The following is a 57,671-nucleotide window of genomic DNA, read 5'->3' on the forward strand; positions in this document are numbered from 1 at the left end:
GCAGCAGGGGATGCGCTCACCGGAGAGCACACGTACACCCTGCGCCTGCATCCGACGCCGCCGGTGCGCGCGTTCTGGTCCATCACCATGTACGACCTCCCGAACTTCTACCTCGTCGAGAACGAGGCGGCGCGGTATTCGATCGGGGACAGGACGCGAGGGATCGTGTACGACGACGACGGAGGCTTGACCATCACCATGAGCACGACCAGACCCACCGACCCGACGGCAGCCGCCAACTGGCTGCCGACGCCGCAGGGCGCGTTCCGGCCCATCATGCGCCTCTACGCGCCGGAGCAGATCCTGCTCGACGGCGGATACGAGGTCCCGGCGATCGAGCGGGTCGACTGAGTCGTGGCGCGTTCCCTCTACATCACCTCCGCCGAAGGTCACACCGGCAAGTCCACCGTCGCCCTCGGCGTGCTCGAAGCGCTCCGCCGTGCCGTCGGCAGGGTGGGCGTCTTCCGTCCGATCGCGCGCTCGACCTCCGAGCGCGACTACGTGCTCGAACTGCTGCTGCAGCGGGAGACGGCCGACATCGACTACGAGGAGGCCATCGGCGTCACGTACGACGATGTGCACCTGGATGCGGATGCCGCTCTCTCCGAGATCGTCCGCCGGTTCCGGGCGGTCGAGTCCCGCTGCGACACGGTCGTCATCCTGGGCTCCGACTACACCGACGTCGGCAGCCCGACCGAGCTGCGCTACAACGCGCGCATCGCCGCCAACCTGGGCGCTCCCGTGCTGCTGGTCCTCGGCGGGCGCATCGGACAGGGGCTGGGCGAGCGGCTCGGCCAGGCGGAGCCGCGCACCGCGGAAGACCTCAAGCAGCTCACCGAACTGGCGGTCGCCGAGCTGAGGGACGAGCACGTCGCGCTCCTCGGCGTCATCGCCAACCGCGCAGACCCGGACGACCTCGACGCGGTCGTCCACGCCGTGCAGTCGGCCGTCGGTGAGACGCCGAACGGCGATACGGCCCCGGTCTGGGCGATCCCGGAGGACCCGTTCCTCGTCGCCCCGAGCATGCGCTCGATCATGGAGGCGACCGGATCCACCCTCATCGCGGGCGACGAGTCGCTGCTCGCGCGCGAGGCGCTCGGCGTCGTCGTGGCCGGGATGTCGATGAACAACGTGCTCCCTCGCCTGATCGAGGGTGCGGTGGTAGTCGTGCCCGCCGACCGGACTGAGGTGCTGCTCGCGGTGCTGATGGCGAACGCATCCGGCACGTTCCCGTCCATCGCCGGCATCGTCCTCAACGGTGGGTTCGAGCTGCCGGAGCCGATCGAGCGGCTGCTGGCCGGCCTGCGCTCTCCGCTGCCGATCGTGGAGACCGACCTCGGCACCTACGACACGGTCGTGCGCATCACGCACGCCCGCGGCAGGCTCGCCGCGGACTCGCAGCGCAAGTACGACACCGCGCAGGCGCTGTTCGAGCGTCACGTCGACGCGGACGCCCTGCTCAAGCGGCTCGACGTCAGCCCACGGGATGTGGTCACCCCGCTCATGTTCGAGTACGACCTGCTGGAGCGCGCGAGGGCGGCGGACAAGCACATCGTGCTTCCGGAGGGCGAGGACGACCGCATCCTGCGCGCTGCGGCGACGCTGCTCGCCCGCGGGGTCGCACGTCTCACCATCCTCGGGGAGCCGTTCGAGGTGCGCGCGAGGTCGATCGAGCTCGGTGTCGACATCTCCGGTGCGGAAGTGCTCAGCCCGTTCGACGACGTGCTTCGCCTGCGGTTCGCCACGGAGTACGCGCGGCTCAGGGCGCACAAGGGCATCACCGTCGAACAGGCCTCTGACACGGTCACCGATCCGTCGTACTTCGGCACGATGATGGTGCACCTCGGCCTCGCGGACGGGATGGTGTCCGGGGCGGCGCACACGACGGCGCACACGATCCGCCCGGCGTTCGAGATCATCAAGACCCGCCCGGAGGTGTCCGTGGTGTCGAGCGTCTTCCTGATGGCGCTCGCCGACCGGGTGCTCGTCTACGGCGACTGCGCGGTGATCCCGGATCCGACGGCCGAGCAGCTGGCGGACATCGCGATCTCGTCCGCGGAGACGGCGGAGCAGTTCGGCATCGAGCCGCGCGTGGCGATGCTGTCGTACTCGACCGGGGAGTCCGGGTCCGGCGCCGACGTCGACAAGGTGCGCGCCGCAACGGCGCTCGTGCACGAGCGGGCTCCCGAGCTCGCCGTGGACGGCCCCATCCAGTACGACGCGGCCGCCGATGCGGCGGTCGGCGCGGCGAAACTGCCGGGCTCGGCCGTGGCGGGACGGGCGACCGTGTTCATCTTCCCGGACCTCAACACGGGCAACAACACCTACAAGGCGGTGCAGCGGAGCGCGGGCGCCGTGGCGATCGGGCCGGTGCTGCAGGGACTCAGGAAGCCGATCAACGACCTCTCCCGCGGCGCGCTCGTCGACGACATCGTCAACACCGTCGCCATCACCGCGATCCAGGCAGGTCTCTCATGAGCGCCGTCCTCGTCGTCAACAGCGGCTCGTCGTCGTTCAAGTACCAGCTGATCGACCTCGACACCGAGCGTCCTCTCGCGAGCGGGCTGGTGGAGCGGATCGGCGAACGGTCCGGCCACACCATCCATCGCGGCCCGAACGGGACGAGCGAGCGGAGCCTGGAGATCCCGGATCACACCGCCGGGTTCCAGGCGATGATCGACGCGTTCGAGGCCGACGGCCCGAGCCTCGCCGAACATCCACCTGTCGCGGTCGGCCACCGCGTGGTGCACGGCGGGAAGCGGTTCTTCGAGCCGACCATCGTCACGCCGCTGGTCGAGATCAACATCGAAGACCTCGCCGACCTCGCCCCGCTGCACAACCCGGCCAACCTGCAGGGCATCCGCGCTGCGGAGAAGGCGTTCCCGGATGTGCCGCACGTTGCCGTCTTCGACACCGCCTTCCACCAGACGCTGCCGCCGGAGGCGTACACGTACGCCATCGACGCCGCGCTCGCCGAGCGGCACCGTGTTCGCCGGTACGGCTTCCACGGCACCTCCCACAAATACGTGTCGGAGGCCGCCGCGGAGTTCCTCGGGCGTCCGCTGGCCGACCTGAAGCAGATCGTCCTGCACCTCGGCAACGGGGCGTCCGCCTGCGCGATCGACGGCGGACGCTCGGTCGACACGTCGATGGGACTCACGCCGCTGGAAGGGCTGGTGATGGGCACCCGCTCCGGCGACCTCGACCCGGCCGTCCTCATCCATCTGGCCAGGAGGGCGAACCTCGACATCGACGGCCTCGACGAGCTGCTGAACCGCAAGAGCGGTCTGCTCGGGCTGTCCGGCACCGGCGACATGCGGGATGTGCGGCGCGCGGCGAACGACGGAGACGAGGCGGCGCAGCTCGCCCTCGCGACGACCGTGCACCGGCTGAAGCACTACATCGGCGCGTACACCGCACTGCTCGGCGGGCTCGACGTCCTGACCTTCACCGCGGGCATCGGCGAGAACGACGCAGCGCTCCGGGCGGATGCGCTGGCCGGGCTCGAGGGGCTGGGCATCGTGCTCGATCCAGAGCGCAACGCCAGCCCGTCGTCGGAAGCGCGGGTCATCTCGGCGGACGGCTCTCCGGTGACCGTGCTGGTCGTGCCGACGGACGAAGAGCTGGAGATCGCCCGCCAGACCGTGCAAGCGATCGGGCAGAGCGCGACGGGGGCCTCCGCCGCCGGGTGACCGGCGACCGGCTGCGGTGGTGACATGCGCGCGCGGAACGGCACGGGGCGGCGATGGCTCGCCGCCCGCCGCTCCGCTGTGTTCGCCGCCGTGTGCTCGCTGCTGCTCGCGGCGACAGCGCTCACCGGATGCACGTCGACGGTCGTCCAGGGAGGGCCGCGCTTCGTCACGCCTCCGCTCATCCGGTACACATCGGTCCTCTGGCCGGTTCCGCTCGAACTCGTCGGGGCCGAGCCGGGGAGCCGCCTGCGGCTGGAGGCGAGGATGAGCACACCGCGTGGGCTCTGGAACTCGTCGGCGACATACACGGTCCCCGCCTCCGGCACGCTCGACCTCGCCGCGGCGCGGCCCCAGCTCTCCCGGTTCGCCGAGCCGGACTCCGCCGGACTGTTCTGGTCGCTGCGCGGCCCGCAGCTGGGCGAGGAGGCGCTCGCCGAACAGTGGATGCGCGAGACGTCCCCCGTCACGGTCACCGCGTTCGACGGCAGCAGGCCGATCGCCGCCCGCACCTTCCGCCTGCAGGGGATCGGGGCGGGCATCCGCACCAGTGGCGTCTTCACCAGGGACCTGCTCGCGGCGACGGCGGCCAGGGAGGGTGGAACGGCACCGCGCATCCCGCAGCAGACGCACGAGGATGTGCAGGTGGGCACGTTCTACAGCGCGCGCTCGATCGAGCGGCCGCGCACCCCGGCCGTCGTGGTGTTCGACGACCAGGCTCCCGGCGCATCCGGGGACTTCGTCGGCCCGCTGCTGACGCTGTTCGGCGCATCGGTGTTCGTGGTCCCTGTCACACAGTCGGCCGACGGCGTGCGCCTGACCTCGATCCTCGATGCCGACACGGTCGGCGCCGTGCTCGACTGGCTCGACCAACGGCAGGACGTGGACGGGCGGCAGGTGTTCGTCTACGGCACCGGCCCGTCGGAGCAGCTGGCGCTGTGGACGGCCGCGCGGTTCTCCTGGCGGCTCGCCGGAGTGTTCGCCTCCGGGGGAGCGACGGCGCTGCTCTGCCTGCCGTCGAGCGCGGTCGGCCCGGTGTTCGAGAACGGCAGGCCGGCGGGCTGCCGCGTGGACCCGTCCGTCATCGACGCGCAGGCGGTGCCCGCTCTCTCGCTCGTCCGCGGGCCGCTGGTGCTCGGCTGCTCGGAGCGCGACGAGACGCTCCGGTCGTCCTGTGCCTGGCTCGACGCCGCGATGGCCACCAGGGGCACGCGGGCGGGCGACGTCGTCCTCCGCGAGAGCGCAGCGTCGCACGCGACGATGGTGCCTCCCGGGCTGCCGATCGCCATCCCGGACGGCCCGAGCGGGCAACAGACCGAGCGCGCCAGGATCGCGTTCTGGAACGCCGTGCTGAACGCGCTGCTGAGGGCGGGTCGCTCGTGAGAGGCCGTCGATGGTCGCGCGCCGCCGCGCTGGTCACCGCCCTGCTGGTCGCCGCCGTGCTGACCGGATGCGGTGGGGCGCCGCGCTCGCTCGGCCCACGATTCGTGGTCGACCTCCTGCATCCGGGAGTCACCGACCCCGTGCTCGTCTCGCTGGTCGGACTGCGGCCGGGAGGGGATGCGGTGCTCACGGCGACGGCGCACACCGGATCCGGCACCTGGACGTCGCGGGCGGTCTACGTCGTTCCACCGAACGGCGTGATCGCGCTCTGGCGGGCGAAGCCGATCCTCGCGCCGTACCCTGCACCGGATCCCGCCGCCCTGTTCTGGAGCATGACCGGCCCTCCCGTGAGCCAGAGCGAGCTGGAGCAGACCTGGGCGGGGAACGACATCGACATCACGCTCGCGGCCGACCAGGACGGCAGGGAGGTCGCCTCCACGATCCTGCACCGCACCGGCTTCAACACCGCGACGGCGCCGCGCGACGTGTTCGCACGAGACCTCCTGAGCCCGAGCGAACGGGACGAAGCCGGCGCGGACTTCGACAGGAGGATCGGGACCTTCGTGACGCCGCTCCCCGACCCGACGCAGCCCCGCCCCGCCGTGATCGTCGTGGACGGCGACGACGGAGGCGGCTCAGGGAGGTTCGTCGCCGGGCAGCTCGCGGCGAACGGGTTCCCCGCCTTCATCCTCCCGTCGTTCGGCCCGACGGGGCAGATCCCCGGGTCGTCGGCGCTCAGCGTCGAGTCGTTCGACGCCGCGCGGGCCTGGCTGGCTGAGCAGCCGGAGGTCGATCCGTCCCGCATCTTCGTGTGGGGCAGCTGGCGGGCGGCCCCGCTCGCCCTCTGGTTCGCGGCGAACGAGCCGTACGCGGTCTACGGCGCCATCGCGGCGAGCGGTCCGACCTCTCTGCTCTGCACGGCCTCCGGGGGAGCGTCGCCGCTGACCAGCGGGGGAGATCCTGTGCCGTGCGAAAGCCAGGTGCGGACGATCGCGGACACTCCGGCGCTGCGGCTGGACCGCATCCCTGGCCCGGTGGTGCTCGCCTGCGGGACGGCGGACGAGGTTCTGTCGAACGCGTGCGAGTGGCTCACGGCGGCGGAGCACGCGCGGGGCGAGCGGACGGGCGACGTCCTGCTGCGTGCCGTCGGGGCAGGGCACGCGATCAGCACGCCGCCGCTCGTGCCCGTCGGGCTGTCGGAGTCGTCTCCCGCGCTTGCGCAGGCGACCGAGCAGGCGCGGGCCGCGCTCTGGCGGGATGCGCTGGCGACGCTGGAGAGGGCGGTGCGGTGATGGGCGGGGGAGTGTTTCGGAGGGACGAGTCGGGCGGCTTCGGCCGGAGGGTCGCCGCTGTCGTGGCCGTGCTCGCCGCCGTCGCCGTCGTGCTCACCGGATGCGCCCAACCCGACACGGGTGCGGGACGCGAAGGTCCGCGGTTCGTCTTGAACAGGAATCCAAGCCCAGTCTGGCAACCCATCGGCATCCGGCTGACCGCCCTCCCTCCCGGCCAGCGCGTGACCATCACGGCGACGGTCCGCGACGGCGCGCTCTGGTCGTCGCACGCCGACTATCTCGTGCCGGCGAGCGGCACCGTCGACCTCGACAGGCAGGCGCCGGTCGACGCGCCCTTCGCCGGGGCGGACGGGATGGGGCTGTTCTGGTCGCTGCGCAGCGCATCCGGGGCGCCGGCATCGTCGAGCGAGACCTGGGGCGCAACGACGCAAAGGGTGGTGCTGGCGGCGGCGGTCGGCGGGCGCAGGATCGCCCAGACCTCGGTGGAGCGGATCGGCCTCGCGTCCGGGGCGGTGTCGCACGCGGTCTTCGACGACGGCATCTCGGGAGACTACTTCGAGCCGACGGCGGGCGATTCCGCGCTGCGCCCGGCCATCATCGTCTTCGACGGGACGGACAACGGCACCCCGACGGGCGTCCTCGCGGCGTCACAGCTCGCGGCGAACGGCTACCCGGCGCTCGCACTGTCCACCTTCGGCTCCGCCGGGCAGCTCGATCCGTCGCACACGTTCCCGGCGGAGCGCTTCCTGTCCGCGCTCGCCTGGCTGCGCTCCCAGCCGGGCGTCGACCGGCAGCGGATCTTCACGTTCGGAACCTCCCGGGGCGCGCAGCTCGCGCTCTGGACGGCGGTGGCGTATCCGGGCCTGGTCTACGGCGCCATCGCCCCGGGAGGCACGACCGGCCTGATCTGCAACTCTCCCGTGCCCAACCCGGCGGTGACGGTCGGCGGGAGCTGGGTGCCGTGCGCCTCCGGCACGCGGGACACCAGCAGCGCGAACGTGCTGAAGCTGTCCCGCATCCCGGGCCCGATCGTGCTCGGCTGCGCGGGCCGCGACGAACAGCTCGACAACGGATGCGCGTGGATGAACGCGGGGATCACCGCCAGGGGCGACAGGATCGGCGACGTCTACGTGCGCGCTCCGGATGCGACGCACCTCTTCTATGCGCCGCCGTACACCCCGCTGTACCTGCCGGCCGCTCCGTACGCGCAGCCGACGGAGAACGCCAGGGTGCGGCTCTGGAACGGCATCCTGGAGGCGCTCTCCGAGCCGTCGAGCGTGCCGGGGAGGTGATCGCACCACCGGCCTGATCCCGCTGCGATCCTCCGGTCCGAATGTCAGCGGCGGCAAGTACCATGATGGGGTGGTTACCGCACTGTATCGCCGCTATCGGCCAGACACCTTCGCCGAGATGATCGGGCAGTCGCAGGTGACCGAACCGCTGATGACGGCGCTGCGCACCAACCGGGTCAATCACGCATACCTGTTCAGCGGTCCGCGCGGCTGCGGCAAGACAACGTCGGCGCGCATCCTGGCCAGGTGCCTCAACTGCGCGGAGGGTCCGACGGACACCCCGTGCGGCAAGTGCTCGAGCTGCATCGAGCTGAGCCGCGACGGCGGAGGTTCGCTCGACGTGGTCGAGATCGACGCCGCGAGCCACAACGGCGTCGACGACGCGCGCGACATCCGGGAGCGCGCCATCTTCGCTCCCGCCCGCGACCGCTACAAGATCTTCATCCTCGACGAGGCGCACATGGTCACCCCGCAGGGCTTCAACGCTCTGCTGAAGATCGTCGAGGAGCCGCCGGAGCACGTGAAGTTCATCTTCGCGACCACCGAGCCGGAGAAAGTGATCGGCACCATCCGGTCGCGCACCCACCACTACCCGTTCCGGCTCGTGCCGCCCGCGCAGATGCTCGACTACGTGCAGAGCCTGTGCGACAGCGAAGGCGTGCAGGTCGCACCCGGCGTGCTCCCGCTCGTCGTGCGCGCCGGCGGCGGTTCGCCGCGCGACACCCTCTCCCTGCTCGACCAGCTGATGGCGGGCTCCGACGAGAAGTCGGTCGAGTACGAGCGCGCCGTCGCCCTGCTCGGCTACACGCACGCCGCCCTGCTCGACGAGGTGGTCGACGCCATCGCAGCACGGGATGCCGCCGGTGCGTTCGGCGCCATCGACCGCGTCGTGCAGACCGGGCAAGACCCGCGCCGCTTCGTCGAAGACCTCCTCGAACGCCTCCGCGACCTCATCGTCGTCTCCGCGACCAGCGCGGAAGGCGCCGCCGCCGTGCTGCGCGGCATCCCGCAGGACGAACTCGACCGGATGGCGGTCCAGGCGATGAAGTTCGGCGCGGCAGAGCTCTCGCGCTCGGCCGACATCGTCAACGCCGCCCTCACCGAGATGACCGGCGCGACCTCGCCGCGCCTGCACCTGGAACTGATGATCGCCCGCGTGCTCGTCCCGTCGAGCGACGAGAGCGAGCGCGGTGCGCTCGCCCGCGTCGAGCGGCTGGAGCGCAGGGTCGGCGTGAGCGACGCGACGGGTGGTGCGGCTGGGGGCGCTGAGGCTCCGGCGGCGTACGAGCCTGTGGCGGTGCCGCGGGTTGCGCCTGCTGCCGCTCCGGTTGCGGCGGCGCCTGCTGCTGCCGCACCGGCACCTGCGCCTGCTGCTGCACCCGTGCCTGCTGCGGCGGCCTCTGCGTCCACGGGCGAGACGGCTGCGGCGGCTGCGAAGCCTGCATCGGTGGATGCGCCTGTCGCTGCGGGCGGTGCCGGCGCTGACTCGGCGCCCGCCGCTTCGGTCACCGCGCCTGCCGCCGAAAAGGTCGCTCCATCCACTGCATCCACTGCACCCGCCGCAACCCGCGCTGCTGCCCCGGTCGGTCCCGTCACGACCCAGCAGGTCAAAGACGCGTGGCCGCAGATCCTCGACGCCGTGCAGCGCGCGAAGCGCAGCGCGTGGATGGTCGTGTTCACGGCCCAGGTCCGTTCCCTCAACGATGACGTCCTCACCCTGTCGTTCCCGAGCGACAACGACGTGGCGAGCTTCAAGCAGCAGCAGGGCACGGACACGAAGGGCGTGAGCGAGTACCTCCGCCAGGCCATCGTCGACATACTCGGAATCCGGGTGAAGTTCATCGCCAGGGCCGACGGCGCCCAGAGCGGCGGCCCCGGGCCCTCCGGCGGAACCCGCCCGACCCCCGGCACCCCAGCGCCCGGCGGCGGAGCGCCCTCGGCCGCTGCGCCCTCCGCTCCCGCTTCCGCGCCGGCAGCCTCCGCGTCGTCCGCCGGCGCTGGCTCCGCGCCCGCGTCTGGCCAGGGCGGTGCGGCGTCCGCCCCCGCTGCTAACTCCACCTCGACCGCCCCGGCTGCCTCCACCTCCGCGGCCACCTCCACCTCCGCAGCCGCCACCACGTCCACCGCCACCTCCACTGCCACCACGCCCGCCGCAGTGACGACGGAGTGGGCGGTCGTAAGCATCCCCGGCGGAAGCTCGGCCCCGGCAGACACCACCTCGGCCACCACCTCGGCCCCCACCCCCGCCGCCCGCGCAGCCTCCGCGCCCGCCGCATCCGCCGTCGCGACGCTCGAACGCGACGACTACCCGCACGACGACGTGCCCCCGCCGGAGACCGAGCCGCCGTTCGAGCCGCCCGTCCCCGACGAGCCCGAGGGCGAGTGGGCGGTCAGCGCACCCGACGACGAGCCCATCGAGCGAGCAGCGCCAGCGGCAGCGTCCGCACCGACAGCAGCGTCCGCACCAGCAGCGCCCGGCGCATCCACCCCCACCCAGCAGCCCGCATCCGCCGGCCGCGTGGAGGAGCGCCCCGCGCGCACCGCACCGGCGTCCGGCGCGCGCACCCCCACATTCCAGCAGCCGCAGCGGTACGGCGAGGCGGTGGTGCGCGAGATCCTCGGCGCCACCTTCATCGAAGAGCAGGCAGCACCGCCTGCCGGGTCGAGGTAAGGCGTGTACGAAGGAATCGTCCAGGAGCTGATCGACGAACTCGGGCGGCTTCCCGGCATCGGGCCGAAGTCGGCGCAGCGCATCGCGTTCCACATCCTGCAGACCGAGACGTTCGACGTGACCAGGCTCGCGGAAGTGCTGCTCGAAGTGCGTGACAAGGTGCGCTTCTGCGAGATCTGCGGCAACGTCTCCGAGCAGGAGACCTGTTCCATCTGCCGCGATCCCCGCCGCAGCCCGGAGCTGATCTGCGTCGTCGAGGAGGCGAAAGACGTCGTCGCCATCGAGCGCACCAGGGAGTTCCGCGGCCTCTACCACGTGCTCGGCGGGGCGATCAGCCCGATCGACGGCGTCGGCCCGGACGACCTGCGCATCCGGCAGCTGATGCAGCGCCTCGCCGACGGCACCGTGCAGGAGGTCATCATCGCCACCGACCCCAACCTGGAGGGCGAGGCGACGGCCACCTACCTCAGCCGCCTGCTCACCACGATGGAGATCCGCGTGACCAGGCTCGCCTCCGGCCTGCCCGTCGGAGGCGACCTCGAGTACGCGGACGAGGTCACCCTCGGCCGTGCGTTCGAGGGCAGACGCCTCATCTCCTGAGCCCTGCCGACCACCCCTGCCGGGGCCGTCGGACCGGCGGCGTCATATGGGATTCGGCGTATGTGATCGCCGGTAGGATGGGGGTTCCGGCTTATCCCCAGGAGTATCAGTGGCCCTCATCGTGCAGAAATTCGGCGGATCGTCCGTCGCAGACGCAGAGAGCATCAAGCGCGTCGCGAAACGCATCGTCGAGACCCGCAAGGGCGGCAACGAGGTCGTCGTCGCCGTCTCCGCGATGGGCGACACGACGGACGAGCTGCTCGACCTCGCCCACGACGTCACCCCCATCCCGGCCCCGCGCGAGCTCGACATGCTGCTCACCGCGGGAGAGCGCATCTCGATGGCGCTCCTCGCGATGGCGATCCGCAGCATGGGATACGACGCGCGCTCGTTCACGGGCAGCCAGGCCGGCATGATCACCGACGCGCAGCACGGCGCAGCGCGCATCGTCGACGTGACGCCCGGCCGCATCCGGGACGCGCTCGACGACGGCGCCATCGCGATCGTCGCCGGCTTCCAGGGCTTCAACCGCGACACCAAAGACATCACCACCCTCGGCCGCGGCGGCTCGGACACCACCGCCGTCGCCCTCGCCGCCGCACTCGGCGCCGAGGTCTGCGAGATCTACACCGACGTGGACGGCGTGTTCACCTCCGACCCGCGCGTCGTGCCCAACGCGCGCAAGATCGACCGCATCACCAGCGAAGAGATGCTCGAACTGGCCGCGGCCGGCGCGAAGGTGCTCTATATTCGCGCGGTGGAATATGCGCGTCGCCACAACGTGACCCTGCACGTCCGCTCCTCGTTCAACAACAACGACGGAACCCTCGTGCTCAACGAAGCAGCGGCCGAGGCCGCGAAGAAGAAGGACGGAACCGTGGAAGAGCCGATCATCGCCGGAATCGCCACCGATCTGAGCGAAGCAAAGATCACCGTCGTCGGCGTGCCCGATGTGCCGGGCAAGGCCGCTCAGATCTTCAAGATCGTCGCGAAGACCGAGGCCAACGTCGACATGATCGTGCAGAACGTGTCCGCCGCAGCCACCGGCCTCACCGACATCTCCTTCACCCTGCCCAAGTCCGAGGGCCAGCGGGTGCTGACCGCCCTCAACGCCGAGCAGCCGGATGTGGGCTTCCAGTCCCTGCAGTACGACGACCAGATCGGCAAGCTCGCCCTCGTCGGCGCCGGGATGCGCACCAACACCGGAGTCTCCGCCCAGCTCTTCGCCGCCCTGTTCGACGCCGGCATCAACATCGAGATGATCTCCACCAGCGAGATCCGCATCTCGGTCGTCACCCGCGCAGACACGGTCAACGAGGCTGCGCGCGTCGTGCACAAGGCGTTCGGCCTCGACGGAGACGACAAGGCGATCGTCTACGCGGGCACGGGGCGCTGACCGGGCGCGACCACTGCCCCCATTCACATCGCGGCGGGAATGCGCGCAGCACGACCGTCGTTCGACCTCACAACACGAGACCCGAAGGGGCCACACCATGAGCGAGACAAGAGAACTCACCGTCGCCGTCGTCGGAGCGACCGGCCAGGTCGGCAGCGTCATGCGCCGCCTGCTGGAAGAGCGCGACTTCCCGGTCGGGCGCATCCGCTTCTTCGCCTCCGCCCGTTCGGCCGGCACGACCCTGCCGTTCAAGGGTGAGGACATCGTGGTGGAGGACGCGGCCACGGCCGACGTCGCCGGCATCGACATCGCCCTCTTCTCCGCCGGTGCGACCGGCTCGAAGGCGCAGGCGCCCCGGTTCGCCGAGGCCGGTGCCATCGTCATCGACAACTCGAGCGGCTGGCGGATGGACCCGGATGTGCCCCTCGTCGTCAGCGAGGTCAACCCCGAAGCCATCGCGGATGCGCGCAAGGGCATCATCGCGAACCCGAACTGCACCACGATGGCCGCCATGCCGGTCCTCAAGGTCCTGCACGAGGAGGCCGGTCTGGAACGCCTCATCGTGAGCACGTACCAGGCCGTCTCCGGCTCCGGCCTCGCCGGCGCCGAGGAACTGGCCGGGCAGGTCCGCGCGGCCGTCGCCGACGAGAACCTGCTGCAGCTCGTGCACGACGGCTCGTCCGTCGCCCTGCCGGAGCCCGTCAAGTACGTGCGTCCCATCGCGTTCGATGTGATCCCGCTCGCCGGCTCGATCGTCGACGACGGTGAGAACGAGACGGACGAGGAGAAGAAGCTCCGTAACGAGAGCAGGAAGATCCTCGGCCTGCCGGAGCTGCTGGTCAGCGGCACGTGCGTGCGCGTCCCTGTCTTCACCGGTCACTCGCTGTCGATCAACGCGGAGTTCGCCAAGCCGATCACCCCCGAGCGCGCGGAGGAGCTCCTGGCGAGCGCCCGCGGCGTCGTGCTGACCGACGTGCCGACCCCGCTCGAAGCAGCAGGCAAGGACCCGAGCTTCGTCGGACGCATCCGGCGCGACGAGGGCGCCCCCGCCGGTCGTGGGCTCGCGCTGTTCATCAGCAACGACAACCTCCGCAAGGGTGCCGCGCTCAACGCGGTGCAGATCGCGGAGATCGTCGCCGAGCGCCTCTCGACCCCCGTCACCGCCTGAAACGACCTCGTCGGCGGTGCGCTGAGCGGCTCCCGGACAAAGCCGGGCGCCGGGCACCGTAGGATTGTCTGGTGAGCAAATCTCCCATCGACGTCGTCCTCATCGGCGGTGGCATCATGAGTGCCACGCTCGGAGCCCTCATCCAGAGGGTGCAGCCGGACTGGACCATCCGGCTCTACGAGAACCTGGGCGAGGTGGCGCAGGAGAGTTCCAACCCGTGGAACAACGCGGGCACCGGCCACGCGGCCCTCTGCGAGCTCAACTACATGCCGGAGGCCGCAGACGGCAGCGTCGACCCGGCAAAGGCCATCGCGATCAACGAGCAGTTCCAGCTCAGCCGCCAGTTCTGGGCGAGCCTGGTGAAGTCCGGCGATCTTCCCGAGCCGTCGACGTTCATCAACTCCACCCCGCACATGACGTTCGTGCACGGCCGCGACAACGTCACCTATCTGCGCAAGCGCTACGAGGCGCTGAAAGACCAGCCGCTCTTCGCCGGGATGGAGTACACGGAAGACCCGGCTGTGCTCGCCGGGTGGACCCCTCTGCTCACCAAGAAGCGCAACCCCAAGCAGCGCGTCGCCGCCACCCGGGTTCCCGCCGGCACCGACGTCGACTTCGGCGCGCTCACCAAGGCGCTCGTGAACGACCTCGCCGACCGCGGGGCAGACATCGCCCTCAATCACAAGGTGCGCAGCATCAAGCGCACCAAGGACGGGCTGTGGAAGCTCAAGGTGCGCCACCAGGTCGGCCACACCCCGCACGAGGTCACGGCACGGTTCGTGTTCGTCGGCGCGGGCGGCGGCGCCCTGCACCTGCTGCAGAAGTCCGGCATCCCCGAGATCAACGGCTTCGGCGGTTTCCCGATCTCCGGCCAGTTCCTGCGCACCAGCGACCCGAAGATCGTCGCCCAGCACCAGGCGAAGGTCTACGGCAAGGCTGCCGTCGGCGCACCGCCCATGTCGGTGCCGCACCTCGACACGCGCGTGGTCGACGGACAGGCTTCGCTCCTGTTCGGGCCGTACGCCGGATTCAGCCCCAAGTTCCTCAAGACCGGCACGTGGTGGGATCTCCCCGGTTCGATCCGCGCTGGCAACCTCATCCCGATGCTCGCCGTGGCGAAGGACAACTTCGACCTCATCAAGTACCTCGTCGGCGAACTGCTCGCCAACCGGGCCAAGAAGATGAAGGCGCTGCAGGAGTTCATGCCCACCGCCAAGAGCGAGGATTGGGAGCTGATCACCGCCGGCCAGCGCGTGCAGGTGATGAAGAAGGACGCGAAGAAGGGCGGCGTGCTGCAGTTCGGCACAGAGGTCATCGCGTCGGAGGACGGCTCGATCGCCGGTCTTCTCGGGGCGTCGCCCGGCGCATCCACTGCGGTGCCGATCATGCTCGACGTGCTCAAGCGGTGCTTCCCCGACCGATACGACGCCTGGCTGCCCACGCTCACGGAGCTCGTGCCCACCATCGGGACGACGCTGAACGACAAGCCTGCCGAGGCGGAGCGCGTGGTCGCCGAAACGGCAGAGGTGCTGCACATCTCGCGCTGAGCCTTTCGGAAAGCGCTGGACATTTCGGCGACGACGTTGGTAGAGTCGTCGGCGCTATGAAGTAGGAATCTCCTTATCGTCCCGCGCCTGAGGCTTTCGCCCACGCGATGCAGTGCATCGTGGCGCCGTCGACATAGCCAGATGACCAGGTCATCGCTTTTCAGCGCTCCGGCGCGGCTGTCGACGGGAACACCCGGCGGGAAACGGCTCCTCGGAGCGCTCGACAAGGCGGTTTCCCATGCCAGTGCATTTTCCAACAACCATTCCCGTCGCGGCGGTCGCCGACCACCTCAAGGCCGACGGCATCTCGCAGAGCTACGGCGATCGGCGCGTGCTCACCGACGTCTCGCTGACCGTCGCACCGGGCTCCCGGCTCGGCCTGATCGGGGAGAACGGGGTCGGCAAGTCGACGCTGCTGCGCATCCTGGGCGGCGCCGAGGCCCCGGACGGCGGCGCGCTCGTGCGTCCGGCGCGCACCGGCATCCTCTGGCAGGAGGTGCGCTTCACGCCCGAGGACACCCTCACCGCGCTCATGGAGAGCGCTCTGGTGGAGGTGCGGGCGATCGAGCGCGAGCTGGAGGCTTCGGCGTCCGCGCTCGCCGGCGACGACCCGGATGCGGACGCGGCTTCCCGCTATGCCGCGGCGCTCGACGCGGCGGAGCGTGCCGACATCTGGAGTGTGGATGCGCGGCGCGACGAACTCCTCGACGGTCTCGGTGTCGGGTCCATCCCGTTGCACAGACGGCTGTCCGAGGTGTCCGGTGGCCAGCGCAGCAGGTTCGCCCTGGCGGCGCTCCTGCTCTCGCGGCCGGACGCGCTCCTCCTCGACGAGCCCACCAACCACCTCGACGACGACGCTGCGCTCTTCCTGGAGCGCCAGCTGATCGCCTGGCGTGGTCCGGTGGTGTTCGCGAGCCACGACCGCGCCTTCCTGGATGCGGTCGCGACCAGCCTGCTCGACCTCGACCCTTCGCGCTCCGACACGACGGTGTTCGGCGGCAACTACAGCGCATACCTGGCCGCGAAAGCGGACGAGCGTGAGCGCTGGGAGCGGCAGTTCGCCGACGAGCAGGACGAGCTGAAGGCGCTGAAGTTCGCTGTCGACGTGACGGCGCGCGGCATCGCCTGGTCCGGCAAAGTGCGCGACAACGACAAGTTCGCCAAGTCGTTCAAGGGCGGTGCGCTGGACAAGCAGATCAGCCGCCGCATCAAGAACGCGTCCGGTCGGCTCGACGACCTCTCGGAGAACCAGGTGCGCAAGCCGCCGGCGATCCTCAGCTTCGCGGGCATCCCGACCGGGTCGCAGGCGCTGAACGAGGAGGCTGGCACGCTGGTGCAGGTGTCGGATGCGCGCATCCCGGACCGCCTCGATGTCGTGTCGTTCCGAGTGGAGCCGCAGTCGCGCATCCTGATCACCGGTCACAACGGGGCGGGCAAGTCGACGCTCCTGTCGGCGCTGGCCGGACGGCAGCCGGTGGACTCCGGTGCGGTGACGAGGAGGAAGGGCCTGCGGGTCGGCCTCCTCGAACAGGACGTGCGTTTCGCCGACCCTGCCGCGAGCCCGCGGAGGATCTACGAGGAGCGGCTGGGCGAACGGCGCGCGGAGGCTGTGCCGCTGACGGGGCTGGGCCTGGTCGCGCCGCGCGACGTCGACCGTCCGGTCGGCACTCTGTCGATCGGCCAGCAGCGCAGGCTCGCGCTCGCGCTGATCCTCGCCAAACCGCCGCACGTCTTCCTGCTCGACGAACCGACCAACCACCTCTCCCTGTCGCTCGCGACGGAACTGGAGGAGGCGCTCGGCGCGTATCCGGGGGCGGTGGTGGTGGCGAGCCACGACCGCTGGCTGCGCGGAGCGTGGACGGGCGAGCGAGTCGAGATGGCCGGAGGCCGCATCGTGGCCTGACCGCGCTTGCTTAACCTTCGAACATATGTTCGAATGAATCCATGAGATGGAGCGGGCAAGAACTCACGGCCGAAGAGCCGTCGACGCTGCCGGGGCTGGCGCGGCTCAACAACCTGGTGCGGTCGGTGCGCACCCCCGACTTCGCGGGCATCACGTTTCACGAGGTGCTCGCGAAGTCGGCGCTCAACAAGATCCCCGGTGGCGGAGGGCCGATGCCGTTCGGCTGGACCATCAACCCATACCGTGGATGCTCGCACGCGTGCGTCTACTGCTTCGCCCGGCCGACGCACTCCTATCTCGAGCTCGACGGCGGCAAAGACTTCGACCAGGAGATCATCGTCAAGGTCAACGTGGCCGATGTGCTCCGCAAAGAGTTGAGCCGACCGAGCTGGGGGCACCACCCGGTGGCACTCGGCACCAACACCGACCCGTACCAGCGGGCGGAGGGCAGGTACGCGCTGATGCCGGGGATCATCGACGCACTGGCAGACACGGGCACGCCGTTCAGCATCCTCACCAAGGGGTCCCTGCTGCGGCGCGACCTCGACCAGCTGGCAGACGCCGCCCGGCGGGTGCCCGTCGACCTCGCGATGTCGATCGCGGTCTACGACGACGAGCTGCAGCAGTCGGTCGAGCCCGGAACGCCCACCACCAAGGCGCGGCTGGCGACGGTCACGGCGGTGCGGGAGCACGGACTCGACTGCGCGGTGTTCCTCATGCCGATCCTGCCCTACCTCACCGACACCGGGGCGCACCTCGACGAAGCGCTCCGGCAGGCGAAGGAGGCGGGAGCGACGTCGGTGCTCTACACGGCCCTCCATCTCAAGCCGGGCGTGAAGGAGTGGTACTACCTGTGGCTCGGGAGGGAGTATCCCGAGCTGCTGCCGCAGTACCGCCGCATGTATGGCGGAGGGGCGCACGCTCCGAAGGAGTATCGCAAATGGCTGGCGGCCAAGATCAAGCCGCTGATCAGTGCGCACGGGCTGCAGCGCGGAGAAGAGGACCCCCTGACAGGCGGGGTGAGGTCGACTGCGCTCGGGATGCTGCGCGACGGCGAGGGGGAGCGGCAGGTGGTGTCCGCCGCAGCGGGAGCGCGCCGCATCAGGGTGATCCCGGAGGAGGTGGATGCGGAGAGCAACGGACTCACGGTGCTCGGGGTGCAGCCGACGCTGTTCTGAGGGTTGCGTGCGGGGTACATCGTTTGGACATTGGGGTACACACGGGATGCCGGAGGTGACATAATCCCCCTGAGGCTCAGGCGGAGGCTCAGGACACGAGGGGGTGGAGATGTCGCTCGGGCTACCGAGTCATCTCGCGCGGGTCGCCAACTCGCGGGCGCTCGCCACTGCTGCGCGCTGGGCGGGGCTGGTGTGCCTGGCGTCCGCGTTCGTGAACGTGACCGTCGCCGGGTTCGGGGCCGCCGGAGCGTTCTCGTGGGTCGGCCTGCTGGTGCTGCTGCCGATGGTGGGACTACTGGTACTGCTGGCGCGGGGGAGGACGCTCTCGCTGACTGTCGCCTACCTGGTGGTCGGGGCGCTCTCCACGTACGTCTACGTGCTGATCCTCCTGACGACTACGCCCAGTTACACGGACACCAACTTGTTCGTGGTGGCACTGCCGGTGGTCGCGATGACGCTGGTCGGCGGAGCGGGCACGGGGTCACTGACGGGGATCCTGTGGTCGACCGTGGGGTTCGCGCTCGCCGAAGTGGCCGTGATGCTGGCCGCGTCCAACGCGGGGCGGGTGTTCCGGCCGGACGCGATCTCGCTCGGCGCGTACCTGCTGTTCGTCGGGGTACTGGCCTTCGACGGGATCACCCGCGGCACGCGCAGCCGCACCCAGTCCGCCATCCACCGCTCCGTCCGGGATGCGCGGCTCATCGACCTGCGCCGCGACGTGATCGCCGAGTACGCGGCCGACCTCCACGACACGGTTCTCAGCGAGCTGCTCGCCGTGGCCGCCGCGACGCCGGGACCGCTGGCGCCGCGGCTCCGGGCGCGCATCGAAGCCGATCTCGCGTCGCTCGGCGGCGCGGTGCCGGGGGTGCCGAGGGCGCCGGGAGCGGCGGGGGCGGCTGCTCGCGACGTGGAGGGCGGTCCCGAGGCAGGGGAGCGTGGCGACGGCGCGAGCGACACGAGCGGCGCAGGTAGCGCGAGCCAGGGAGGCGACTCGCTCGCGGGCGGGGGTGGCCTCGAGGCGCATCACGCGCATCCACGGGGTGACGGCACGACCGGGGACGTGTGGCTCGGCAGCGAGTTGCACCGGGCGGTCGAGTCCGCCCGCGACGAAGGGCTGGCGGTGAGCATCTCCGGCGACCGGGATGTGATCGGCCGGCTGTCGGAGGAGCGCAGGCGGGCCGTCGGGCTGGCCGTGCGGCAGTGCCTCGTCAACGTGGTGCGGCACTCCGGGAGCGCGACCGCCGAGGTGACGCTGTCGTCGTCGGGCGACTCGGTTTCCGTCATGGTGGTGGACGAGGGGCATGGATTCGTGCCGTCGGCTGCTGCGGCGGACAGACTCGGGTTGCGGCAGTCCGTGCACGACAGGATCGGACGCGTCGGCGGCGCCGTGACCATCTACTCGAGCGAGGACGTCGGCACCACCGTGCTCATCGTCGTCCCGGCCGGCGACGAGGAGGCGGCGGGATGACCGCGCTCGACGACGCCACCATCGTGCGGCTGCGATCCGGGTCGTTCGAACGCACCCCGCAGCGGCTCGACCCGCTCGGCGTGCAATCGGCGTGGATGCTCGTCCCGCTGCTCTGCGTGGTGGCCGTCGGGTACGCCGTCTACTCCACCGTCCAGCACGCCCACCAGCTGCGCGACCCCGCGCTCGCGTACTCCGCCATCGTGCTGCTCGTCCTCGCCGGCATCGCGTTCTCCGTGCGCGCGCATCCGGCCCTCGCTCCGTTCGGACGCGGCGCGCACCTCTCCGTGATGGCGGTGACGCTGATCGCAGCCCTCGCGTTCACGGCGGCGTCGTGGGGACGCAACCTGCGCATCCAGGACGACTGGGGGCAGATCGCCGTCGCCCTGTTCCTGATCGCGATGCCGTTGTACCGGCCGATCTCCGAGGTGATGGGGGTCGCCATCGTCTCCGCGTTCGCACTCGGGCTCTCCTCGGCGCTGCAAGGGCCCTCGCTCGCGCTGGTCACGAGTCCCGTCGTGTACTTCACCGTGTCCGCGACGCCGATCGTCGCGCTCGCGTTGGGAGGGTGCGGGTACGCCTGGACGATGACGGGCGAGACGCTGGCCTGGCGGCAGGTCGCCAAGCGCGGGCAGGCCGAGCTCGACACCGAGCTGCGCGAAACCGCCAGGCGCATGGTGGGGCAGGAGCAGATGTCCACGCTGAACGAGTCGACCGTGCCGTTCCTCGCCGACCTGCTGCGGCGTGGCGAGATCACGCAGGCGGACACCGCGGAGGCACGCGAGCTCGCCGTCCGGTTGCGCGACGGGACCGTCACCGCCGTCGACCGCACCTGGCTCGCCGAACGCCTCTCCCACGCGCTCGCCCAGCGCGGACTCGACCAGCGCACGACGCGCACCCTCCGGATGGTCGACGACCCTGAACGGCTCGACAGGGTGCTCAGTGACGAGCAGCGGGCGATCGTCGGCGCCATCATCGCGACCGTCGCGGCGCTGCCAGGGCTCGACCCGGCGTCCGTGCGCATCGTCGCGAGCAACCCGGAGCATCCGGCGTTCGAGCTGACCGCGGCGGCCGGGCAGATTCCGCGCGACCAGCGGAGGGCCATCGCCGCACTGCTCAGCTCCCTGCGCTCGGTGTCGATGGATGCGTCCATGCGCAGCCGGGGCCAGAACATCACGATCCGTTTCGCCGACCCGGAAGGGGAGAACAGGTGACCAGCGCATCCACTCCGCCACCGCCGATCCGCCTGGCGCTGCTCGACGACCACGAACTGCTGCTCGACAGCCTCTCGTCGTGGATCGAGAAGAACGCCCCCGACCTCGACCTGGTGCTGCGGGCCAGCAGCTGGCTCGAACTCGTGCACAGCGACCAATTCCCCACCGATCTGGTCATCATGGACCTGCAGCTGCGGGAGACCATCTCCATCGGCGCACGCGTGCGCACCTGCCGGGCGGCGGGGGCGAAGGTGATCGTGCTCAGCGCCGTCGACACCGCCGAAGATCGGGATGCGGCGCTCGCCGCCGGCGCCGTCGCCTACCTGAGCAAGACCCAGCCGATGTCCGAGGTGCTCGAGGCCGCCCTCAGTGCGATGGGCCGTGGCACGGACGATACGCAGAAGACCGCACAGCAGGAACCGGCGTGGCGGCCGAAGCCGAGCATCCCGGAGTCCGCGCGACCGCGGCTCAGCGACGGAGAGCGGCAGGCGCTCACGCTCTATGCCGACGGCAGGACCACCTCCGAGGTCGCCAAGGCGATGAACGTGCAATACGAGACCGCGAAGACCTACCTGCGCAGGGTGAGGGAGAAGTACGGCAAGGCGGGGAGGCCCACCAGTTCCCGCGCCGATCTGATCCGGCGCGCCGCCGAGGACGGCTACCTGACCTGACGTTCGGGCGGCACCCCCTAGGATCGGTGCGTGGCAAAACTGTATTTCCGCTACGGCGCGATGAACAGCGGTAAGAGCACGGCGATGCTCCAAGCGGCCTACAACTACGAGGAGCGCGGTCATCGCGTGCTGCTCACGAAGCCGTCGATCGACACCAAGGGCGACATGGGCATCCTGTCGCGACTCGGGGTGACCCGCGACGTCGACTACCTGCTGGCGCCGGAGTCCGACGCGTACGGCAAGTTCCAGCAGCACAGGGAGCGCACGATCAAGCGGTTCGACCGCGATGTGAGCGCCCTCCTCGTCGACGAGGCGCAGTTCCTGACGGAGGCGCAGATCGACGACCTGCTCCGGATCGCGCTGCTCGAGAACATCCCGGTGCTGGCGTACGGCATCCGCACCGACTTCCAGACCGTCGCCTTCCCCGGCAGCAGGCGCCTCCTCGAGATCGCGCACACCCTCGAAGAGCTCAAGACGATCTGCCGCTGCGGCAGGAAAGCCATCTTCAACGCGCGCAAGATCGACGGGATCTTCGTCTTCGACGGCGACCAGGTCGCGATCGACGGCGCATCCGTCAGCTACGAGTCGCTCTGCGGAGCCTGCTACCTGCAGGAGAGCCAGGGCGTGCTCAACAACGGCCGCAGGCACTGGCCACTCGACGCCGCCGCGTACACTGACGAGCCCGACCCCGACTTCACCTGATCGTCCGAGCACCCGCTCCCCGGAAGAAACGACTTCAGCATGAGAATCTCCGTGATCGGCTGCGGCTATCTCGGTGCGGTGCACGCCGCCTCCATGGCACACCTCGGCCACGAGGTCGTCGGCATCGACGTCGACGAACGCAAGATCGCCCTGCTGTCCTCCGGCCAGGCGCCGTTCTTCGAGCCCGGCCTGCCCGACGTGCTCGCCTCCTCGATCGCATCCGGTCGTCTGCGGTTCACCACCGACTTCGCCGCTGCGGCGGACGCCGACGTGCACTTCGTCGCGGTCGGCACCCCGCAGGTGGCCGACGGAGACGCCGCGGACATGCGCTACGTGGATGCGGCGTTCAGCACCCTGCTGAAGCACGCGAAGCCCGGGGATGTCCTCGTCGGCAAGAGCACCGTGCCCGTCGGGACGGCGGCGCGGCTGGCCGAGCAGGTCGAGTCGACCATGCCGGGCGCGACGCTCGCGTGGAACCCGGAGTTCCTGCGAGAAGGCTTCGCCGTGAAGGACACGATCGCCCCCGACCGGCTCGTCTACGGCGTCCCGGCCGGCGAGGCGGGGGAGCGCGCAGCGCGCATCCTGGACGAGGTCTACGCCTCGGCGGTGGCCACCGGCACGCCGGTGATCGTCACCGACTACGCCACGGCCGAGCTCGTGAAGGTTTCGGCGAACGCGTTCCTGGCCACCAAGATCAGCTTCATCAACGCGATGGCGGAGATCGCGGAGGCCACAGGAGCGGACGTGACCCAGCTGGCCGACGCGATCGGCCACGACGCGCGGATCGGCCGTCGCTTCCTGAACGCCGGCGTCGGCTTCGGCGGCGGCTGCCTGCCCAAGGACATCCGGGCGTTCAGCGCCCGGGCGCGGGAGCTCGGCAAGGGGGAGGCGCTGGCCTTCCTCACCGAGGTGGACAAGATCAACCTGCGACGCCGCGAGCGCGTGGTCGAGCTGGTGCGCGAGGAGGTGGGTGACCTCGAGGGAGCCCGCGTCGCGATGCTCGGGCTCGCCTTCAAGCCGCACTCGGACGACATCCGGGACTCCCCGGCGCTCGACGTGGCGATGCGGCTCGCGGAGGCGGGGGCCGTCGTGACGGCCACCGATCCTGAGGCGCTGGAGAGCGCGGCGGGCAAGGCCCCGCAGCTGATGTACGCCGCGTCCGCCGAGGAGGCGGCGCGCGACGCCGACGTGGTGGTGCTGCTCACCGAGTGGCCGCAGTTCACCGGCCTCGACCCCGCTGCGATCGGCGAGCTGGTCGCGCGTCGCAGCATCATCGACGGCAGGAACTGCCTCGACCCCGCAGCCTGGCGGGACGCCGGATGGACGTACCGCGGACTCGGTCGCTGACCGCATCCGGAAATACCCCCGGTTCTGGGTGGGAAGAAACCCTCCGCAAAAAGTGAGGAATTGTTAGATTAGTCGTATGGCGACGTCTGGCAGCACCCCGTACACCCCGGCCGGGGCTCCGCCGCGCCCGCAGAAGAACCCCGCGAGGCGCAGGACGATCCTCTGGATCGTGGCCGCCGTCGTGTTCGTGCTGCTGCTCGTCGGCGCATGGGTGAGCATCCGGGGGCTGCTGGCGAAGAACGAGTTGGAGTCGGCGCTTCCCGCGGCCAAGCAGGTGCAGACCGCTGTGGTCGCCGGCGACATCGCCACGGCCAAGACCGCGGCGAAGACCCTGCGCACGCACGCGGCGGAGGCGGCCTCCCTGACCGGCGACCCCGTCTGGCGCGTCGCGGAGCTGGTGCCACTGCTCGGCTCGAACCTCACGGCTGTGCGCGTCTCCGCCGCCTCCACAGACCAGCTCGCCTCCGAGGTGATCGACCCGCTGGTCGGGATCGCGAACCAGGTCGACCCCCGCGCGATCAAGCCGGTGGACAAGAAGATCGACCTCGCGCCGATCGCCGCAGCCAGGCCGGTGGTGGTGAAGGCGCAGCTCGCCTTCCATCACGCCAAGACCGAGGTGGACGGCATCGACACCGAGGGGACCATCCCGCAGGTGACCAGCGCAGTCGACCGGCTGCGCACCCAGCTCGGCAAGGCGGCGACCGTCGTGGATGCGGTGGGCAACAGTGCCCGTCTGCTGCCCCCGATGCTCGGGGCGGACGGGCCGCGCACCTACCTCGTGCTCGTGCAGAACCCGGCGGAGCTGCGCGCGACCGGCGGTCTCGTTGGCGCGCTCGCCCTCATCAAGGCCGACAACGGCGCGATCTCGCTCGAAGCGCAGTCCTCCGGAACGAGCATCGGCCCGTGGCCGGCTCCGGTGTCCGCGATCCCGGCGTCCACCCAGGGGCTGTACGGCCCGCTGCTCGCCCGGTTCATTCAGGATGTGAACCTCACGCCGCACTTCCCGCTCGCGGCCACCACGGCGGCCACGATGTGGAAGGAGACCCACGGAGGGGCGGTGGACGGCGTGCTCACGATCGACCCCGTCGTGCTCACCGGGCTGCTCAAGGCGACGGGACCGGTCGCGCTGCCGACGGGCGACATGCTCACCGCGGCGGACGCCATCCCGCTGCTGCTGAGCGAGAGCTACAAGAAGTTCGCGCTGCCCGAGCAGCAGGATGCGTACTTCGCCTCGGCCGCGACCGCCGTCTTCGACAGCGTCGCCTCCGGCAAGGCGGACGGCGGCGAGCTGGTGAAGGCGCTCGCGAACGCCGGAGCGCAGCGGCGTCTGCTGGTGTGGAGCGCGCATCCGGAGGAGCAGAAGGTGCTGGCACCGACGACGCTGTCCGGCGCGCTTCCCGCATCCGACGCGTCGACCGCCGGTCTCGGCGTGTATTTCAACGACGCCACCGGCGCCAAGATGGACTACTACCTCACCGCCAAGGTCGAGGCGGGCACGGCGATCTGCCGGGTGGACGGCAAGCCGACGAGCAGGATCACCGTCACGCTCACCAACAAGGCCCCCGCGGACGCGGGCACGACGCTGCCCGACTATGTCACCGGCGCAGGGACATACGGGGTGCCGCCCGGCAACATCCGCACACGCGTCGCCGTGTACGGAGCGACGGACGGCCTGCTCGTCTCGACCACCAGCGACGGGGCTCCGTACGCGACCATCTCCGGCACGGACGAGAAGCGGCCGGTGAGCGTCTTCACGGTCGAGCTGGCTCCCGGGGAGTCGAAGACGGTCAGTGTCGACCTGCTGAACGTGAAGCAGACGGAGCCCGGAATGGATGTGGAAGTCACACCGACGCTGCCGCGGACGTCCCCCGATGTGGGGGCATCCGGAAAGGTGTCGGTCGTTGCCCTGGACTGCGGCACGACGGTAAAGTGAGGAAACGTCAAGTTTGACGTACCCGTGCACTGATAGGCCTCCCCGAAAGGCTCCCCGAATGTCCAAGAAAGTTCTGGCAGCGCTGATCATCGGCGCTGCGATCGCCCTCGCGGCACCAGCCGCCGCCAACGCCGTCCCGTACACCCACGGCGGCGACTGCAGCATCAGCCCCACCACCGTCGCAGCCGGTGGCACGAGCACGATGACCTGCGCGCCCGGCACGTTCAAGCCGTCCGAGGGCGTCCAGTACGTCGTCTCCGGCAAGGACGCGTCCCAGGCCACCCTCAGCTCGGACCCCACGGCCACCCCCCAGGGCGGCTCGCAGGTCGAGGTCACCGTCCCGCAGGATGCGAGCGGCGCGTACACCGTCACGGCGACCGGCGCAACGAGCCAGGCCGCCTCCGCAGTGACCGTCACGGTGCTCCCCGCCGACGCTCCCGAATCCACCACGAGCTCCAGCTCGACCGGTCTCGCCTCCACGGGCTCGACCATCGGCTGGTACTTCGCCTGGATCGGCGGAGCACTGGTGGTCGTCGGCCTGATCGTGCTCTCGCTCATCGCGGCGGCACGCCGCAGGGCGAGCCAGTCCTGATCGCAGCGGAACGGGTGCGGCTCACAACGAGGTGAGCCGCACCCTTTCTCTCGAACGGGAAACTTCCCGCCTGGGGGAATCGCAGCACCGCGGCGGCGGTTGACTTCCACGTGACCACGCCAAGCCCTGCACCAGCACCCGTCCCGCTCAACGTCCTCGATCTGGCCAACCGGCCGTACGGGGGCACGAACGCGGACGCCGTGGCGGGCAGCGTCCGGCTCGCGCAGGCCGCGGAGGAGCTGGGCTACCAGCGCTTCTGGGTGGCCGAGCACCACGGGATGCCGGCCATCGCCTCCAGCGCGCCGGCCGTGCTCATCGCGGGGATCGCGGCCGCGACCTCGCGCATCCGGGTCGGCAGCGGCGGCGTGATGCTGCCGAACCACGCGCCGCTCGTCGTCGCCGAACAGTTCGGGACGCTCCGCGCGCTCTACGGCGACCGGATCGACCTCGGCATCGGCCGCGCGCCGGGAACGGACGGGGCGACGGCGATGGCCCTCCGCCGCAGCACAGAAGGTCTCGGCGTCGACGACTTCCCGCAGCAGCTGCTCGACCTGATCGGCTTCTTCACCGGCGGCATGAGCGACGCGAACCCGCTGCACAGCATCATCGCGGTGCCCGGCCTCGGCGACGCCCCGCAGATCTGGCTGCTCGGATCGAGCGGCTTCAGCGCGCAGGTCGCCGCCGCCCTCGGGCTGCCGTTCGCGTTCGCGCACCACTTCGCCGGCGACCACACCGAGGAGGCGCTCGACCTCTACCGCTCGCGGTTCGAGCCGAGCGAATCGCTCCGGGAGCCGCACACGATGATCGCCGTCAACGTGGTCTCCGACGACGACCCCGAGGTGGTGCGCGCCCTGTCGCTCCCCGGCCAGCTGTCCTTCCTCCGGATGCGCATGGGAGCCAAGCCGCAGCCGGTCAGCATCGAGGAGGCGCTGGCCTACGAGTTCAGCCCGCTCGAAGAGGAGTTCATCGCCGCCAGGAACGCCAGGCAGGCGGTCGGCACCCCGCAGGAGGTCAAGACTCGGCTCGAAGCGCTGCTCGCCTCCACCGGGGCCGACGAGCTGACGATCGCGTCCGGCGCTGCGACCGTGGATGGGCGCATCCGGTCGCTGGAGATCGTGCGGGACGTGCTCGGAGGCTCGGCAGGGTAGCGCTCCTCGGCGGCGCTGCGCCAGCACATGTCGACGAATGACACAGTGTTGCGCTATCCGTCGCACCGGTTGCTGCGCATCCTGAACGGCTTCTCTAGCGTGGTCGGACATCACCCGTCCGTGCACCCCCGAGGAGTCCCCCCCATGCGTTCGCGCACCCTCCGCACCGCCATCGCAGCCACCGCTCTCGCGCTCTCCAGCGCCCTGGCGCTGACCGCGTGCGCCGGTTCGTCCACAGCCTCCACCGGTGAGAAGGTCACCGGCGGCACCATCGTCTACGCCCACCAGCAGGAGCCGGCGTGCGTGTTCGGCGGCTGGATCGAGCAGGCATACCTCTCGTACCAGGTGCTCGACAACCTCACCTCGCTGGATGCGGACCACAAGGTCGTCCCCTGGCTCGCCACCGCCTGGAAGCAGTCGGACGACGGCCTCACCTGGACCTTCACGCTCAAGAAGGGCGTGACGTTCACCGACGGCACCCCGGTGACCGCCGCCGCCGTCGCGTACAACTTCGACTACTGGGTCAAGGGCGGCAACAGCACGGCCAAGGTCTGGCTGAACGGCTACTACTCGTCCGCGAAGGCGGTCGACGACCAGACCCTGCAGGTGAACCTCTCGAAGCCGTACCCGCGGCTGGCGGACAACCTCAGCCAGGGCTACTTCGGCATCCAGTCGCAGCACGCGCTGGAGACCCGCACCAAGGAGCAGAACTGCGAGGCGCCGATCGGCTCCGGCGCGTTCGTGGTGAAGAAGTGGAACCGCGGGCAGGACATCGTCCTCACCCGCAACGCGAACTACACGTCCTGGCCGGCCAACGCGAAGCACACCGGCCCGGCCTACGTCGACGAGGTCGACTGGAAGTTCGTGGCGGACCCGACGACGCGCGTCGCCGCGCTGCAGAGCGGGCAGGTCGACGCGATCTACGACGTGCCGGCCATCCAGTGGAAGACGCTCAAGGAGGGCGGATACCAGCTGGAGAAGTACGTCACCCCCGGCCGCCCGCAGCAGATCTCGTTCAACACTCAGAAGGGTCCGTTCACCGACGAGAAGGTGCGCCAGGCGTTCGCGTACAGCCTCGACCGCAAGCAGATCGTCGACACCATCGGCCAGGGCGTCATCCCGGTCGAGGGCAACGGCGGCGTGAGCCAGGCGACCCCGGGATACAGCGAGAAGGCCGCGAACTGGTACCACCAGGACACCGCGAAGGCGAACGCGCTGCTGGATGCGGCCGGCTGGTCGCAGAAGAACAGCAAGGGCGTCCGCGTCAAGGACGGCAAAGCGCTCAGCGTGATCCTGCCGTACGGCGCAGGCTCGATCATCAACTCCGACGGCGCCGCCATTCTGCAGGGCGTGAAGGAGCAGGCGTCGAAGGTCGGCTTCGACGTGCAGCTCATCCCCGTGCCGCAGAGCGAGTTCTTCGCCGGGAAGTACTCGACGCCCGACGACCACGACCTGAGCGTCGGCTACTGGACCGCCGTGACCGCGGGCATCCTCTACATCAACTGGCGCCCGTCCACCGCCGACGACCCCAACTACGCCAACTCCGCCTTCTACAACGACCAGACGCTCGCGCAGTACATCCTCGACGGCAACTCCGCAGCGACCGTGGATGCGCAGAACGCCTCATACGAGAAGGCGCAGGACTACATCGCAGAGCACGCGCTCTCCATCGGCGTCTACGACAGGCTCAGCACCCTCGCGGTCTCGACGAAGCTCAAGGGCGTCTGGCAGGAGCACGCACAGGGAGGACCGACGTTCTATGACGCATACCTCACCAAGTAGCGAGACCGTCCAGGTCTCGCCGGCCGTCGCGGCCTCCTCCCCGATCGGGGAGGAGCCGCGGCGACCGCGCCGCACCCGGCGCGTGTTGTTCACGGTCGGCCGCAAGGTCGTGTCCGCCGTCGTGGTGCTCTGGGGCGCCGCCACGGTCGCGTTCTTCGCCCAGCTCGCCCTCCCCGGCGACAGGGCCACGGCCATCCTGAACATCCGGGCCGGTCAGGCGCAGCAGCGCACCCCGGCGGAGCTGGCGCAGATCAACGAGCAGTACGGCCTGCACCGCCCGGTGATCGTGCAGTACCTCGACTACCTGCGCGGCCTGCTGGCCGGTGACTTCGGCTCGTCGTACCAGCAGTACCGCCCTGTCACCGCGATCATCGGCGAACAGCTGGGCGCCACCGTGACCCTGTCGCTGACAGCGATCGTCTTCGCCTGGGTGCTGATGATCGTGTGGGTGACCGTCACCGCCGGTCGCGGCCCCCGCGTCGGCGCGCTCGGCGCCACCGTCGACGTGGTCGCGGCCGGGCTCCCCGCATACTGGCTCGGCATCATCCTGCTGCTGGTGTTCGGTCTCGGCCTGCGCTGGTTCCCGATCATCGGCGGCACCGGCGTGAACGGGCTGATCCTGCCCGCGCTCACCCTCGCCATCCCGCTCGCCGGGTTCATGGCGCAGAGCACGAGGGCCGAGTTCGAACGGGCGCTCGAACAGCCGTTCGTGCTGTCGGCCAGGATGCGCGGGATGGGCGAGTGGGGCATCCGGTTGCGGCACGTTCTGCGGCACGCGGTCATCCCCGCGATCACGCTCTCCGGCTGGGCGCTCGGTGCGACGCTGTCCGGCGCCGTCATCGTCGAGTCGATCTTCTCCCGGCCGGGCATCGGCTCGGTGCTCGTCGGGGCCGTGAACAACCAGGACCTGCCCGTCGTGGTCGGCATCGTCACGCTCGTGGCCGTCGTCTACGTGGTGGCGAATCTGCTCGTGGACATCGTCTACACCATCATCGACCCCCGGATGGACCTGTCATGACAGCACTCGGCACACCTTCCGTCGGCAGCGGAGACCGCGCATCCCGTGTCGGAGCGGCGGCCTCGGCCATCGCACGGCGCCCGTGGGGGCTCTACGTCGCGGTCGCCTTCGCGCTGCTGCTCGCCGTTGCCGCCTTCGCCCCGCAGGCGCTCACGGTGCACGCGCCGACCGCCATCGACTACGCCTCAGCGCTCAAGCCGCCGTCGTTCGCGCACTGGTTCGGCACGGACGAGTCCGGCCGCGACCTCTACACACGCGTGGTCTGGGGCGCCAGGGAGTCGCTGCTGATCGGCCTGGGGGCCGCGGCGGTCGGCGTCGTCACCGCACTGATCCTCGGCTCGATCGCCGCGCTCGGCCCGAAGCCGGCCGCGGTCGTGGTCGACCGGTTCGTGGAGGTCATGTTCGCCTTCCCCGCCCTGCTGCTCGCGCTCCTGCTCATCGCCATCGCCGGACCGTCCGCCGCCACCGAGATCTTCGCGGTCGGCCTCGGCACGGCGCCCGGATACGCGCGCATGATCCGCGGGCAGATCCTCGGCGCCAGGAACTCCGGCTATGTCGAGGCGGCGACCGCCCTCGGGCACTCGCGCTGGCGCATCATCCGCGCGCACATCCTGCCGAACGCGCTGCGCCCGCTGGTCGCGGTGTTCGCCCTCTCCGTCGGCCAGTCGATCGTCTGGGCGTCCAGCCTGTCGTTCCTCGGCCTCGGCGTCGCCCCTCCGTCGTCGGAGTGGGGCGCCCTGCTCGACGCGGGCCGCGCGTACATCACCCAGGCCTGGTGGCTCGTGGTGGTCCCCGGACTGGTCATCGTCGCCGTGGCGCTCGCCGCGACCACGATCGGCCGCCACCTGCAACTCCGTCTCGAGAAGGGAGAGCGCTGATGAGCGTCACCCAGGAGAGCCCAGCGGCCGCGGACAGCGTGGTCGACGACCTGGACTGGCCGGCCACCCGGCTCCGCGTCCAGAACCTCAGCACCGCGTTCCGCATCGACGGCGCCGTGCGCCAGGTCGTGTCCGGCGTCTCGTTCGACCTGCTGCCCGGCCAGTGCGTCGCGATCGTCGGCGAGTCCGGCTCCGGTAAGAGCGTCACCGCGCGGTCGATCGTCGGTCTCGCCGGCCGCAACGCGATCGTCGACGCCGACGTGCTCGAGATCCACCACGAGGACGTGCGGTCGTTCACCTCGCGTCAGTGGAGGCGCATCCGGGGCAGGGACATCGGCTTCGTGCTGCAGGATGCGCTGGTCTCGCTCGACCCGCTGCGCCCCGTCGGCCAGGAGATCGCGGAGGCGCTGCGGCTGCACGGCTGGGGCGACAGGGCGGCGAGGAAGCAGCGTGTGCTCGACCTGCTCGAACGGGTCGGTGTGCCGTTCCCCGCGGTGCGGGCGCGTCAGCGGCCGGACCAGCTCTCCGGCGGGCTGCGCCAGCGCGCGCTGATCGCCTCCGCCATCGCCCTCGACCCCGACATCGTGATCGCGGACGAACCGACGACGGCGCTCGACGTCACGGTGCAGTCGCAGGTGCTCGCCCAGCTCGAACGGATGAAGGCGCGCGGCGCATCGGTGATCCTGATCAGCCACGACCTGTCCGTCGTCGCCCGCCTGGCCGACCACATCCTGGTGATGCGCGGGGGCCAGGTGCTCGAGCAGGGCAGCATCGCATCAGTGCTCGGCTCCCCGCAGCACGAGTACACGAAGGCGCTGATCGCCGCGGTGCCGAGCGAGGCCACCAGGGGCACCCCGCTGAGCCCGGCGTCTCCGCCGTTCCCCGAGGTGCGGGATGCGGTCGCCGGCGCGGCTCAGGATGCTCCCGTCCCCGAGGCGCCCGTGCTCCAGGCCACCGACCTGGTCAAGCGGTTCCACACGGCGGACGGCACGGTCACCCGTGCCGTCGACGGCGTCTCGTTCGCGCTCGCAGCGGGGGAGACCCTCGGCATCGTCGGGGAGTCCGGCTCCGGCAAGAGCACGACGGCCAGGCTCGCCCTCGGGCTCGAAAGCCTCGACGGGGGAGACGTGCGCCTGCTCGGTCAGGCGTGGTCGAGTCTGAGCGAGCGCAAGCGCCGCACGCTCCGGCCTCGCATCTCCGTGGTCTACCAGGACCCGCTGAGCTCGTTCGATCCGCGCTGGAACGTCGAGCGCATCCTGCTGGACGCCCTCCGCGGCGAGCGGTTCGCCGACGCCGCGGCGAGGAAGGCGCGCGTGGTCGAGCTGTTGCGGCAGGTCGGGCTCACCGCCGACGTGCTCGGCCGGTTCCCGCTGCGCCTCTCCGGCGGCCAGCGGCAGAGGGTCGCCATCGCGCGCGCCCTCGCGCCCCGCCCGGACGTGATCGTGCTCGACGAGGCCGTCTCGGCACTGGATGTGACCATCCAGGCCCAGATCCTCGACCTGCTGGTCGCGCTGCAGCGCGAGTCCGGCGTCGCGTACCTGTTCATCTCGCACGACCTCGGCGTGATCAGCCACCTGAGCGACCGCGTTCTCGTGATGAAGGACGGCGTGGTGGTCGAGCAGGGGAAACCTGACGACATATTCCTGCGCCCCCAGCACCCGTACACGCGAGACTTGATCGCAGCGATCCCCGAATTCGACCCGGCATCGTTCGCCGGGCGGCAGAACGACAGCGCGCGCGTCGCGCAGGAAGGCGCCTGAGACCCATGCCAGAGCGCAAACAGCTGTTCCTCAACCTGTTCGAGATGGCCTGCGTGAGCCACATCACCCACGGGCTCTGGCCGCTGCCCGGCAACAACAGGGAGCGCTTCGCCGACCTCGACTATTGGACGGAGCTCGCCCAGATCCTGGAGCACGGCGGCTTCGACGGCGTCTTCCTCGCCGACGTGATCGGCGCGTACGACGTGTTCCGCGGCGGCCCGGAGACGGCGCTGCGCGAGGGCCTGCAGAGCCCCAACATCGACCCGCTGCTCGTGATCCCCGCGATGGCCGCCGTCACCAAGCGCCTCGGCTTCGGGGTGACCTTCTCGACCACCTACGAGCCGCCGTTCGCGTTCGCCAGGCGCATGTCCACGCTCGACCACCTCACCAAGGGGCGGGTCGGCTGGAACGTCGTCACCTCCTACCTGCCCAACGCCGCCCACAACTTCGGGCTCGACGGCGAGGTGCCGCACGACCTGCGCTACCAGTACGCCGACGAATACGTGGATGTGCTCTACAAGCTCTGGGAGGGATCGTGGGACGACGACGCGGTGGTCGCCGACCGCGAGCGCCGCATCTTCACCGACCCGTCGAAGGTGCGCTACATCGACCACGTCGGAGACCGCTTCAAGGTCGCTGGGCCGCACATCGTGCATCCCTCTCCCCAGCGGACGCCCGTGATGTTCCAGGCGACCGGGTCGCCGGCCGGCATCGAGTTCGCCGGCCGCCACGCGGAGGTCGTCTTCACCGGGGGCCGCACCAGCGAGGAGTTCCGCCGCAACGCCGACGGGATGCGCGACGCGGCGGAGCGCCACGGCCGGGGCAGGGACGCGGTCAAGTTCATCGCGATGGCCGGGGTGATCGTCGGGCGCACGGAGGAGGAGGCCGCGGACAAGTGGCGGCTCTACCAGCAGCACTCGAGCCTCGACGGCATCCTTGCCCACAGCAGCCTGCCCGTCGACCTCACCGCGTTCCCGCGCGACATCACCGTGCGCGAGGCGCTGCTGCGGGCCGAGTTCCCGGCAGAGCGCGTCCCGTTCCTCCCGCTGGACAAGACGGTCGGCCAGGCGCTCGACTTCATCGGAGGCAACCGCGACGACCGCTTCCTGGTGGTCGGCACCGCCAAGACGGTCGCGGACGAGATCGAGCGCTGGCTCGACGAGGACGGCCTCGACGGCATCAACCTCCGCCAGTACCACTCGTTCGACACCGCCCGCGATTTCGCCGAACTGGTCGTCCCGGAGCTGCGCAAGCGCGGCCGTCTGCCCGAGGAGGGCTCGCATCCCGGGACGCTGCGCGAGCGGCTGTTCGGCGAGGGGAACAACCGCCTGCCGGACGACCACATCGGAGCGCGCTACCGCGGGGGAGCGAACCTGGACAACCCGGTCGCGCCGCTGCAGCTCGGCACAGCGAACGTCGGGTCGTTCTGATGGCGGACGAGCGCAGGATCTCGGTGGTCGGCGTCAGCGGCAGCCCGACGCATCCCTCGCGCACGACGGTGCTCGTGCGGGAGGTGACGGAGGCGTTCGCCGCCGCGGTGGGCGGCACGCCCACCACGGTCGAGCTGGCCCCGCTGCTCGGCCAGCTGAGCCTCGGCCCGTTCCGCAACAGCCTCGGCCCCGACGCGATCGCAGCGCTCGAAGCGGTCGAGGCGGCCGACATCGTGGTCGTCGGCTCTCCGGCGTACCGGGCGACGTACACCGGCCTGTTCAAGCTGTTCTTCGACCACGTCGGGCAGTATGCGCTGGTCGACAAGCCGATCGTGCTCACCGCCACCGGCGGCAGCGAACGCCACGCGCTCCTGGTGGAGCACCAGATGCGGCCGTTGTTCGGCTTCTTCCAGTCGCTCACCCTTCCGCTCGGCATCTACGCGAGCGAGCGCGACTTCACCGACTACGCCGTCTCGTCCGACGACCTGCGCGCCAGGATCGACACCTCCATCGCCAGGACGCTGCCGTACATCCGCACCCACATCGACCCGCACGCGGAGGAGCTGACGGTCGACTTCGCCCGCCCCGACGCGTTCTAGGCGCGCCCCGCGCCTGACCAGATACCAGTAACTGCGCCCGAATGCGCCGAATCCGGCGCAGTTACTGGCATCTCGTCATCTACCGGAACGCCGCCGCGATCCGTCCTGCCGCGGCGACGAGCACGTCGGCCACGTGCTCCTCATCCAGTGGATGCGGCAGGTACAGCACCGCGATCGCGGCCGACCTGCCGTGCGGGAGGGCGAGAGGGACCGCGATCGAGTACAGCCCGGGCAGCACCTCGTCGTGGCTGCGCTCGAAGCGCTGCGGAGGGAACTCGTCCGGTTGCAGCAGCGAGCGGATGACGCGCCCCGGCGCACCCTGCCCGATCGCGTGACGGCTGCCCGGCCGCTGCGCCACCGTGGTCTCCGCGTGCCGCGGCTCGGCGCTGGTCAGCGTGACGGCGACCTCGCCGTCGAAGCTGACCAGGAAGGCGGTCATCCCGAGCTCGTCCGCCACAGCGGCCAGCTCGGGGGCCGCCGCCGTCTGCAGGCTCCTGGCCGCACCGCGCGCGAGTGACGCCAGCCGCGCGCCGAGTTCGAGCTCGCCGGACGGCGACCGCTCCACGAAGCCGTGCTGCTCGAGCGTCTTCACCAGCCGGTACGCCATCGAGCGATGGATGCCCAGCCGGTTCGCGAGTTCCGGCACGCTCAGCGATGCTCCGTCTTCGCCGATCATGGCGAGGGCGCTGAGGCCGCGGGCCAGGGTCTGCGATCCGCCCTCGGCACTAGCAGTTGGAGGCATCCGGATCCCTTCGCTCTCGCGCGCGTCTTGCGACGCCCAGCGACGACAACTAGCATCGTATCTATAGTTGCAACGATGTCGCAACTATAGAAACAGCGAGCTTGTTCAATGAGGAGCACCGAGATGCAGATCCACCACCGCGGTTACGTCGACCACGACCCCCGCATCAAACCGGCGGAGGGGCACGGGATCGACCGGCCGACGGAGATCCCCGACCGGATGGATGTGCTCATCGTCGGGACGGGCCCCGCCGCCGTCGCCGTCACCGCGCAGCTCTCCCGCTTCCCGTCCATCGACGCGCGCGCCATCGAGCAGCGCCCCGGCCGCCTGGCCGTCGGGCAGGCCGACGGCATCCAGGCGCGCTCCGTCGAGACCTTCCAGGCGTTCGGGTTCGCGAACGAGGTGGTCGACGAGGCGTACCGCAACGTCGAGATGTGCTTCTGGAAGCCGGACGCCGCTGACCCGTCCCGCATCGTCCGGGTCTCCCGCGCAGCGGACGACGCGACGGGGATCAGCGAGTTCCCGCACATCTACGTGAACCAGGCCCGCATCCTCGACTACTTCCTGCGCGACGCGGAGCGCGCCCCCGGCCGCATCGTGCCCGACTACGGCGTGGAGTTCGTCGACCTGACCATCCACCAGGGCGCGGAATACCCGGTCGAGGCGCGCATCCGGTACGTGGCGGGGGAGCGTGCAGGCGAGGAGCGCACGGTGCGCGCGAAGTACCTGGTCGGCGGCGACGGGGCGAGGAGCAGGGTGCGCGCCTCCCTCGGCCACCACCTGCACGGCGAGGCGGCGATGCATGCCTGGGGCGTGCTCGACGTGCTCGCGAACACCGACTTCCCGGACATTCAGGTCAAGTGCTCGATCCAGTCGCACGGGGCGGGCAGCATCCTGCTCATCCCGCGCGAGGGCGGCTACCTCGTGCGCATGTACGTCGACCTGGGCGAGGTCGACGGGGCGGACGCCGGCGCCATCCGGTCCACCCCGGTGGATGCGATGATCGCCAGGATCAACACGATCATCGCCCCGTATTCGCTCGACGTGCGCGAGGTCGCCTGGTCGTCGGTGTACGAGGTCGCCCACCGGATCACGGACGGCTTCGACGACGTGCCCGCCGAGCTGCGCGGCGAACGGACGCCGCACGCGTTCATCATGGGCGACGCCTGCCACACCCACTCGGCGAAGGCCGGGCAGGGCATGAACGTGTCCATCCAGGACGGCTTCAACCTCGGCTGGAAGCTCGCAGCGGTGCTCGAAGGGCGCGCGCCAGAATCGCTGCTGTCGACCTACGAGGACGAGCGCAAGGTCGTCGCCCAGAACCTCATCGACTTCGACAAGGAGTGGTCGGACATGCTGGCTCGCCCGGCCGACTCGTGGGACGACCCCGGCGAGCTGGAGCGCTACTACGTCTCCACGTTCGAGTTCCCCGCCGGCTTCATGACGCAGTACGCCCCGTCGATGATCACCACCGGCGACGAGCACCAGGCGCTCGCTCCTGGTTTCCCGCTCGGCAAGCGCTTCAAGTCGGCCGAGGTGATCCGTCGCGCGGACAACCGCTGGCGCCACCTCGGGCACCTGCACGAGGCGGACGGCCGCTGGCGCGTCTACGTCTTCGCCGACACCGCGGCGCCCGCGCTCACCGGCACACCCACCGCCGACTTCGCCGAGTGGTGGCGCACCGATCCGGCCTCCCCGTGGATGCGCTTCACGCCGTCCGGAGGCGACGACGACGCCACCTTCGACACGAAGGTCATCTACCAGCAGGACTACACGCTGGTCGAGCCGGGCGACGTGCCGGCCGTCTTCAAGCCGGTGAAGGTGCCGTACGGCCTGATCGACCTCAACCAGGTCTTCGCCGCCGGCCACGGCCGCGACATCTTCCGCGACCGCGAGCTCAGCAGGGACGGCGTGATCGTCGTGGTGCGTCCCGACCAGTACGTGGCCGGGATCTTCCCCTTGGATGCGCGGAACGAGCTGGCGGCGTTCTTCGACGGCAACATGCTGCCGGTGCGACGGTAGCGGTTCGGCTTTTGGCGCGTCAGCTGCTCAGGAGTGCGCGGGCGACCGGCCAGGCGCCGTCCGACCAGTTCGAGAGCACGCTGACGCTCCGCCCGGTCGCCGGGTCGTGGCTTCCGTAGTACGAGACCCCGGCGTCGTACCCTTCGAGCGCGACCCGGCCGCCGTCGTCCAGCCAGAACCCGGTGCCGTATGCGCGGCTGCCCTCGACGCCCGCGCTGGTCGGCGCGCTGAGCAGCGCGACGGTCTCCTTGGACACGATCGCCCCCGCGAACAGCGCACGCCAGAACCTGCTCAGGTCGCCCGCCGTCGCGTACGCGCCGCCGTCGCCGGCGCCCCGCACCGGGAGGTGCAGCACGTTCGTGCGGTCGCCATCGCCCGGCGCGAACAGGTAGCCGACGGCCGCGCCGCTCGGCAGCGCATCGGACCGGAAGTAGCCGCTGTTCCGCATCCCGGCCGGCTCGAACACCCGCTGGGCGACGAGGTCGGCGAACGGGGTGCCGCTCACCCGTTCCGCGATGATCGACAGCACCACGAACCCGCCGTTGCAGTACGCGAACCGCTCGCCGGGCGGGAACACCTGCGGGAAGCCATCCACGACGGGGAGGAAGTCCGCTGCGTTCACCAGAGTGTGCACCGGCACGGTCATCACGTAGTCGGTGATCGCGCCGTCATCGCCTTCGTCGAGATAGTCTCCGATGCCGGAGCGGTGCGTCAGCAGGTGCCGCACGGTGACCAGTGGGTCGATGAGCGGCAGATCGTCGCCCAGCAGCTCCCTCACCGGGGTGTCGAGCGCGAACGCTCCGTCCTCCACCAGCGACAGCACCGCGAGTGCCGTGAACCCCTTGCTCCCGCTCGCGAGCGCGAACGCCGTCTCCACCGAGTTCGGGATGCCCCACCGCCGGTCGGCGAGGCCGCGCACCACCCGCAGCTCCTCCACGCCGTCGACGTCGACCGTGACCACCCCGCTGAAACCCTCGGACTCGGCCACGGCATCCACGTCGTCGAACATGCCCCCAGGCTATCGGCACGGCCTGCCGAGAGGCCGGAAACAGAAATGCCGGAGCATTGACATGCTCCGGCATTTTTCTGTCGGGGTGACAGGATTTGAACCTGCGACCTCTTCGTCCCGAACGAAGCGCGCTACCAAGCTGCGCCACACCCCGATTGGCCCGTAGGCCTCAATAAGAATACACGAGCTTGGGGGGTGCTCGTGACCACTCAGGCCGATGCGGTGAGCGTCACGAGCGTCGCCTCCGGGCGGCACGCGAAGCGCACCGGCGCGTAGATCGACGTTCCGAGGCCGGCAGACACGTTGAGGAACGCCGAGCGGAACGCGTGACGCCAGATGCTCAGGCCCTTGACCTGGCTGCGCGGGATGTCGCAGTTCGTGACCAGCGCGCCGAAGCCGGGGACGCAGACCTGACCGCCGTGCGTGTGCCCGGCGAAGATCATCGAGGCGCCGTAGGTGACGAACGCGTCGAGGACGCGGCGGTACGGGGAGTGGGTGACGCCGAGCGTGACCGTGGGGCGGGCGGGACGCGGCGCATCCTGCGGCCACAGCGAGTCTTCGCCGTACGGGTCGTTCTCGCGAAGCTCGTCCAGCGCGCCAGGGATGGCCTCCACCCTGTCGAAGTGGATGTGCGGGTCGTTGACCCCGAAGAACTCCAGGTGGGTGCCGCGCACATCCACTGCTCCGGCCGCGTTGTTCAGGTCGAGCCAGCCGAGGCTGCGGAAGTAGGAGGTGAGGGCGGCGTTGTCGAGCCGGGGAGCGGTCGACGCCTTCTTGGTGGACGGGCCGACGAAGTACTTGAGCGGGTTCTTGCGCTGCGGCCCGAAGTAGTCGTTCGAGCCGTGCGCGAAGACCCCGGGGATGCCCTCGAAGCGCTCGAACGCGCGCTCGATGCCGGTGAGGCCGTCGGCGTGGCCGAGGTTGTCCCCGGTGTCGACGATCAGGTCGGGCTTGAGATCGGCGAGCGATCGCACCCACTCCTGCTTGTCGTGCTGCCACGGCGCCATGTGCAGGTCGGAGAGGTGCAGGACCCTGATCGACTCGGCCCCGGCGGGCAGCACGGGGACTGTGACGCGCCGGAGGGTGAACAGGCGTCGCTCGACCAGCGAGCCCCACGCGAACGCGGCCGCACCGGCGGCGGCGAGCACACCGAGTGCAGTGCCCGCCGCGTGCAGGCCGGAACGGCCCGCCACTACTTTCCTACTCCGGGCGACGGCTCGGCGGCGGCGATCTTGAGGGTCACCGTGGATCCGGGCTTTGCTGGCGTGCCAGCACCCGGGTCCATCGCCTCGACGATCCCGTCCTTGTTGCTTCCGCCGGTGACCTTCACGCTGAACTGGCTGAGCGCCTTCTGCGCGTCGGACAGTTTCTGCCCGACCACATTCGGCAGGGGTACGAGGGACCCGTTGCTGGTGTAGATCGTCACGCCGTTGCCCTTGGTGACCGAGGTGCCGGCGGCCGGGTCGGTCCCGGCGACGGTGCCAGCGGGGGCAGCCGAGTCGACCGCGGTGCCATCGACACCGTCGAGGCCGAGGCCGTTCAGGATCGACTTGGCGTCGGCGGGCGACTTGCCGGTGAGGTCGGGGATGGTGACCTGTGCGCCCTGCAGCAGCTTGTTGTCCGGGCGCGGGAAGTCATCTCCGCCGTACTTGTTCACGGCCGTCGTCATGACGGCGTTCATGACGTTGTCGCGCAGACTGGCTGGACTGCTGCCGTGGGTCGGATAGATCCGGCGCATGTCCGTGTCACCTTCGATGTTCCCGACCCAGTACGCGCCGGCGACCTTCGTCGTCGCCGCGATGAGCCAGAGCTGTTTGTTGCCGTCGGTGGTTCCGGTCTTGCCGAGCATGTCGACTCCGGTGGTGTTCGTTCCGGAGGCGGTGCCGCCCTCGATCGGACCCTTCAGCGCGTATGCCATGGCTCGAGCGACAGCCGGGTCGACCGACTGCGTGCATTTGGAGGCCGGCGGCGCGATCTCCTTGCCATCGCCGCTGACGATCTTGTCGATCGCGATGGGCGTGCAGGTGAGGCCGTTGTTCGCGATCCCCGCGAAGGCGGTCGCCATCGTCAAAGGCGCCACGTTGTTGGTGCCGAGGACGGAGGCGGGGTTGCTCTTCAGCGGCACTCCGGCCGCGTCGTGCACACCGAAGGCCTCCGCATCCTTCTTGATCTCGCACAGGTCGAGCTGCAGGGCCATCGCCACGAACGCGGTGTTGATCGAGTTGGTGGTCGCATTCTGCGCTGTGCGGTATCCCTCTTCACCCGGCGAGTCGTTGGTGGGCCGCCACGAGCCGCCCCACTGGCCGCACGAGTCCTTGAACTGCGACTGGTTGTACGTGCGCACGTTGGCGTTCACCGACTCGTACAGCGAGTGGCCCTGTTTCAGCCACTCCGCCAGCGTGAACACCTTGTACGTCGACCCGACCTGGAAACCGTTCGAGCCGCCGTAGTCGAGGTCGGTGCTGTAGTTCACCGAGGTGTACGCGGGGTCCATCAGCACATCCGGGTCTTGGCTGTAGTGCTTGTTCTGCGCCATGTAGAGCACGCGTCCCGTGCCCGGCTGAACGCCGACCAGCGAGGCACCGAGCTGAACGTCGCCGTACGTCGGCGGCACGTAGCTCGCCATCGTCTCTTCGGCCGTCTGCTGCAGCGTGAGGTCGATCGTGGTGTAGATCTTGTATCCGCCGCGGTTGAAGTTCGCCGCGCGGGTGTCTTTGTCCGCTCCGAACGACGGGTCGTTCTGCACGATGCGCTGCACGTAGTCGCAGAAGTACGCGGAGCCGCCCGCCGTCTGGCAACCGCGGACCGACGGGGTGATCACCGGCGTGACCGGCGTCTTCACCGCCTCGTCGTACTGCACCTTGGTGAGCTTCTTGTACTGGTACATCTTGTTCAGGATGTAGTCGCGGCGCTCTTTGTTCTTCGCGTACCCGTTCGCAGCGCCGTTGCTCTTGCTGTCCGGGCTGTCGATCTTGAGCGTGGTCGGCTCGTTCACGATCGCGATCAGGCTCGCTGCCTGTGCGGGCGTGAGCGCGGCGGCCGAGGTGTTGAAGTAGTACTTCGCAGCGGCCTCGATGCCGTACACCGAGCCGCCGAATCCGGCGATGTTGAGGTAGCCGGCGAGGATGTCGTCCTTCGAGTACTTCTTCTCGACGCCGATCGCGTACTTCATCTCCTTGACCTTGCGGTCGGGCGAGACGCCCGTGGAATCGACGACGCAGGTCTGGTACTTGGCCTTCTGTTCCTTGGTCTTGACCGGCATGGCCTCGCACTTCTGCAGGAGCACGTTCTTCACGTACTGCTGCGTGATCGAGGATCCACCCTGCACATCGTGGCCGACGACGGTCGACAGCACACCGCGCATGGTGCCCTGGATGTCGACGCCGCCGTGGGAGTAGAAGCGGGGGTCCTCACCGGCGATGGCTGCGTCTTTCGCGGCCTGGGAGATCTGGCTGAACGTGACGGGCAGACGGTTCTGCGAGTAGAACGTCGCGAGCTGGACGTCCTGGTCGCCGTTCTTGGCGTAGATGGTGGTCGGCTGGGCGAGCTGGCCGATCTCGAGGTACTCGGGAAGGCCTTCGAAGACGCCGATGCTGTCGTTGGCGGCCATCCCCGTGACCGCGATCGCGGGGGTCACGGCGGCCGTGACAAGGAGGCCTGCGACGGCACTCATGCCGACGAACGCGCCGACGGCGCCGAGCACACCTCTAGCCCGTGGTTTTTTGGCAGACATAGGATCAGGGTAGGTGATAAACCTGATAAACCCCCCGAACGCAAGGAGCACAATGCCGCGCTGGGAATACCTCACGACGCCTCTGATCGTCCACAACACCGCCGCGATCCTCAACAACTGGGGCTCGGAAGGGTGGGAGCTGGTGCAGGTCGTCACCGGTCCGGAGGGCGGCCTCGTCGCCTACCTGAAGCGCCCGATCATCGACGGGGACGACGCCTGATGGCCGCCATCGAAGCCCGGCTGGCCGAGCTCGGCATCCAGCTCCCGGATGTGGTGCCGCCCGTAGCCGCATACACCCCGGCCGTCGTCGACGGCAACCACGTCTACACCTCCGGCCAGCTCCCGATGGTGTCCGGCGCCCTCCCCGCCACCGGCAAGGTCGGCGACGGCCACGGGCTCGTCCCGGCCGACGACGCCAAGGAGTACGCCCGCACCTGCGCGCTCAACGCCCTGGCTGCCGCCAAGAGCGTCATCGGCTCGCTCGACCGCGTGACCAGGATCGTGAAGGTCGTCGGCTTCGTCGCCTCCGACCCCTCGTTCACCGGCCAGCCGGGGGTCATCAATGGAGCGTCTGAGGTGCTTGGCGAGATCTTCGGCGACGCAGGCGTCCACGCCCGCTCGGCCGTCGGCGTCTCCGTCCTCCCGCTGGACTCGCCGGTCGAGGTCGAACTGATTCTGTCGTTCGAGTAGGACGCGTCCCGTACGACGGCATCCCGTACGACGGAGGGGCCCGCATCCGGTGTGGATGCGGGCCCCTCTGCGTGAACGGGCTGCGCTAGGACAGCTTGCTCTGGATCGAGCTCATCACGGCGGTGTCCGCGAGCGTCGTGGTGTCCCCGACCTCGCGGCCCTCTGCGACGTCGCGCAGCAGGCGCCGCATGATCTTGCCGGAGCGCGTCTTCGGCAGCTCGGTGACGATGAAGATCTCCCTGGGGCGGGCGATCGCGCCGATCTGCTCGGTGACGTGCTTGCGCAGCTCGGCGGCCACATCCATCGCCTCGGCCTGCTCCAGCTGGTTCTGCTTGATGATCACGAACGCGACGACGGCCTGGCCGGTGGTCTCGTCCGCTGCTCCCACCACGGCAGCCTCGGCGGTGAGTGGATGCGCGACCAGCGCGGACTCGATCTCCGCCGTCGAGAGGCGGTGGCCGGAGACGTTCATGACGTCGTCGACGCGGCCCATCAGCCAGATCTCGCCGTCCATGTCGTAGCGGGCGCCGTCGCCGGCGAAGTACTTGTCGCCGAACTTCTCCCAGTACGTCTCTTTGAACCGCTCCGGGTCGCCCCAGATGCCGCGCAGCATGCTCGGCCACGGTTCGGTGACGACCAGCAGGCCGCCCTGGTCCTTGCCGACGGGGACGCCGGCCTCGTCGAGGATGTCGATCGAGATGCCGGGGAGCGGCACCTGTGCAGAGCCCGGCTTCAGCGTCGTGACGCCCGGAAGAGCGGACACCATGATCGCGCCGGTCTCCGTCTGCCACCAGGTGTCGACGACCGGGGTGGTGTTCCCGCCGATGACGTCGCGGTACCACATCCAGGCTTCCGGGTTGATGGGCTCACCGACCGACCCGAGCACGCGCAGGCTCGACAGGTCGAACTTCTGCGGGTGCTGGCGGCCGATCTTCATGAACGAGCGGATCGCGGTCGGCGCCGTGTAGAAGATGGAGACCTTGTACTTCTCGATGATCTCCCACCAGCGGCCGGGATGCGGCGTCTCCGGGGTGCCCTCGTAGAGCACCTGGGTCGCGCCGTTGGCCAGGGGGCCGTAGACGACGTAGCTGTGGCCGGTGATCCAGCCGATGTCGGCCGTGCACCAGTAGACGTCGGACTCCGGATGCAGGTCGAAGACGTTCTTGTGCGTGAACGCGGCCTGGGTGAGGTAGCCGCCCGAGGTGTGCAGGATGCCCTTCGGCTTCCCGGTCGTGCCCGAGGTGTAGAGGATGAACAGCGGCTGCTCCGCCTCGAACGATTTGGCGACGTGGTCGGCGTCGACCTGGGCGATCTCGTCGTGCCACCACAGGTCGCGGCCGTCCGTCCACTCCACGTCGTTCTCGCCGCGCTTGACGACGAGCACGTGCTCGACGGTGGTGTCGCCGGAGGCGAGGGCCGCGTCCACGGCGTTCTTGAGCGGGAAGACCTTGCCCTTGCGCCATCCGCCGTCCGCCGTGATGACGAGCTTCGCCGACGCGTCGTCGATGCGCGACCGCAGGCTCTCCGCGCTGAACCCGCCGAAGACGACGGAGTGCACGGCGCCGATGCGGGCGACGGCCAGCATGGCGATGACCGCCTCCGGGATCATCGGAAGGTAGATCGCGACCCTGTCGCCGGCGGTGATGCCGAGGCTGGTCAGCAGGTTGGCGGCCTTCTTGACCTCCGCGGTCAGTTCCGCGTAGGTGATCGAACGGCTGTCGCCCGGCTCGCCCTCCCAGTGGATGGCGATGCGGTCGCCGTTGCCGGCGAGGACGTGCCTGTCGAGGCAGTTGTACGCCACGTTGAGCTCGCCGTCGTCGAACCACTTCGCGAAGGGCGGGTTGGTCCAGTCGAGGGTGCGCGTGAACGGCTTGTGCCAGTGGAGGAGTTCACGGGACTGGTCGGCCCAGAATCCGAGGCGGTCGGCGGCGGCACGCTCGTAGAGCTCGGCTGTCGCGACCGCGTTCGCCGCGAACTCTTCGCTGGGTGCGAATCGGCGTGCTTCGTGCAGCAGATTGTCGATTGTGTTGCTCATGGGGAGTCTGTTCGCTCCTTTGCGATGCTGAATGGTCAAGTCGTGGCGCGACAATCCACGACTCTACAACCTGGCGGTGACCACCTCGACGAAGACTTGCGTTTGCATTGATTGTGCGTAAACTGTTTCTCGGCCGAATATTAATTCTGGCGTGCGGCGCAAACGATTCCCCCCAATCATGCGCCGCAGTGGCCGCACCTGTTCCCCCCAATAGGTGCGGCCCCCCTCTTTTTAACCGGCCTTTCCGGTTGCAGCTCTCCACAGGTCGCGCGGTTGCGGGGTTCTCCACGGTTTTCGTGGGGTCCTGCGCCGGGTGCTGGGCGATACGTAGCGTCGGGGTATGAAGACGAGACGTAGAGAGAATGTGGCCGGGCGGGATGCGGTTGGCGCGATGGATCCCATCGAGACGGTGGACGCTGTGGAGCGATCACGCCCGCCGAATGGGGACCGCGGCCTCTGGCGCACCTTCGGCCCGCTGGCTCCCTATCTGCTGCGCGACGACATCACCGACCTCTTCATCACGGCCGGTGGCGCGCTCTGGGCGGACGGCGGACCGCGCGGACTCCGGCGCATCGACGGCTGGACCTCCGACGAACGCACCACCAGAGACCTCGCCGTGCGCCTCATCGCGAGCGGCAGCAGGCACATCGACGAGGCGACGCCGTTCGTCGACGTCCGCCTCCTCGACGGCATCCGCGTCCACGCCGTGCTGCCGCCCGTCTCGACCGGTGGCACGCAGCTGTCCGTGCGCATCCCGCACCAGCGCGTGCTGTTGTTGCCCGACCTGCTCGCCGACGACGCGATCACCCATGCACAGGCGGAGGCGCTGTTGCGGGCGATCGCGGCTCGCACCAACCTGCTTGTCACCGGGGCCGGCGGCGCAGGCAAGACCACCATGCTCGGCGCCCTCCTGTCCCACTCGCCCCCGAACGAGCGGATCGTCACGATCGAGGACGTCGCCGAACTCCGCATCGCACACCCGCATGTGGTCGGCTTGCAGTCCAGGCAGCCCAATCTCGAGGGAGCGGGCGGAGTCGACCTCCGGCGACTGGTCAGGGAGGCGCTCAGGATGCGTCCCGACCGCCTCGTCCTCGGCGAGTGTCGAGGCAGCGAGGTGGTCGACCTCCTCGCTGCCTTGAACACCGGCCACGACGGCGGGGCAGGAACCCTCCACGCCAACGCGCTCGCCGACGTCCCCGCCCGCCTCGAAGCACTCGGCGCTCTGGCCGGACTCGGCGAGCGTGCCCTCGCGCGACAGGCGGTCAGCGGCATCGGGATGCTCGTCCACGTCGAGCGGGTGGACGGCGTACGTCGCGTGGCCGGCTTCGGGCGCCTGACCGTGGCGGCTGATGGGCGTCTCGCCGTGGTGGAGGAGGGGTGACGGGGTCGGTGCGTCGACCGCGGGTGCGCGGTGAGGAGGGCCGGCGTGGTCGTCGCGCGGTTGCCGGGCCAGGCGCAGCGGCTGAACAGCTGGCGGAGTTGGTGGAGGAACTCGTCGCGCTGCTGGAAGCCGGGGTGACGCCCACGGCGGCTTGGGGGTACGTGCGGGAGTTCTCCGCGCATCCACTCGTCGTGCGGGCGGTCGTGCGGATCGAAGCGGGCGAGCGCGTCGCCGACGCACTTGTGGCTGCATCGGCGGCCTCCGTCGACTCCACCTCCGCCGTCAGAGCCGGGACGCTCGCTCCTCCCCGCCGCGCCCGCTCGCGGTCGCCCGACGACGCGTCCGGTCGGGTACTCGCCGCCGCGTGGCACGTCGCCGACGCCGCAGGTGCACCCTTGGCGCCCACCCTCCGCACCATCGCCGACGCCTTGCGCGACCGCGCGGAGACGGAGCGGGACATCGCCATCGCCCTCGCCGGACCGCGGGCGACCGCCCGGCTCGTCTCCTGGCTGCCGCTGGTGGGAATGGCGCTCGCGGTCGTGATGGGGGTCGACCTGCTCGGAACGCTCACCGGCTCGGTGGTCGGCTGGGCACTCCTCGGCTCCGGCACCCTTCTCCTCCTGCTCGGCCGACGGTGGATGCGCGCCCTCCTGCATCGCGCCAGCCCCGGATCCGACCTCCCAGGCCTGAGACACGACCTGCTCGCCGTCGCGCTGAGCGGAGGGCTCGGGGTGCCCAACGCTCTGGCCCTGTGCGACGAGGCATGCGCGACTCATCCGGTGCACGAAGACGACCGGGCGTCCGTCGCGCGCATCCTGAGCCTGGCGCAACGGGCGGGAGCGCCTGCGGTCGACCTCCTGCGGAGCGCGGCGGCTCAGGCGCGGCGACGACGGAGGATGCAGGGGAGGAGTGACGCGGCGGCGTTGGCCGTGCGGTCGATGGTCCCGCTCGGGGTGTGCGTGCTGCCGAGTTTCATGCTTCTCGGCGTCGCTCCCGTGGTTCTCTCGATCGTCTCCTCCACAGTCTCCGCATTCTGACGGTTCTCCACCGATCCCGGATGCATGGAGCAACCACTCGTCCCACCCCGAAGGCTGGAAGTGCGCTCGCAGCCGCGACCGCACCAACACACGAACAACAGACACAGACCAAAGGAACGAGGCATCATGACGGGATTCATCTCACGGGTCATCCGGGAGGAACGGGGGTCGGCGACGGCCGAATACGCGGTGGCGACGATGGGGGCGGTCGGCTTCGCCGGGCTGCTGGTGGTGTTGCTGCGTGGCGACGAGGTCAAGGCCATCCTCACCGACCTGGTGACACGTGCACTCACCACCGGGGTCTGACGGCGAACGGGGAAGCGTGACCGCCGAGTTCGCGGTGGCGCTTCCCGCCGTGCTCGCCTGCCTCGCCCTGTGCCTCGGTGCCGTGCAGGCGGTGACCCAGCAGTCGCGACTGGTGGATGCGGCCGCCCAGTCCGCCCGGATGCTCGCCCGGGGCGACGACCCCGCAGACACCGCCCGCCGGATGGCCAACGCGGAACTGACCGTCGAGCGTGAGGGAGGAATGGTCTGCGCGCGAGCGACCAGCGCGAGCGCGGTCACCGGCCTCGGAGCGCTCGGGCTGGCCGTCTCGGCGAGAGCGTGCGCGCTCGATGACTAGGCGCCGCGGAAGGAGGAGGAGATGGGTGAGCTAGAGCGCCGAGACGCCACACGCCGCCCGGGCGCCGAGGCGCGGTCACGCAGGCGCCGGCTGAGTGCGCGTCTCCGGAGTGACCGCGGTGCGGCCAGTGTGCTCGCGGTCGCGGTGATCGGTGCCGTCATCTGCTCCGGTACCGTGGCCGTCGCGCTCGGCGGGGCGTTCGCAGCGCGGCGCGTGGCGGCGGCAGCGGCGGATGCTGCGGCGCTCGCCGCGGCGGATGTGGCGTCCGGGCTCAAGCCGGGGAGCCCCTGTCAGGCGGCGGAGAGCGTCGCGGCGGCCAACGCCGCGCAGCTGCTGTCGTGCGAGCTGGAGGGTGTCGTCGCCATCGTCGAGACCTCCGTCTCCTACCTCGGGCTGGCGGCGCACGCTTCGGCCCGCGCGGGTCCGCCAGGGACGCAGTGAGAGCAGGCCGTGAGGGCAGCGGACGGGATGGTCAGTCGAAGATGGCCTCCAGATAGCGGTACTCCACGGCGCTCGGGCGGCGGTCGAGGGCGTCGTCGGAGGCGAACTCGATCGCGGAGGAGCGGATATAGAGGTAGCGCTTGCCCGCGGTCGGGGACGGGATCTCGAGTCGCGGGCGGGGCTGGCCGCTGTCCAGGTATTCGGTCGCGATGGTCTTGCCCTCGAGGGGGCCGTCGGTCAGTTTGGCGGTATACGTCGTCGTTGAAGTGGTAGCCATGACCTCATTTTCCTCCCGCCTCCCGCAACCACAAGGGCTGCGCCCTCGGCGAACGCAGAACCGCGGATTAGGCAGACAAGCGGCTCAGGTGTGTATGGTTTGCCTGTCGGGCCGTGTGGCCCACGCTCGCCGCAGGGGTGCGGCGCCGGGGGAGCGCGCTACGAACGTCTAACTGTTGCAACACAGTGCGTACATATAAGAGGAGTCAGGTGTCTGACACGAAGAAACTCGTCATCGTCGAGTCACCGAACAAGGTGAAGTCGATCGCTCAGTATCTGGGTGACGGCTACGAGGTGATGGCATCCGTCGGACACATCCGCGACCTCATCGAGCCCAAGAACCTTCCGCCCGAGCTCAAGAAGGGCTCGCTCGGCAAGTTCTCCGTCGACGTCGAGAAGGGCTTCGAGCCCTACTACGTGGTCTCCGACCAGAAGAAGAAGACCGTCGCCGACCTCAAGCGGGCGCTCAAGAACGCCGACGAACTCCTCCTCGCCACGGATGAGGACCGCGAAGGAGAGGCCATCGCGTGGCACCTCATCGAGGTGCTGCAGCCGAAGGTCCCCGTGAAGCGGATGGTGTTCCACGAGATCACCAAAGAAGCCATCGAGAAGGCACGGGACAACACCAGAGAGATCGACACCGCTCTGGTCGATGCCCAGGAGACCAGGCGCATCCTGGACCGGCTTTACGGGTACGAGGTGTCGCCGGTGCTGTGGCGCAAGGTCGGCCCCGGACTGTCCGCCGGGCGTGTTCAGTCCGCCGCGACCAGGCTCGTCGTCGACAGGGAGCGCGAGCGTCTCGCGTTCGTCCCTGCCTCGTACTGGGGCCTGACCGCACACTTCACGCCGGAAGAGGCGAACGGTTTCGAGGCCAGGCTCGCCCGGCTGTCCGGCGAGCGCGTCGCCACAGGGCGCGACTTCGACGACCACGGAAAGCTCACGTCCAACGCGCGCACCCTGGACGAGGAGACCGCGACCAGCCTCGCCGCCGCCATCTCGCAGCCGAGCACCGTCGTCACGGTCGGCAAGGTCGACTCCAAGCCGTACTCCCGCCGCCCGGCCGCGCCGTTCACCACGTCGACCATGCAGCAGGAGGCCGCGCGCAAGCTGCGCTTCTCCGCGAAGCAGACGATGAGCGTCGCACAGTCGCTGTACGAGAGCGGCTACATCACCTATATGCGAACCGACTCCGCTTCGCTCTCCCAGCAGGCCACCAACGCGGCCCGCACCCAGGCCGCCAAGCTCTACGGACCGGAGACGGTTCCTGACAAGCCGCGTACATACGCCTCGAAGAGCAAGAACGCCCAGGAGGCGCACGAGGCGATCCGCCCGTCCGGTGAGGTCTTCCGGACACCCGCCGAGCTCGAGAAGGTGCTCCGCGGCAACGAGTTCCGCCTGTACGACCTGATCTGGAAGCGCACCGTCGCCTCGCAGATGGCCGACGCCAAGGGACAGACCGCCTCCGTCACCGTCGAGACGAAGATCACCGAGGGCGTCCACGGCGGCACCGTCGGCGAGTTCACCGCGAGCGGCACCGTCATCACCTTCCGCGGCTTCCTCAACGCATACGAGGAGAGCAAGGACGAAGAGCGCAACTCGTCCGACTCCGCCGACGCCAAGCTGCCTCCGCTGCAGGTCGGCCAGGAGCTGCATGTCCAGGATGTGGAGGCCGACGGCCACGAGACCACCCCGCCGCCGCGCTACACGGAGGCCAGCCTCGTCAAGGCGCTCGAAGAGCTGGGCATCGGCCGGCCGTCGACGTTCGCGAGCATCATCTCGACCATCGTCGACCGTGGGTATGTCACGCCCCGCGGCCAGGCGCTCGTCCCGAGCTGGGTGGCGTTCTCCGTCGTCCGGCTGCTGGAGGACTACTTCGGCGACCTCGTGCAGTACGACTTCACCGCCGAGATGGAAGACGACCTCGACCGCATCGCCGACGGCGAGGCCGAGCGCGTCGACTGGCTAAACAGCTTCTACTTCGGCAGCGACAAGCACACCGGCCTGCGCCGGGTCATCGACAACATGGGTGAGATCGACGCGCGCAGCATCAACTCGATCGCCATCGACGACGACGTGACGCTGCGAATCGGCAAGTACGGCCCATATCTCGAAGTCGCCGAAGAAGGCGCGGCCGAAGGGGCAACGCCCCGCCGGGTGAACATCCCGCCGGAGCTGGCCCCCGACGAGCTGACGCCCGCCAAGGCGCACGAGCTCATCGAAGCGCCCGTCCTCACCGACCGGGTCCTCGGCGTGAACCCCGAGAACGGCAAGAACATCGTCGCGAAGGACGGCCGGTTCGGGCCGTACGTGACCGAGATCGACCCGGAGGAGGCCGCGGCGGAGACCGTCGACCAGGCCACGGGAGAAGTCGTCGCCGCTCCGGCCAAGAAGCCGGCGAAGAAGGCAGCGGCCGCGAAGCCGCGCACGGCGTCCCTGTTCAAGTCGATGGATCTCGCGACCCTCGACCTCGACACCGCCCTGCAGCTGCTCGACCTGCCGCGCACGGTCGGGATCGACCCGGAGAGCGGGGAAGAGATCCAGGCCCAGAACGGGCGGTACGGCGCATACCTCAAGAAGGGCACGGACACCCGTTCGCTGACCAGCGAGGACGATATCTTCGGCATCGACCTGGCGGGGGCGCTCGAACTGTTCGCGCAGCCCAAGTACGGCAACCGCCGGGCGTCGAGCGCGCTCAAGGAGTTCGACGCCGACCCCGTCAGCGGCAAGGCGATCAAGGTCAAGGACGGCCGGTTCGGCCCGTACGTGACCGACGGCGAGACGAACGCGACCATCCCGCGCGGCGAGACGGTCGACGAGGTCGACTTCGAGCGGGCAGTGCAGCTTCTCGCTGACAAGCGAGCCAAGGGTCCCGCCAAGAAGGCTCCGGCCAAGAAGGCTCCGGCGAAGAAGGCGCCCGCGAAGAAGCCTGCGGCGAAGACCACGGCGGCGAAGACGACAGCGGCGAAGACCACGGCGGCGAAGACGACCGCGGCGAAGACGACAGCAGCCAAGACCACCACCACACGCAAGGCGGCGGCCACGAAACCGGCAGCGGAGTGAGCACGGTCGACGCGCATCCGGAACGTCGCGGGCTCTTCATCACCATCGAGGGCGGCGACGGCACGGGCAAGTCAACGCAGGCGAAGCTGATCGAGGAGTGGCTGGCCGCGCGCGGCCGCACCGTCGTGCGAACCCGCGAGCCGGGTGGCACGGAGGTGGGCGTCGAGATCCGCGAGATCGTGCTGCACCACCGGGGCGACATCGCCGCGCGCGCAGAAGCCCTCCTCTACGCGGCCGACCGGGCGCACCACATCGAGACCTTCGTGCGGCCGGCGCTCGCGCGCGGAGAGGTGGTCCTGCAGGACCGCTACCTCGACTCCTCCGTCGCGTATCAGGGCGCAGGCCGGGTGCTCGACCCGAAGGAGATCCGCGACCTGTCGCTGTGGGCGGCGCAAGGACTCCTGCCCGACCTGACGATCCTCCTCGACCTCGACGAGGCCACCGCCAGGCAGCGGCTCGACTCCTCGCGCACCCGCTACGACAGGCTCGAGGCAGAGAAGTCCGACTTCCACGCCCGCGTGCGCGGCGCATACCTCGGTCTGGCCGAGGCGGAGCCCGAGCGGTTCCTGGTGGTGGATGCATCGCGTCCCGTCGACGAGATCGCCGCGGACATCCGCGCCAGGCTCGAACCGTACGTGTGACCAGGCGTATGTGTGACCAGGCATATGTCTGATCGTGGCCGAGAGCCGCGCATCCGGAGACGTCGTGGGTTCGGCGGTGTCGGTGGCGACCGCTAGCCTGGGAGGCATGGCAGTGTGGGATGACCTGACGGGTCAGGACGACGCCATCGCCATCTTCAAAGCCGCAGCGGCGGGAGGGTCTGCGCCCAGCGCATCCACTGTCGCCGTCGCTGAAGGAGGCGCCGCAGGGTCCGCGACGGCTGCAGGCTCCACGTCCGGCTCGCCGACCGGACGGAGCATGACGCACTCCTGGCTGATCACCGGGCCGCCCGGCTCCGGGAGGTCCAACCTCGCGTTCGCCTTCGCGACCGCGCTGCTCAGCCCCGGCACCCCGGAGGGCGACCTGGCGACACAGCGCCAGGTGGAGGCGCGCACGCACCCCGACCTTGCCGTGCTCAGCACCGAACGGGTCATCATCTCCATCGAGGAGGTGCGCACGCTGGTCGCCAGCTCGCAGTTCTCCCCGTCCGTCGGCCGGTATCGCGTGATGATCATCGAAGACGCCGACCGGATGAGCGAGCGCACGTCGAACGTGCTCCTCAAGGCTCTGGAGGAGCCCCCGGAGCGCACCGTCTGGATCCTCTGCGCGCCCAGCGACGCCGACCTGATCCCGACCATCCGGTCGCGGGTCCGCACCGTGCGGCTGCGCGTTCCGAGCGTGTCCGATGTCGCGTCCCTCATCGAGCGCCGTGACGGGGTCGACCCCGTGACGGCCGAACGGGCTGCCAGGCACGCGCAGAGCCACATCGGCATGGCGCACCGGCTCGCGACCAACGACGAGGCCAGGCGCAGGCGCGAGGAGACCCTGGAGCGCGTGCTGCGCATCCGGTCGGTGTCCGACGCCGTGATCACCGCGGCGAGCCTGCTCGAGATCGCCGGCGCAGACGCGAAGGCGATCACCGAGGAACGGGATGCGGAGGAACGCGAGCACGCGCTGCGCTCGCTCGGCATCGAACCGGGTGGCACCATCCCTCCCGCGCTGCGCTCGCAGCTCCGGCAGCTCGAGGAGGACCAGAAACGGCGGGCGACGCGCAGCCTCCGCGACGGCATCGACCGCATCCTGGTCGACCTGCTCTCGCTGTATCGGGACGTGATGATGCTGCAGCTCGGCAGTCAGAGCGAGCTCGTGAACCTCGAACTGCGCGACCGGCTGGATGCTCTCAGCACTCACACGAGTCCCGCAGCTACGCTCGCCGCGATGGATGCGATCGCCACCGCCCGGCAGAGGATCGACGGGAACGTCGCGCCCGCGCTGGCGATCGAGGCCATGCTCACCACCATCCTGCGCGGCGGTGCCGCTCGAAAGGGGAACGACCAGTGACCACCCGCCAGGGCCGCCCAGCCGCTCGCCCCGCCCGGAGCCGAGCGCGCCGCAGCACCCGCACCGCGCTCGTCGCGATCGCCGCCGTCGTCGCCCTGACCCTCACCGGATGCGTCACCTGGTTCATCCCCGCCAAGACCACGCAGACCTCCACCCCCGTCGCCGAGCAGGTCGCCGCCGACCTGCAGCCGTTCTACAGCCAGGTGCTGAAGTGGCAGAGCTGCGCCTCCGGCAAGCAGTGCGCGACGGCCAAAGCGCCCCTGGACTGGAAGAAGCCGTCGGCGGGCGAGATCGAGCTGGCGCTCATCCGGCAGACCGCCAAGGGCACGAGGCAGGGATCGCTGCTGGTGAACCCTGGCGGCCCTGGCGGTTCCGGCTACGACTTCGTGAGGGACTCCGTCGACTACGCGACGGACAGCACGCTGCAGCAGCACTTCGACGTGGTCGGCTTCGATCCGCGGGGTGTCGGGCACTCGACAGCCGTGAAGTGCTACGACGCCAAGCAGATGGACGAATACCTGTACGGCATCACGCCGGGCACGCGCGGGTCGGACGAGTGGATCGCGGAGAACACGACGGTGTCGAAGGACTTCGGCTCCGCCTGCTCGACCAACACCGGATCGCTGCTGGAGCACGTCGACACCGTCAGCGCCGCGCGCGACCTCGACCTGCTGCGCGCCGTGCTGGGCGACAAGAAGCTCAACTACCTCGGATATTCGTACGGCACATACCTCGGCGCGGTCTACGCCGACCTCTACCCCGGCAAGACCGGCCGCCTCGTCCTCGACGGAGCGCTCGACCCCGCCGCGAGCAACTTCGACGTGACCAAGGTGCAGGCCGAAGGCTTCGAGAGCGCGCTGCGTGCATACCTCAAGGACTGTCTCGCGCAGAAGGACTGCCCGTTCAGCGGCTCGGTCGACGACTCGATGAAGACCATCAGCGACCTGCTCTCCTCGGTCGAGCGCAGCCCCATCCGCAACTCGGACGGGCGGGAACTCGGCGCGAACACGCTCGTCACCGCGATCATCTACCCGCTCTACGACGCGACGGCATGGTCGTACCTGAGCGACATGTTCACCTCGGTGATGAAGGGGAGCGCATCCACCGCCTTCTCGCTGGCGGACGCATACAACAACAGGCAGAGCGACGGGACGTACGGGGACAACTCCACCGAGGCGTTCATGGCGATCAACTGCCTCGACTACACCTACGACGCCGACCCGGCGACGATGCGCGCGCAGGCGGCCCAGCTCGCGAAGGACGCGCCGGTGATCGGCCCGTACATGTCCTATGGCGACATCGGATGCGCGAACTGGCCGTACACCTCGACCGTCGAGCGCGGTCCGATCGCCGCGAAGGGCTCCGCGCCCATCCTGGTCGTCGGAACCACGAACGACCCGGCGACCCCGTACGTGTGGGCCAAGAACCTCGCTGGCGAGCTCGAGAACGGGCACCTGCTCACCTACAAGGGCGAGGGCCACACGGCGTACAACAAGTCCAACTCGTGCGTGAACGGCGCCGTCGACGAGTTCCTCGTCAAGGGCACCATCCCGGAGGACGGCAAGACCTGCTGATCCGACCCTCCACGGAGTGGTGCAAATTTGCAGAGAATGAAATAATCGTCGCATGAGCATGGTGCAGGAGGAACTCGGACTCCGCGAGCGGAAGCGCCTGGCGACCAGGCGCGCGATCCAGCTGGCCGCCCTCGAACTCGCCAGCGAGCGCGGTTTCGACCGGGTGACCATCGACGAGATCAGCCACGCGGCGAACGTGTCGCCCCGGACGTTCTTCAACTACTTCCCGTCGAAAGAGTCCGCCATCATCGGCGAGCTTCCCGAGCTGCCGGACGAGGAGCGCATCGAACGCTTCATCGACGCCGGGCCGGACGAGCCCATCCTCGACGGCATCAGCGAACTCCTGATCGCGGCGATCGACACGATCGAACTCACCGACGGCGATCCAGGGGGAGCGGAGGCGGCGGACGCGACCAGGAGCGTCCACGAACTCCACGCGCTCCGCAGGGCCCTCCTCAAAGACAACCCGGAACTCTTTGCCCAGCGCATGGCGAGCATGCACCAATTCGAAGACGCCCTCAGCGCCATCGTGCAGCGCCGCCTCGCCCACGACGATCCCGAGCTCGCTGACGAGCATGAAGCGCTGCACCAGCGCGCCAGGCTCGTCACATACGTCTCCTTCGCCGGGATGCGCCACGCCTGGTCGTGCTGGGCGGACCACGGAGGCGTCGAGCCGCTGGCCGACCGCCTCCGCAGCTCGTTCGCACAGCTGCAGGCGCTCGGCACCCAGGTGCGCTGAGCCGCAATCTCAGATGGTCAGTGGCACCCTCCAACATCGGGTAAGCTATCTGACTGTGTGTTACGCCCCCGGGCGAGACCCACGCCGCCCTAGCTCAGTCGGCAGAGCATCTCACTCGTAATGAGAAGGTCAAGGGTTCGATTCCCTTGGGCGGCTCCACCGGCCCCGTCCCGCAGGTCGGGGCTTCTTCTTTTGCCTCACACCAGAAATCCGTGCCAGCACGGGGTCAACCGGGCTGTCTGAGGCGTACTCTGGTCGGAAGTTGAGAAACATTCAGGTTTGGCTGGGCCGAGAGCCCGCCGAACTCGTAGCCGGGGCAGCGCTCGACGAGAGCGGCGCCGAAGCGCGAACCCGAAACTTCACATCCGCCCGCCGCTTCGCCGAGCCGCCGGGCGCATCCCGCACTGTCCGCAGCGCGAGACGACAAGCCTGCCCGAGGTTGTCATGAGCATTTTCCGCACGTCCAGGTCCCGAGGTCTCGGTATCGCCGCGTCCGTCATGACGGCGATCGGTCTCGTCTTCGGAGGGCTGGTGATCGCCGTCCCGGCCAGCGCAGACACCATGCCTCCCGACCCGACCAATCCGGCCACGCCGCCGACCGTCGGGGCGGATGCGCTGCCGACGACGCAGATCGACGGCGTCGCCTGGGCGCAGACCGTCGTCGGGAACACCGTCTACGTCGCCGGCAAGTTCAGCACCGCGCGCCCCGCAGGGTCGCCGGCCGGGTCGAACACGACTCCGCGAAGCAACCTGCTCGCGTACAACATCACCACCGGCGCGCTCATCACCTCCTTCAACGTGCCGCTGAACGCGCAGGCGCTGGCCGTCGCGGCGACACCGGACGGGAGCCGCGTATACGTCGGAGGCGACTTCACCACGGCGGGTGGGGGCAACTACTACCGCATCGTGGCGATCAGCACGGCGACCGGCCAGATCGTCAGCTCGTTCCGGCCGATCATGGAGAGCCAGGTCCGCGCGCTCGCTGCGACCAACACGGCGGTCTACGCGGGAGGCACGTTCTCGAGCGTGAACGGCACGAGCCGGGGCTACATCGCCAAGATCGACGCATCCAACGGCTCGTTGATGACCGGCTGGACCGCGAGCGCCGACTACGTCGTGGATGCGCTGGCCGTCAGCCCGGACGGCAGCAAAGTGTATGCGGGCGGCCGCTTCAAGAACGTGAACGGCAGCGCCCACTACGGCCTGGCCATGCTCACGGGGACGACAGGGACCGCCCTGCCCTTCCCCGCCAACAGCGTGGTCAGGGATGCGGGAACGCAGGCCGGGATCACCACCCTGGTCGCGACAGCCGACCGCATCTACGGCGCCGGGTACGTGTTCGGTTCCGGCGGCAATCTGGAGGGCAGTTTCGCGGCCGACGCGAACTCGGGAGCCCTCATCTGGCTGGAGGATTGCCACGGCGACACGTACTCGGTCTACCCGCTCGGCGACGCGCTCTACGCCGTCGGCCATCCGCACGACTGCCGGAACGTCGGCGGATACCCGGAGACCAACCCGCGCACCTTCCACCACTCCATCGCGTTCTCGAAGGCGAGGACGGGCACGCTCACGAACGACGGGAACCGCAGCTACTTCAACTTCAGCGGCCAGCCGTCGCCGACGCTGCTGAACTGGTTCCCCGACTACGTGA

Annotated in this window: 47 protein-coding genes and 2 tRNA genes (2 of these 49 only partly in view); 42 read left to right on the top strand and 7 right to left on the bottom strand. The window is 69.7% G+C overall.

The window, feature by feature from the left end:
* From AC1ROC_RS10705 to msuE, 27 genes are all read left to right on the top strand, one after another.
* Positions 1-351 carry the 3' end of a DUF1254 domain-containing protein gene (locus AC1ROC_RS10705; protein ID WP_085371061.1) on the top strand. Its footprint begins 984 nt before the window's first position, so 351 of the gene's 1,335 nt are visible here — the last part of the coding sequence; its start codon lies beyond the left edge, outside the window; the stop codon is at positions 349-351.
* Between the two features lie 3 nt (positions 352-354).
* Positions 355-2,478, top strand: a complete 2,124-nt coding sequence (gene pta / locus AC1ROC_RS10710; RefSeq protein ID WP_085371060.1) for a phosphate acetyltransferase — start codon at positions 355-357, stop codon at positions 2,476-2,478.
* A complete protein-coding gene (locus AC1ROC_RS10715) occupies positions 2,475-3,692 on the top strand; it encodes an acetate/propionate family kinase (RefSeq protein WP_085371059.1) in 1,218 nt (405 codons plus the stop codon). Before pta ends, AC1ROC_RS10715 begins: the two co-directional genes overlap by 4 nt.
* 24 nt (positions 3,693-3,716) lie before the next feature.
* Positions 3,717-5,072 (top strand): acyl-CoA thioesterase/BAAT N-terminal domain-containing protein, encoded by a 1,356-nt coding sequence (locus AC1ROC_RS10720; protein WP_493000068.1) that lies wholly within the window; start codon positions 3,717-3,719, stop codon positions 5,070-5,072.
* Positions 5,069-6,364 carry an acyl-CoA thioesterase/bile acid-CoA:amino acid N-acyltransferase family protein gene (locus tag AC1ROC_RS10725; RefSeq protein ID WP_493000070.1) on the top strand — a complete coding sequence of 432 codons (1,296 nt, stop codon included), beginning with the start codon at positions 5,069-5,071 and terminating at the stop codon, positions 6,362-6,364. The genes AC1ROC_RS10720 and AC1ROC_RS10725 overlap by 4 nt, the downstream gene beginning before the upstream one ends.
* The gene (locus AC1ROC_RS10730; protein WP_493000072.1) at positions 6,364-7,656 is read left to right on the top strand and encodes an acyl-CoA thioesterase/BAAT N-terminal domain-containing protein; all 1,293 of its coding nucleotides are present in this window, start codon (positions 6,364-6,366) and stop codon (positions 7,654-7,656) included. Before AC1ROC_RS10725 ends, AC1ROC_RS10730 begins: the two co-directional genes overlap by 1 nt.
* Before the next feature lie 70 nt (positions 7,657-7,726).
* Entirely contained in the window at positions 7,727-10,327 is a 2,601-nt protein-coding gene (locus AC1ROC_RS10735) for a DNA polymerase III subunit gamma and tau (protein ID WP_493000074.1), read from the top strand.
* A 3-nt stretch (positions 10,328-10,330) separates the two neighbouring features.
* Positions 10,331-10,927, top strand: coding sequence for a recombination mediator RecR (recR, locus tag AC1ROC_RS10740; protein ID WP_085371410.1), 597 nt, complete (start codon positions 10,331-10,333; stop codon positions 10,925-10,927).
* Positions 10,928-11,036: 109 nt separating this feature from the next.
* Positions 11,037-12,323: an aspartate kinase gene (locus AC1ROC_RS10745; RefSeq protein ID WP_085371411.1), complete on the top strand. Its 1,287-nt coding sequence runs from the start codon at positions 11,037-11,039 to the stop codon at positions 12,321-12,323.
* A gap of 97 nt (positions 12,324-12,420) precedes the next feature.
* A complete protein-coding gene (locus tag AC1ROC_RS10750; protein WP_493000077.1) occupies positions 12,421-13,491 on the top strand; it encodes an aspartate-semialdehyde dehydrogenase in 1,071 nt (356 codons plus the stop codon).
* A 71-nt stretch (positions 13,492-13,562) separates the two neighbouring features.
* Positions 13,563-15,038: a malate:quinone oxidoreductase gene (locus tag AC1ROC_RS10755; RefSeq protein WP_493000079.1), complete on the top strand. Its 1,476-nt coding sequence runs from the start codon at positions 13,563-13,565 to the stop codon at positions 15,036-15,038.
* A 238-nt stretch (positions 15,039-15,276) separates the two neighbouring features.
* Positions 15,277-16,941 carry an ABC-F family ATP-binding cassette domain-containing protein gene (locus tag AC1ROC_RS10760; RefSeq protein ID WP_493000081.1) on the top strand — a complete coding sequence of 555 codons (1,665 nt, stop codon included), beginning with the start codon at positions 15,277-15,279 and terminating at the stop codon, positions 16,939-16,941.
* A gap of 41 nt (positions 16,942-16,982) precedes the next feature.
* Positions 16,983-18,119: an Rv2578c family radical SAM protein gene (locus AC1ROC_RS10765; RefSeq protein WP_493000083.1), complete on the top strand. Its 1,137-nt coding sequence runs from the start codon at positions 16,983-16,985 to the stop codon at positions 18,117-18,119.
* 109 nt (positions 18,120-18,228) lie between these two features.
* The gene (locus AC1ROC_RS10770) at positions 18,229-19,587 is read left to right on the top strand and encodes a sensor histidine kinase (protein ID WP_493000085.1); all 1,359 of its coding nucleotides are present in this window, start codon (positions 18,229-18,231) and stop codon (positions 19,585-19,587) included.
* Complete coding sequence (locus tag AC1ROC_RS10775; protein WP_493000087.1) at positions 19,584-20,798, top strand: hypothetical protein; 1,215 nt, start codon at positions 19,584-19,586, stop codon at positions 20,796-20,798. Before AC1ROC_RS10770 ends, AC1ROC_RS10775 begins: the two co-directional genes overlap by 4 nt.
* Positions 20,795-21,469: a response regulator transcription factor gene (locus AC1ROC_RS10780; RefSeq protein WP_085369246.1), complete on the top strand. Its 675-nt coding sequence runs from the start codon at positions 20,795-20,797 to the stop codon at positions 21,467-21,469. The genes AC1ROC_RS10775 and AC1ROC_RS10780 overlap by 4 nt, the downstream gene beginning before the upstream one ends.
* A 30-nt stretch (positions 21,470-21,499) precedes the next feature.
* Positions 21,500-22,171, top strand: coding sequence for a thymidine kinase (locus tag AC1ROC_RS10785; protein ID WP_085369245.1), 672 nt, complete (start codon positions 21,500-21,502; stop codon positions 22,169-22,171).
* A 39-nt stretch (positions 22,172-22,210) separates the two neighbouring features.
* Positions 22,211-23,518, top strand: a complete 1,308-nt coding sequence (locus tag AC1ROC_RS10790) for a UDP-glucose dehydrogenase family protein (protein WP_493000090.1) — start codon at positions 22,211-22,213, stop codon at positions 23,516-23,518.
* Between the two features lie 76 nt (positions 23,519-23,594).
* Positions 23,595-25,451 carry a DUF4012 domain-containing protein gene (locus AC1ROC_RS10795; RefSeq protein ID WP_493000092.1) on the top strand — a complete coding sequence of 619 codons (1,857 nt, stop codon included), beginning with the start codon at positions 23,595-23,597 and terminating at the stop codon, positions 25,449-25,451.
* A 58-nt stretch (positions 25,452-25,509) separates the two neighbouring features.
* Positions 25,510-26,043, top strand: a complete 534-nt coding sequence (locus AC1ROC_RS10800) for a hypothetical protein (RefSeq protein WP_493000094.1) — start codon at positions 25,510-25,512, stop codon at positions 26,041-26,043.
* A gap of 110 nt (positions 26,044-26,153) precedes the next feature.
* Positions 26,154-27,191 carry an LLM class flavin-dependent oxidoreductase gene (locus AC1ROC_RS10805; RefSeq protein WP_085369241.1) on the top strand — a complete coding sequence of 346 codons (1,038 nt, stop codon included), beginning with the start codon at positions 26,154-26,156 and terminating at the stop codon, positions 27,189-27,191.
* A 144-nt stretch (positions 27,192-27,335) separates the two neighbouring features.
* A complete protein-coding gene (locus tag AC1ROC_RS10810; RefSeq protein ID WP_085369240.1) occupies positions 27,336-28,973 on the top strand; it encodes an ABC transporter substrate-binding protein in 1,638 nt (545 codons plus the stop codon).
* The gene (locus tag AC1ROC_RS10815; protein WP_085369239.1) at positions 28,951-29,991 is read left to right on the top strand and encodes an ABC transporter permease; all 1,041 of its coding nucleotides are present in this window, start codon (positions 28,951-28,953) and stop codon (positions 29,989-29,991) included. Before AC1ROC_RS10810 ends, AC1ROC_RS10815 begins: the two co-directional genes overlap by 23 nt.
* Positions 29,988-30,869, top strand: coding sequence for an ABC transporter permease (locus tag AC1ROC_RS10820; protein WP_434951849.1), 882 nt, complete (start codon positions 29,988-29,990; stop codon positions 30,867-30,869). The genes AC1ROC_RS10815 and AC1ROC_RS10820 overlap by 4 nt, the downstream gene beginning before the upstream one ends.
* On the top strand, positions 30,869-32,629 hold the full coding sequence (locus AC1ROC_RS10825; RefSeq protein ID WP_493000097.1) for a dipeptide ABC transporter ATP-binding protein: 1,761 nt from the start codon (positions 30,869-30,871) through the stop codon (positions 32,627-32,629). Before AC1ROC_RS10820 ends, AC1ROC_RS10825 begins: the two co-directional genes overlap by 1 nt.
* A 5-nt stretch (positions 32,630-32,634) precedes the next feature.
* On the top strand, positions 32,635-34,059 hold the full coding sequence (locus tag AC1ROC_RS10830; RefSeq protein ID WP_493000099.1) for an LLM class flavin-dependent oxidoreductase: 1,425 nt from the start codon (positions 32,635-32,637) through the stop codon (positions 34,057-34,059).
* On the top strand, positions 34,059-34,658 hold the full coding sequence (gene msuE / locus AC1ROC_RS10835; RefSeq protein ID WP_493000101.1) for an FMN reductase: 600 nt from the start codon (positions 34,059-34,061) through the stop codon (positions 34,656-34,658). Before AC1ROC_RS10830 ends, msuE begins: the two co-directional genes overlap by 1 nt.
* Before the next feature lie 79 nt (positions 34,659-34,737).
* On the opposite strand, the gene AC1ROC_RS10840 is transcribed toward msuE, so the two are convergent.
* Positions 34,738-35,400 (bottom strand): IclR family transcriptional regulator, encoded by a 663-nt coding sequence (locus AC1ROC_RS10840; RefSeq protein WP_493000103.1) that lies wholly within the window; start codon positions 35,398-35,400, stop codon positions 34,738-34,740.
* Positions 35,401-35,523: 123 nt separating this feature from the next.
* Here AC1ROC_RS10840 and AC1ROC_RS10845 point away from each other — a divergent pair, with 123 nt between their 5' ends.
* Positions 35,524-37,422 carry an FAD-dependent monooxygenase gene (locus AC1ROC_RS10845; RefSeq protein ID WP_493000105.1) on the top strand — a complete coding sequence of 633 codons (1,899 nt, stop codon included), beginning with the start codon at positions 35,524-35,526 and terminating at the stop codon, positions 37,420-37,422.
* A gap of 19 nt (positions 37,423-37,441) precedes the next feature.
* On the opposite strand, the gene AC1ROC_RS10850 is transcribed toward AC1ROC_RS10845, so the two are convergent.
* From AC1ROC_RS10850 to AC1ROC_RS10865, 4 genes are all read right to left on the bottom strand, one after another.
* The gene (locus AC1ROC_RS10850) at positions 37,442-38,431 is read right to left on the bottom strand and encodes a serine hydrolase domain-containing protein (RefSeq protein WP_085369233.1); all 990 of its coding nucleotides are present in this window, start codon (positions 38,429-38,431) and stop codon (positions 37,442-37,444) included.
* Between the two features lie 80 nt (positions 38,432-38,511).
* Positions 38,512-38,585 (bottom strand) — tRNA-Pro (locus tag AC1ROC_RS10855).
* 55 nt (positions 38,586-38,640) lie between these two features.
* Entirely contained in the window at positions 38,641-39,624 is a 984-nt protein-coding gene (locus AC1ROC_RS10860; protein WP_493000107.1) for a metallophosphoesterase, read from the bottom strand.
* Positions 39,624-42,164 (bottom strand): transglycosylase domain-containing protein, encoded by a 2,541-nt coding sequence (locus AC1ROC_RS10865; RefSeq protein WP_256921946.1) that lies wholly within the window; start codon positions 42,162-42,164, stop codon positions 39,624-39,626. Before AC1ROC_RS10865 ends, AC1ROC_RS10860 begins: the two co-directional genes overlap by 1 nt.
* Before the next feature lie 52 nt (positions 42,165-42,216).
* Here AC1ROC_RS10865 and sp36 point away from each other — a divergent pair, with 52 nt between their 5' ends.
* Both sp36 and AC1ROC_RS10875 read left to right on the top strand, forming a co-directional pair.
* Positions 42,217-42,384 (top strand): Sp36 family protein, encoded by a 168-nt coding sequence (gene sp36 / locus AC1ROC_RS10870; protein WP_168688806.1) that lies wholly within the window; start codon positions 42,217-42,219, stop codon positions 42,382-42,384.
* On the top strand, positions 42,384-42,854 hold the full coding sequence (locus AC1ROC_RS10875) for a RidA family protein (protein ID WP_085369231.1): 471 nt from the start codon (positions 42,384-42,386) through the stop codon (positions 42,852-42,854). Before sp36 ends, AC1ROC_RS10875 begins: the two co-directional genes overlap by 1 nt.
* A gap of 85 nt (positions 42,855-42,939) precedes the next feature.
* On the opposite strand, the gene acs is transcribed toward AC1ROC_RS10875, so the two are convergent.
* Entirely contained in the window at positions 42,940-44,889 is a 1,950-nt protein-coding gene (gene acs, locus AC1ROC_RS10880; RefSeq protein WP_085369230.1) for an acetate--CoA ligase, read from the bottom strand.
* Between the two features lie 340 nt (positions 44,890-45,229).
* Between acs and AC1ROC_RS10885 the strand changes: the two genes are divergently transcribed.
* From AC1ROC_RS10885 to AC1ROC_RS10905, 5 genes are all read left to right on the top strand, one after another.
* Positions 45,230-46,270 (top strand): TadA family conjugal transfer-associated ATPase, encoded by a 1,041-nt coding sequence (locus AC1ROC_RS10885; protein ID WP_493000111.1) that lies wholly within the window; start codon positions 45,230-45,232, stop codon positions 46,268-46,270.
* A gap of 101 nt (positions 46,271-46,371) precedes the next feature.
* Positions 46,372-47,307 carry a type II secretion system F family protein gene (locus AC1ROC_RS10890; protein WP_493000113.1) on the top strand — a complete coding sequence of 312 codons (936 nt, stop codon included), beginning with the start codon at positions 46,372-46,374 and terminating at the stop codon, positions 47,305-47,307.
* Positions 47,308-47,433: 126 nt separating this feature from the next.
* On the top strand, positions 47,434-47,613 hold the full coding sequence (locus tag AC1ROC_RS10895) for a DUF4244 domain-containing protein (RefSeq protein WP_085369227.1): 180 nt from the start codon (positions 47,434-47,436) through the stop codon (positions 47,611-47,613).
* A gap of 16 nt (positions 47,614-47,629) precedes the next feature.
* Entirely contained in the window at positions 47,630-47,929 is a 300-nt protein-coding gene (locus tag AC1ROC_RS10900; protein WP_247597305.1) for a TadE family type IV pilus minor pilin, read from the top strand.
* Positions 47,930-47,950: 21 nt separating this feature from the next.
* Complete coding sequence (locus tag AC1ROC_RS10905; protein WP_493000116.1) at positions 47,951-48,370, top strand: Rv3654c family TadE-like protein; 420 nt, start codon at positions 47,951-47,953, stop codon at positions 48,368-48,370.
* Between the two features lie 31 nt (positions 48,371-48,401).
* Here the strand turns inward: AC1ROC_RS10905 and AC1ROC_RS10910 are convergent, their stop codons facing one another.
* Complete coding sequence (locus AC1ROC_RS10910) at positions 48,402-48,647, bottom strand: hypothetical protein (RefSeq protein ID WP_085369224.1); 246 nt, start codon at positions 48,645-48,647, stop codon at positions 48,402-48,404.
* Positions 48,648-48,856: 209 nt separating this feature from the next.
* On the opposite strand from AC1ROC_RS10910, the gene topA reads away from it, so the two are divergent.
* From topA to AC1ROC_RS10945, 7 genes are all read left to right on the top strand, one after another.
* Positions 48,857-51,706 (top strand): type I DNA topoisomerase, encoded by a 2,850-nt coding sequence (topA, locus tag AC1ROC_RS10915; protein WP_493000118.1) that lies wholly within the window; start codon positions 48,857-48,859, stop codon positions 51,704-51,706.
* On the top strand, positions 51,703-52,347 hold the full coding sequence (gene tmk, locus AC1ROC_RS10920; RefSeq protein ID WP_493000120.1) for a dTMP kinase: 645 nt from the start codon (positions 51,703-51,705) through the stop codon (positions 52,345-52,347). Before topA ends, tmk begins: the two co-directional genes overlap by 4 nt.
* A 106-nt stretch (positions 52,348-52,453) precedes the next feature.
* Positions 52,454-53,707, top strand: coding sequence for a DNA polymerase III subunit delta' (locus AC1ROC_RS10925; protein WP_493000122.1), 1,254 nt, complete (start codon positions 52,454-52,456; stop codon positions 53,705-53,707).
* Positions 53,704-55,281 carry an alpha/beta hydrolase gene (locus AC1ROC_RS10930; protein ID WP_493000124.1) on the top strand — a complete coding sequence of 526 codons (1,578 nt, stop codon included), beginning with the start codon at positions 53,704-53,706 and terminating at the stop codon, positions 55,279-55,281. The genes AC1ROC_RS10925 and AC1ROC_RS10930 overlap by 4 nt, the downstream gene beginning before the upstream one ends.
* Positions 55,282-55,333: 52 nt before the next feature.
* Positions 55,334-56,020, top strand: coding sequence for a TetR family transcriptional regulator (locus tag AC1ROC_RS10935; RefSeq protein WP_434951883.1), 687 nt, complete (start codon positions 55,334-55,336; stop codon positions 56,018-56,020).
* A gap of 83 nt (positions 56,021-56,103) precedes the next feature.
* Positions 56,104-56,179: transfer RNA gene (locus AC1ROC_RS10940), tRNA-Thr, on the top strand.
* A 285-nt stretch (positions 56,180-56,464) separates the two neighbouring features.
* A protein-coding gene (locus AC1ROC_RS10945) for a PKD domain-containing protein (RefSeq protein WP_493000126.1) crosses the window boundary here: on the top strand, positions 56,465-57,671 show its start. The gene runs 1,349 nt beyond the window's last position; 1,207 of the gene's 2,556 nt are visible here — the first part of the coding sequence; the start codon lies at positions 56,465-56,467; its stop codon lies off the right edge, out of view.

It is taken from the genome of Leifsonia sp. GW821-FHT13C05, from assembly GCF_058806515.1.

What these genes read in the sequence shown, in the direction of transcription:
- AC1ROC_RS10715 (WP_085371059.1), top strand. Translation starts at nt 2,475, where the DNA reads ATGAGCGCCGTCCTCGTCGTCAACAGCGGCTCGTCGTCGTTCAAGTAC.
- AC1ROC_RS10720 (WP_493000068.1), top strand. Translation starts at nt 3,717, where the DNA reads ATGCGCGCGCGGAACGGCACGGGGCGGCGATGGCTCGCCGCCCGCCGC.
- AC1ROC_RS10730 (WP_493000072.1), top strand. Translation starts at nt 6,364, where the DNA reads ATGGGCGGGGGAGTGTTTCGGAGGGACGAGTCGGGCGGCTTCGGCCGG.
- AC1ROC_RS10750 (WP_493000077.1), top strand. Translation starts at nt 12,421, where the DNA reads ATGAGCGAGACAAGAGAACTCACCGTCGCCGTCGTCGGAGCGACCGGC.
- AC1ROC_RS10760 (WP_493000081.1), top strand. Translation starts at nt 15,277, where the DNA reads ATGCCAGTGCATTTTCCAACAACCATTCCCGTCGCGGCGGTCGCCGAC.
- AC1ROC_RS10765 (WP_493000083.1), top strand. Translation starts at nt 16,983, where the DNA reads ATGAGATGGAGCGGGCAAGAACTCACGGCCGAAGAGCCGTCGACGCTG.
- AC1ROC_RS10770 (WP_493000085.1), top strand. Translation starts at nt 18,229, where the DNA reads ATGTCGCTCGGGCTACCGAGTCATCTCGCGCGGGTCGCCAACTCGCGG.
- AC1ROC_RS10775 (WP_493000087.1), top strand. Translation starts at nt 19,584, where the DNA reads ATGACCGCGCTCGACGACGCCACCATCGTGCGGCTGCGATCCGGGTCG.
- AC1ROC_RS10790 (WP_493000090.1), top strand. Translation starts at nt 22,211, where the DNA reads ATGAGAATCTCCGTGATCGGCTGCGGCTATCTCGGTGCGGTGCACGCC.
- AC1ROC_RS10795 (WP_493000092.1), top strand. Translation starts at nt 23,595, where the DNA reads ATGGCGACGTCTGGCAGCACCCCGTACACCCCGGCCGGGGCTCCGCCG.
- AC1ROC_RS10800 (WP_493000094.1), top strand. Translation starts at nt 25,510, where the DNA reads ATGTCCAAGAAAGTTCTGGCAGCGCTGATCATCGGCGCTGCGATCGCC.
- AC1ROC_RS10810 (WP_085369240.1), top strand. Translation starts at nt 27,336, where the DNA reads ATGCGTTCGCGCACCCTCCGCACCGCCATCGCAGCCACCGCTCTCGCG.
- AC1ROC_RS10815 (WP_085369239.1), top strand. Translation starts at nt 28,951, where the DNA reads ATGACGCATACCTCACCAAGTAGCGAGACCGTCCAGGTCTCGCCGGCC.
- AC1ROC_RS10820 (WP_434951849.1), top strand. Translation starts at nt 29,988, where the DNA reads ATGACAGCACTCGGCACACCTTCCGTCGGCAGCGGAGACCGCGCATCC.
- AC1ROC_RS10825 (WP_493000097.1), top strand. Translation starts at nt 30,869, where the DNA reads ATGAGCGTCACCCAGGAGAGCCCAGCGGCCGCGGACAGCGTGGTCGAC.
- AC1ROC_RS10830 (WP_493000099.1), top strand. Translation starts at nt 32,635, where the DNA reads ATGCCAGAGCGCAAACAGCTGTTCCTCAACCTGTTCGAGATGGCCTGC.
- msuE (WP_493000101.1), top strand. Translation starts at nt 34,059, where the DNA reads ATGGCGGACGAGCGCAGGATCTCGGTGGTCGGCGTCAGCGGCAGCCCG.
- AC1ROC_RS10840 (WP_493000103.1), bottom strand. Translation starts at nt 35,400, where the DNA reads ATGCCTCCAACTGCTAGTGCCGAGGGCGGATCGCAGACCCTGGCCCGC.
- AC1ROC_RS10845 (WP_493000105.1), top strand. Translation starts at nt 35,524, where the DNA reads ATGCAGATCCACCACCGCGGTTACGTCGACCACGACCCCCGCATCAAA.
- AC1ROC_RS10850 (WP_085369233.1), bottom strand. Translation starts at nt 38,431, where the DNA reads ATGTTCGACGACGTGGATGCCGTGGCCGAGTCCGAGGGTTTCAGCGGG.
- AC1ROC_RS10865 (WP_256921946.1), bottom strand. Translation starts at nt 42,164, where the DNA reads ATGTCTGCCAAAAAACCACGGGCTAGAGGTGTGCTCGGCGCCGTCGGC.
- sp36 (WP_168688806.1), top strand. Translation starts at nt 42,217, where the DNA reads ATGCCGCGCTGGGAATACCTCACGACGCCTCTGATCGTCCACAACACC.
- AC1ROC_RS10875 (WP_085369231.1), top strand. Translation starts at nt 42,384, where the DNA reads ATGGCCGCCATCGAAGCCCGGCTGGCCGAGCTCGGCATCCAGCTCCCG.
- acs (WP_085369230.1), bottom strand. Translation starts at nt 44,889, where the DNA reads ATGAGCAACACAATCGACAATCTGCTGCACGAAGCACGCCGATTCGCA.
- AC1ROC_RS10885 (WP_493000111.1), top strand. Translation starts at nt 45,230, where the DNA reads ATGAAGACGAGACGTAGAGAGAATGTGGCCGGGCGGGATGCGGTTGGC.
- AC1ROC_RS10895 (WP_085369227.1), top strand. Translation starts at nt 47,434, where the DNA reads ATGACGGGATTCATCTCACGGGTCATCCGGGAGGAACGGGGGTCGGCG.
- AC1ROC_RS10905 (WP_493000116.1), top strand. Translation starts at nt 47,951, where the DNA reads ATGGGTGAGCTAGAGCGCCGAGACGCCACACGCCGCCCGGGCGCCGAG.
- AC1ROC_RS10910 (WP_085369224.1), bottom strand. Translation starts at nt 48,647, where the DNA reads ATGGCTACCACTTCAACGACGACGTATACCGCCAAACTGACCGACGGC.
- AC1ROC_RS10925 (WP_493000122.1), top strand. Translation starts at nt 52,454, where the DNA reads ATGGCAGTGTGGGATGACCTGACGGGTCAGGACGACGCCATCGCCATC.
- AC1ROC_RS10935 (WP_434951883.1), top strand. Translation starts at nt 55,334, where the DNA reads ATGAGCATGGTGCAGGAGGAACTCGGACTCCGCGAGCGGAAGCGCCTG.